Raw genomic sequence first — 56,851 nt, 5'->3', positions numbered from 1 at the left:
AGGATGCCAAGAACATCGACGAGCTGAAGGCACTGGACATCATCATCACCTGTCAGGGCGGTGATTACACCAATGAGGTGTATCCGAAGCTGCGTGCAGCCGGCTGGACTGGCCACTGGATCGATGCCGCGTCCTCTCTGCGCATGGATCCCCGTGCCGTGATCATTCTCGATCCGGTGAACCAGAACGTCATCAAGGAGTCCCTGGTCAAGGGCGGTCGCGACTGGATCGGTGGCAACTGTACCGTGTCCCTGATGCTGATGGCTCTGGGCGGCCTGTTCCAACGCGACCTCGTCGAGTGGGCGACCTCCATGACCTATCAGGCTGCCTCCGGCGCCGGGGCGCAGAACATGCGCGAGTTGCTGACTCAGATGGGCGAGCTGAATCGTTCCGTTAAGGAACTGCTGGATGATCCGGCGTCCGCGATTCTCGATATCGATCGGGAAGTCGCCGGCACGATGCGTGACGACACTTTCCCGGCCTCCAATTTCGGTGTGCCGCTTGCAGGCTCCCTGATCCCGTGGATCGACAAGGATCTGGGGAACGGTCAGTCGAAGGAGGAGTGGAAGGGCGGCGTCGAAACCAACAAGATCCTCGGCCGGGGCGAAGGCTTCGGGACGCCGGTCGTGCCCATTGATGGTCTGTGTGTGCGTATCGGAGCGATGCGCTGCCACAGCCAGGCATTGACGCTGAAGCTGAGGAAAGACATCCCCATCGATGAAATCGAAGGCATGCTGGCCAGTGCGAATGATTGGGTCAAGGTGGTTCCGAATCAGCGCGAGGCGTCTGTACGCGACCTGACGCCGACAGCTGTGACTGGAACCCTGACTGTTCCGGTTGGCCGCTTGCGCAAGCTGGCGATGGGGGGGGAGTACCTGTCCGCCTTCACCGTTGGTGACCAGCTCCTGTGGGGGGCTGCGGAGCCGCTACGGCGTATGCTGCGTATTCTGCTTGAAGGCTGATCGCCACGTTGTTCTTGCATTTCAATGCCGTTCTGCGTTAGCTGAACGGCATTTTCTTTTTCTGCGCATGCCAGGAGCCCAGGGGGCGAAGTCAGGGTTTGGGCGTGCGTCCAGTTCCGGTGAGTGTAGCGGGCCTGATGTGGAGAGTTCAAAAACGGCTTGAACTTGCCACTCCAAACCCATGATGTTATGTTCATCAATAACTTGATTCTAACAATCAGCCTTCGTGCATAAGAACCCTGTGAATAGCCGGCTCAAGCTCACCCTGCTCGCCGCTTCCATCAGCGCGCTCTCCCTTGGTGCCAATGCGGCCGGTTTGGGGCGAATCACCGTCCTGAGCGGTCTGGGCCAGCCCTTGCGGGCCGAGGTCGAGGTCGCGGCCACTCCCGACGAACTCCAGAACATGACGGCACGGCTCGCGTCAGCGGAGGCTTTCCGGCAGGCCGGTGTCGATTACGCGCCGTCTATCAATGGCCTGCGCATGGCCATCGAGAGGCGAGGCGGTGGTGCTATTGTGAAGGTCAGCAGTGACAGGCCGATCAACGAGCCCTTTGTCGATATGCTGGTGGAGTTGAATTGGGCGGCTGGCCGCTTGATTCGCGAGTACACCTTCCTTCTGGATCCACCTGATACCGGGGCAGGGCGTCATGCCGCGCCGGTGATCGCTCCGGAGGTTCGTTCGAATTTCACGGCACGCCGTGTCGAGGCATCTGCCCCGGTGCGTCGCCAGGCTCCGGCGGGGCGCGCACCGCGGGAGAGTGGGGCCGCAGGCAAGACCTATCTGGTCAAGCCCGGCGATACGCTTCACCGGATCGCGGCTGAGAATCGCCCGGATGGTGTTTCGATGGAGCAGATGCTGGCAGCCCTGTTCCAAGGCAACCGCTCCGCGTTTGATGCCAGTGATGTCAATCGGCTGCAGGCCGGAAAGATCCTGCGCCTTCCCGATGCGGAGACCGCGCGGCAACTTGCTGCCGGTGGTGAGCGCGGTCAGATTGTCGGTAAATCCGCCGATTTCGGGCGGTATCGGCAGAAGTTGGCTGAACAGGCCGTCAATGCGCCAGCGAAGGAGGCGCCGGCTCGCCAGGGAGGCGGTGGCCGGATTGGCGCCAAGGTGGACGATCGGGCGGCAACTGCGGCGGGTTCGACGGATCAGCTGAAGGTTTCTAAGAGCGACGAAGGTCGGGCAGGCGCGCTCGGCGGGGATAAGTCCGGAGCCAGACTGCAGGCGCTGGAAGAGGATCTGGTCTCTCGCGACAAGGCGTTGAAGGAAGCGAACAATCGGCTCGCCGATCTTGAAAAGAGCATCAGGGAGCTTCAGCGGTTGGTTGAGTTGAAGAGCCAGGGGTTGGCCCAGACGGCCGAGCAGGCCAAGCCGGCAGCTCCTGCGCTGCCTGCTGCTCCGGTGGAGGCGGCATCCAGTGCGCCGGCGACCCCTGCCGCTGCCGAGGCTGACAAGCCCGAGCAGGTAAAAGTGCCAGATCCCGTGCCTGAAACCAAGCCTGAGCCGCCGGCTGCTCCTGCACCCCAACCGGTGCCTGCGCCTCCGAAGCCCGCTGAAGCGGTCCCTCCGGCAGAAGTCTCCGATGATCTTTCCTTGTTTTTGGGCGGGGGCGGAATTCTCGCCCTCTTGCTGGGCTGGGGAGGGTACAAGGTCTATCAGCGTCGTCGTGCCCAGGCGGCGCCGACCACGACTTCCGCGTTGTCGGAATTCGGAGAGGCCTCGAACTCCGTGTTCGGGAGTTCTGGTGGCCAAAGCGTGGACACCGGAAGCAGCAGCCAGATCCAGACCGATTTCAGTCAGTCCGGCCTATCGTCGATCGACACCGATGAAGGGGTCGATCCGGTTGCTGAAGCCGATGTATATATGGCTTACGGCCGGGATGCGCAGGCTGAAGAGATCCTGCTCGATGCCTTGAAGACCGATCCGGGGCGCACTGGGGTTCATCTGAAGCTGCTCGAGATTTATGCGCAGCGGAAGAACTTGAAGCAATTCGAGACGACGGCGACGGAACTTTATTCGTTGACGGGTGGTAACGGGCAGGATTGGGAAAAGGCTGCAGCCCTTGGGCGCAAGGTGGATCCCGATAGCCCTCTGTACCGTATTCCTACTCCTGGTGCCGCTTCTAACGTGATCGTTGCGGCGCCGGCGCCACAGACGGTTGCGCCGGCTGCGACGGGGTTTGGACAGGCACAGACCTCCCAGGTCCAAGCGCGGGCGCTTGAGCCGCGGGAGCCGGCGCCGGCCACGGGCCACGATGATCCGTTGGAGTCGCCCTCTCAGCTGAAAGATACTTGGGCTTTGCCGGGTGAGCTTAATCAGTATGCCAGCCTTGAGGATATCGGGCGTGTTGCGCCCGCTGCGGCGGGTACGGAGGCTTCGGCCGCCGCGCCGGATGCCGGCATGCTCGATTTTGATCTGGATCTCAACGCGGATAGCGCAACGGGCCATGAAGAAGTTGCGGGCGGAGGCCAGTCCCCAACGGTCAGCTCCCTGGACTTCGATCTCGGATTCGATCACGAGCCTGCGCCGTCGCCGCAAACGACCCGGTTGGCAGGTGGGGATCGCATGCCGGCGAGCCTTGAGGCCACGTCGACGCGTCCCCAGCGCGTGACGGATGATTTCAGTCTGCCTGACCCCAGCGATCTCGATTTCGAAATCAGTTCGGAGTTTGGGGAGCACAAGCTTGAGCCGGCATCCGAAGCAACGGTCAACGTGGATCTCACCGCAACACTCGCCGATGAGCCACTTCGCGAAGAGGCCGGTGCTGCCACGATGGATCTGGAAAAGACCAGTTTTGACAGCAGCCTGCTCGACTTCGATTTCGAACTCGACGAGAAGCTGGACGACAAGATGACGGCGACGCGTCCGTTCGATCCGGTCGTCAATCTCGACTCGATCGACCTCGAATTGCCTTCGGACGCCGACACCGTGGCGGAACTCCCGGACGCAGGCCCTCCGACCGAGCCTCCGCTCGATCTGGAACTGCAGCAGGAGGTGGCGACCAAGCTGGAGTTGGCGCGTGCTTATGAGGAAATGGGTGACAAGGATGGCGCGCGGGAACTGGTTGAGGAGGTCTTGCGGGAAGGTGCCGCGGTGCAAAAGGAGGAAGCACGCAAGATCCTCGCTCGTCTTTCGTGAGGTCATGCCTCCCACTTGATGAAGCCGCAATGATTTCCTTCCACCCGGCGACACGCCTTGTCGCCTGGGCGGCGTTGGCAGTGCTGGCGCAACTGGCCCGAGGTCCCTGGTTATGGGGTCTCGGGCTTGTTGTTCTGATGGCGGCCCTTATATTTGCCCGGCATCGGGCAGGGCGGCTTGTGAAACGGGTTCGTATCCTGCTCCTCGTGCTGTGGGTACTTTTTGCGCTGTTCACTCCCGGAGAGCTGGTTGTCCCGCTGCTGGGGAGCGCCGGGCCTACGCAGGAGGGCTTGGCTGCGGCGGCCATGCATTGCGCTCAGCTGCTCGTTGTGGTGCTCCTGGTGGCTGTCCTGCTCGAATCGACACGGGATCAGGAACTGATTGCTGGTCTGATGGTGCTGGCTCGACCGTTGGCGGTGCTGGGGTTGCCGGTGGAGCGGCTGGCGGTCCGGGTGCTGCTGGTGTTTCGTTATGTGGAGAGTCCACCCGACGGTGGCTGGCGTGCCTTGTTGGTTCATGACGATGGGGTGACTACGATGGAAAGTCTGCGCATACGGACTGTTCCGCTGCGCTGGTGGGATGGTGTAGTTGCTGGGGTGGTGGTGTTGATCTTGTTGGGAGCGCTCCGTTGAGAGTCGCGATTGGCGTCGAGTACGCCGGGAATGCTTTTCTGGGCTGGCAAACTCAGCCTCACGGACGGACTGTTCAGGATGTGCTGGAGCGGGCACTGGCCATCATTGCTCAGCATCCCGTGGCAGTGGTGTGTGCCGGACGTACGGATACCGGTGTGCACGGCAGCATGCAGGTGGCCCATTTCGACACGGTCGCCCAGCGTCCGCTCGAGGCCTGGGTACGTGGCGTCAATAGCCATCTTCCGGCAAGTGTTGGCGTGTTGTGGGCCGTCGAGGTGGATGAGGATTTTCATGCACGCTTCAGCGCTGAGTCCCGGCACTATCGTTACGTGTTGCTCAACCGGAGGGTGCGTCCCAGTTTGCTGGAGGGGCGCGTGGGCTGGATGCATGGTGAGTTCGATGTAGAGCGGATGGCGAGCGCGGCGCAGTGCCTGATCGGGACCCACGATTTCACCTCGTTTCGAGCTGCTGAGTGCCAGGCCAAGTCTCCGGTGCGACACATGCACTCGCTGCGCATTCGGCGTGAGGGGGAGGTCGTGCTGTTCGACTTTCACGCCAATGCGTTCCTTCATCACATGATCCGCAACCTGGTGGGCTCGCTGGTTTATGTGGGGCTTGGGCGCAAATCCGTGGAGTGGATGGCGGAGTTGCTTGCCGTGCGGGATAGAACCCGGGCAGCGCCGACCTTCGCGCCCGGAGGCTTGTACCTGTCTGGCGTCGAGTATCCTGACCGGTGGCCCTTGCCTGGCCGCGGGCGTATCATCGCGCCTCCCCAACTCCTTGTACCGTGAGTGCCATGCATCGTACGCGCATCAAGATCTGTGGCCTGACCCGGGAGGAGGACGTCCTGGCTGCCGTAAACGCCGGGGCGGACGCCATCGGCTTCGTCTTCTATCCACCCAGTCCGCGTTTCGTGAGTTTCGAGCGGGCCGCCGAGTTGGCCCGACTGGTGCCGCCGTTCGTCTCCACTGTCGGCTTGTTCGTCAATGCCGAGCGCAGCTATATTGCGGAGGCTCGTGCTGCGGTACCCCTACAGGTGCTGCAGTTCCACGGGGATGAGAGCGAGAGCCAGTGTATCGGATACGGCCTGCCCTACATCAAGGCGGCGCGGATGCGGCCCGGGCTTGATCTGCTAAAATACGCAGCTTGCTACCCCAGTGCCCAAGGTTTGCTCCTTGATGCCTTCGTGGAAGGCTATGGAGGCGGGGGCGAGACTTTTGACTGGTCGCTGATTCCTTCCGGGCTGCCTGTGCCGCTGATCCTGTCCGGTGGACTGCATGCGGGCAATGTCACGGAGGCAGTGCAGCGCGTCCAGCCCTGGGCCGTGGATGTGTCCAGTGGCGTGGAGGCGGCCAAGGGCGTCAAGGACGCCGCCAGAATCACCGAATTTGTTGCTGGAGTTCGACATGCACATGGCTGATGCCCCTTACGATCTACCCGATGCGCGCGGCCATTTTGGTCCCTATGGCGGCGTATTTGTCGCGGAAACCTTGATTCCGGCGCTGACCGAGCTGCGTCAGGCCTATGAAGCCGCCCAGCAGGATCAGGCCTTTATGGCTGAGTACGCCTATGAGCTCAAGCACTATGTGGGGCGTCCGAGCCCCATCTACCATGCCAAGCGCTGGTCCGGACTGCTCGGCGGTGCGCAGATCTACCTGAAGCGTGAAGACCTCAACCATACGGGTGCTCACAAGGTCAATAACTGCATTGGCCAGGCCATGCTGGCCCGTCGGATGGGTAAGCCGCGGGTCATCGCCGAGACTGGCGCCGGCCAGCATGGTGTCGCGACGGCAACGGTTGCGGCCCGCTACGGCATGGAGTGTGTTGTTTACATGGGGTCGGAAGACGTGCGTCGGCAGGCGGCCAATGTCTATCGCATGAAGCTTCTGGGCGCGACGGTGGTGCCTGTGGAAAGCGGCTCCAAGACCCTCAAGGATGCGCTCAATGAAGCGATGCGCGACTGGGTCACCAACATCGGCAATACCTTCTACATCATCGGTACGGTGGCGGGGCCGCATCCTTATCCGATGATGGTGCGTGACTTCCAAAAGATCATCGGCGAAGAATGCATCGAGCAGATGCCCGAGATGGCCGGTCGCCAGCCCGATTATGTGATCGCCTGCGTGGGTGGCGGCTCCAATGCGATGGGGATCTTCTACCCGTACATCGAGCACAAGGACGTCCATCTCGTCGGTGTCGAGGCTGCTGGTAGCGGGATCGAAACCGGTCATCACGCCGCATCCCTGTCGGCGGGGCGTCCCGGTGTCCTGCATGGCAACAGGACTTATCTCCTGCAGAACGAGGACGGGCAGATCATCGAGACCCACTCGATTTCCGCGGGTCTGGACTACCCGGGCGTTGGTCCGGAGCATGCATGGCTCAAGGACATCGAGCGCGCCGAGTACGTGGGGATCACTGACGCGGAAGCCCTGAAGGCATTTCACGATCTGTGCCGCTTCGAAGGGATCATCCCGGCGCTGGAGTCGTCCCATGCCCTGGCTTATGCGGCCAAGCTGGCACCGACCCTGCCGAAGGACAAGGTCCTGCTCGTCAATCTTTCCGGCCGGGGTGACAAGGATATGCATACCGTCGCCGAGAAGTCCGGCATCCAGTTTTAACCTTTTCACAGCCCTGCCGGCCAAGGCCGGCAGGGCTGCTGATCATTCGTACCCATTCATGTCCAGAATTCAACGAACCTTCAAGCGGCTCGAAGGCGAAGGCCGCAAGGCGCTCATCCCGTTCATCACCGCCGGAGATCCCGTTCCCGAGATGACTTTGCCGCTGATGCAGGCGTTGGTGGCGGGCGGCGCCGATGTCATTGAGCTCGGCGTTCCGTTCTCCGATCCGATGGCTGACGGGCCGACCATTCAGCGTGCGTCCGAAAGAGCCCTGGCTGCCGGCATGAGCCTGCGAAAGGTGCTCGAGATCGTCCGGGCGTTCCGGGCAACGGGGGATGAAACTCCGATCGTGCTGATGGGCTACGCCAATCCGATCGAAGCCATGGGGCTGGACGCTTTCACGCGTGCGGCGATGGATGCCGGTGCCGATGGCGTGCTGGTGGTGGATTATCCGCCCGAAGAGTGCCAGGGCTTTGCTGACGCGTGTCGTGCCGCTGGCCTCGATCCGATCTTTCTGTTGGCGCCGACGTCCACCGAACAACGCTTCGCCGATGTGGCCGCAGCCGGTAGTGGCTACATATATTACGTCTCCCTCAAAGGTGTGACAGGCTCGGCGACCCTCGACCTGGATGAGGTTGCCCGGCGCATCCCTGTCATTCGCGAGAAGGTCGGCATGCCGGTTGGCGTCGGCTTCGGAATCCGCGATGCAGCGACGGCGGCGCGGGTTGCCGGTCTCGCCGATGCGGTGGTGATCGGTAGTCGCATCATCGAGGAAATTGAGCAAAGCGAGCGTGCTGAAGCGCCTGCCCGGGTGCAGGCCTTCATCCGGGGCATCCGTGACGCGATCGACGCGGGAGGGCAACAATGAGCTGGCTGACCAAGCTGCTGCCTCCCAAGATCAAACGGGATGCGCCGTCTGCGCGCAAATCGATTCCCGAGGGCTTGTGGAGCAAGTGCCCGTCCTGCGAGGCGGTGCTCTACCGGTCCGATCTGGAGAGCAACCTCAATGTCTGCCCGAAGTGCGGGCATCACCAGCGTATTCGTGCGCGTCAGCGCATCGATTTCCTGCTCGATCCGGAAGGGCGTTTCGAGATCGGTGCCGAAGTGGTGCCCGTTGATCCCCTTAAGTTCAAGGATTCCAAGCGCTATCCGGACCGGCTTGCTGCGGCCAATGAGGATACCGGTGAGGCCGATGCCCTGGTGGTGGTGCAGGGGGCGATCAAGACCGTGCCGGTAGTCGTGGCGTGCTTCGAGTTCGAGTTTCTCGGCGGCTCCATGGGCTCGGTGGTCGGCGAGCGCTTCGTGCGTGGCGTCAAGGCGGCGCAGGAGCAGCGTCTGCCGTTCATCTGCGCGACGGCCACCGGCGGTGCTCGGATGCAGGAAGGTCTGTTTTCCCTGATGCAGATGGCCAAGACCACGGCGGCCATCACGCGTCTTGCCGAGCGCCGTCTGCCGTTCATCACCCTGCTGACCGACCCGACGATGGGCGGGGTATCGGCAAGTTTTGCCTTCATGGGTGATCTCGTGATCGGCGAGCCGGGTGCCCTGATCGGTTTTGCCGGTCCGCGGGTCATCGAGCAGACCGTACGTGAAACTTTGCCGGAAGGCTTCCAGCGCTCCGAGTTCCTGCTCGAAAAGGGCGCCCTGGACATGATCATCGACCGGCGTGAACTGCGCGATCGGCTCCCCGAACTCATTACTCTCCTCACGCGCCAGCCTTCGGTTGGCGGTGTTGCCTGATCCATGCAATTGCCCGAAACCCTTGCAGGCTGGTTGAGCCTGCTGGAAGCGCGTCACGGTCAGGCCATCCAACTCGGTCTCGACCGGATTCGCCAGGTTCGCGATGCATTGAATCTGCCCCAAACCTGCCCGGTCTTTACCGTCGGGGGTACGAATGGAAAGGGTTCCACGTGCGCACTACTGGAGTCGGTGCTGCTGGCTGCCGGCTACCGCGTAGGCTTGTACACGTCGCCCCATCTGCTGCGTTACAACGAGCGTGTGCGCATTGCCGGTCACGAGGTGGATGATCAGGTTCTGGTCGAAGCCTTCGCAGAAGTGGAGCGGGCCCGGGGCGAGACGCCGCTGACCTATTTCGAGCATGGTACGTTGGCTGCCTGGGTGGCGTTCTGCCGGGCTGGGCTCGAGGCGATCATCCTTGAAGTCGGTTTGGGCGGACGGCTCGATGCCGTCAATGTCTTTGAGCCCGATTGCGCCATCGTCACCAGCGTTGCCCTGGACCACATGGAGTTCCTGGGCAACGATCGGGAGGCCATTGGTTTCGAGAAGGCCGGCATCTTCCGGGCTGGCAAGCCGGCGATCTGCAGTGATCCGCTGCCGCCCGCATCCTTGCTGGCTCACGCCGAGGCCATCGGTGCCAGGCTGCTGGTCAGCGGCCGCGATTTCGGTTTTGCCGGCGATCAGCAGCAGTGGGCCTTCTGGCTGGCGGGTGGGGCTCGGCGCGGAGGGTTGGCTTATCCGGCGTTGCGCGGTACCAATCAACTGCTCAACGCCTCGGCCGTGATGGCGGCTTGCGAGTTGGTGCGCGATATCCTGCCGGTGCCAATGCAGGCGATCCGTCAGGGATTCATGCTGGTGGATCTGCCGGGACGCTTCCAGGTGCTGCCTGGGCGCCCGTCGGTGATTCTCGATGTGGCCCACAACCCGCAGGCTGCCGGGGTGCTCAACGAGAACCTCGCGAGCATGGGCTTTTTCCCTGAAACCTGGGCTGTCATTGGCATGCTGGCCGATAAGGACGTTCCCGGCGTGATCCGCCTGCTGCGTGATCGTGTGGACCACTGGTTGGTTGCGACGTTGCCCGGGCCGCGGGGCTTGAGTGCCGGGCGTCTCGCCGGAATCCTGCGGGAGGCGGGGGTGAGTGTCGATATCTCGGAGTTCGGTTCGCCGAATGCTGCTTATCAGGCGGCGCGTGACCGGGCTGCCGAGGGTGATAGAATCGTGGTCTTTGGCTCCTTCCTTACGGTAGCCGATGTTCTGGCTGCGGCCGGGACATCCAAATAGGTATTGCAGCAAGATGGCCGATAACGATTCCCAGATCGACCTGAAGAAGCGCGCCCGTCGTCGCCTGGTGGGGTCTGCGGCGCTGGCGCTCGCCGCGGTGATCATCCTGCCGATGGTCATGGATCACGAGCCGCGGCAAACCGTCCCCGATGTGCAGATCCGGATTCCGAGCCAGGAAGGTGGCAACTTCACATCGCGGGTGATCACCGGCAAGGCGCCGGCACCGTCACAGCCGGTTGCGGGTACTGTCGCCGAGGAGACGGTCGCTCCGGAGGTGGACGACGGGGCGCATCACAAGGAGGACGGGGACCTGCCTCCGCCCTTGCTGAAACCGGGACAGGAACTGCTTCCTCCTTCCCGGCTCAAGAAAGCCGACTTGGCAAAGCCCGATCCTCGGCCCGAGCCGCCCAAAAAAACGGAGATCAAATCCGAACCCCTCAAAAAGCCCGAATCCAAGCCCGAGTCTCCCAAAAAGGCCGAGACCAAGCCCGATGTAAAAAAGCCTGAGGCCAAGCTCGAAGCCAAGTCCGACCCCAAGCAGAAGGAACGGGAGCGGGAGAAGGAAAAAGAGAAGGCCGAGGCGGACAAGGCTCGCGCTGATGCCGAGCGCGCAAAGGCGCTGCTCACAGGCGTTGCACCCAAGGAGCCGAGTGGCGGCGCTCACGTCGTGATGCTTGGCGCCTATCGCGAGAGCGCGAACGTGACAAGTCTGCGCGCCAAGTTGAAGGCAGAAGGCTACGCTTCATATGTAGAGCCTTTGGGCGACAAGATCCGGGTGCGTGCAGGTCCTTTCCCCAACAAGGTGGCGGCCGACAAGGCGGCGGCACGGATCAGCAAGATCCTCGGGGTGCAGGCATCCGTGGCATCGAAACCCTGACGTGCGACGCTCTTGAACGGGTTTGATTATTTCCTGCTGGCCGTCGTGGGCGTATCGGCAGTTCTGGGTTTTTGGCGGGGCCTGCTTTCGGAGCTGGTTGCGCTGTGTGCGTGGGTGTTGGCCTTCCTGGCTGCAAGAGCTCTCACCGCGAGTGTGCAACCCTATGTTGCGGTCCTGGTTAAGGAGCCGGTGCTGCAGGTGCCGGCGGCATTTATTTCGATTTTTATTGTCGTACTGATTCTAGTGGCGATCCTGCGTTGGGCCCTTGGCGAACTTGTGCGAGCCGCCGGGCTGGGATTTGCGGATCGTTTTCTCGGGGCATGTTTTGGCGCTGTCCGAGGCGGTGTGATCGTGTTCGCAGTGGCGTTGCTCGTCGGACTCGGCGGCTTCGCCGGCAGTGCGTGGTGGCAGGGGGCGAGCTTGTCGGCTCCCCTTGAAACTGCTGCAATGGCGTCCAGACCGTGGCTCCCCGAGCTTCTGGCAAAGAGACTTAGATACCGATAGGTGGTTTGAAATGTGTGGCATTCTGGGCGTAGTAGCGACAACCCCCGTCAATCAGCTCCTTTATGATGGCCTGCAGGTGCTTCAACACCGTGGCCAGGACGCAGCGGGTATCGCCACTGCGGAAGGCGGGCGGTTTCACATGCACAAGGCGTCGGGCCTGGTGCGCGACGTGTTCCGGACCCGGAACATGCGGGATTTGCCTGGCAACCTGGGTATCGCCCATGTTCGATATCCGACGGCCGGTTCGGCTTCGGCCGCCGCAGAGGCGCAGCCCTTCTACGTCAATTCGCCCTTCGGCATCATGCTTGCCCACAACGGCAACCTGACCAACTCGGAAGAGCTGAAGCGGGAGATGTTCCTGTCCGATCTTCGGCACATCAACACCAATTCCGATTCTGAGGTGCTGCTCAATGTGCTGGCCCATGAACTGCAGGCTGCAGCCAAGAGTTTCCGTCTGGATGAGGAAACCGTGTTCGAAGCTGTCACGGGCGTGCACCGCCGTTGCCGTGGAGCCTATGCCACCGTGGCGATGATCTCCGGGACGGGGCTGCTGGCTTTTCGCGATCCCTACGGGATTCGCCCGTTGGTCATCGGTCGCAACGACACGCCCAAGGGCGTCGAGTGGCTGATTGCCTCCGAGAGTGTGGCGCTGGATGTGATGGGCTTCAAGCTGGTGCGTGACGTGGCGCCGGGCGAGGCGATCCTGATCGACACCGAAGGGCGCTTTCATAGCCGCCAGTGTGCAACCCACACGGTGCACGCCCCCTGTATGTTCGAGTTCGTCTATCTGGCCCGTCCGGACTCACTGATCGACGGCATCTCGGTGTACGACGCGCGCATCAACATGGGCAAGTCCCTGGCCAAGAAGCTGCGCGAAACCCTGCCGCACCTGAAGATCGACGTGGTCATTCCGATTCCCGATTCGAGTCGTCCGTCCGCAATGGAAATGGCTCATCGGCTGAACGTGCCGTACCGGGAAGGCTTTGTGAAGAACCGCTATATCGGTCGCACCTTCATCATGCCGGGGCAGGCGATCCGCAAGAAGTCGGTGCGCCAGAAGCTCAACACCATTCACCAGGAGTTCAAGGGCAAGGCTGTGCTGCTGGTGGATGACTCCATCGTGCGCGGCACCACCAGCCGCGAGATCGTCCAGATGGCGCGCGATGCCGGTGCGACCAAGGTGTACATGGCTTCCGCTGCGCCCCCGGTGCGTTATGCGAACGTTTATGGTATCGACATGCCGACCAAGGCGGAGTTGATTGCCAGCGACCGCACAGAAGAGGAAATCTGCGCCGAGATCGGTGCCGATGCGTTGATCTACCAGGACCTCGACGATCTCAAGGAGGCGGTCAAGGCCCTTAATCCGTCGATCTCCGTTTTCGAGACTTCCTGTTTCGATGGCACCTACGTCACGGGCGACGTGACCCAGGAGTACCTGAGCGGCGTCGAGAACCAGCGCAGCGATGCAGCCGGCAAGTCTGCTTCCGAAGAGGGCGGCGGCCAGATGGACCTCAACCTGATTTCCCGTAGCGAAAGTTGAAGATGAACCCCATGGATGACCTGGAGCTCGAGACACTGGCGGTACGCGCCGGCATCGCGCGCAGTCAGTTCAACGAGCACTCCGAGGCCTTGTATCTCACGTCGAGCTTTGTGTTCGAGAGTGCGGCCCAGGCCGCGGCGCGCTTCTCCGGTGAAGAGGAGGGCAACGTCTACGCTCGTTTCACCAATCCAACGGTTACGGCCATGCAGCAGCGCCTGGCCGCGCTGGAGGGGGCCGAGGCTTGCGTGGCGACCGCATCCGGCATGGCGGCGATCATGTCTACGGTGATGGCGTTGTTGAGTGCCGGCGATCATATCGTCGCTTCGCACGGCTTGTTCGGCGCCACCCAGCAGCTGTTCGGCAACATCTTGTCGCGCTTCGGCATCACGACGACTTTCGTGCCAGCCACGGACCTGGACGCCTATCGGGCGGCCGTGACGCCGACGACCAAGCTATTCTTTGTCGAGTCACCGTCCAACCCTCTGACCGAGCTGGTGGATGTTGCTGCCGTGGCCGCCGTCGCCCACGAGGCTGGTGCATTGCTGGCGGTGGACAACTGCTTCTGCTCGCCGGCCTTGCAACAGCCGCTCAAGCTCGGTGCCGATCTGGTGATCCACTCGGCCACCAAGTATCTTGATGGCCAGGGGCGGGTCCTCGGTGGTGCCGTATGCGGCAGCAGGGTTTTGGTGAACGAGGTATTCAAGTTTCTACGGACCGCAGGGCCGTGCATTTCGCCATTCAATGCGTGGGTGATCCTGAAGGGGCTCGAGACCCTCAAGATCCGGATGGCGGCCCAGTCCTCCAGTGCCCTGGAGCTGGCCCGCTGGCTTGAGGCACAGCCGCAGGTCGCGCGGGTGTTCTATCCCGGGCTGGAGTCCCATCCGCAGCATGTGCTGGCCCAGCGCCAGCAGAGCAGCGGTGGCGCAATCGTCAGCTTTGAAGTGAAGGGCGGCCGGGCTGAGGCCTGGAGGGTCGTGGATGCGACGCAGGTGGTGTCGATCACGGCCAATCTCGGCGACACCAAGACTACCCTGACGCATCCGGCGTCCACCACCCACGGCCGCATCTCGCCGGAGGCGCGTGAAGCTGCGGGCATTCGTGAAAGCCTGCTGCGTCTGGCGGTTGGGCTGGAGGCCGTCGACGACCTGAAGGCCGACCTGGCCCGTGGGTTGGCGCTGATCTGAAGGCGCTGTTGTAGGTCTGTCAGTTCAGGGGCTGGCGGGAGAGCTTTCCGTCAGCCCACACCAGCACTTCTCCAGAGACTCGTCCGGCCTGGATTCTCCAGTCTGCAAGCACCCAGCGTTGGCAGCCGTGCCCCTCCATATCCAGGGTGTGGACGGCCGGCCGATGGGTGTGTCCGTGAATCAGCAGCGGATAGCCATGTTCCCGGAGCAGGGAGGCGACCGCGTCTTCATTGACGTCCATGATCGCTGCGTCCTTTTCGGATTTGGCGGTTTCACTCTTCATGCGCACGCCAGCGATGATCTGTTTGCGTATTGCTAAGGGTTGCGCCAGGAATTGGGCTTGCCAGGCGGGGTCGCGCACTTGTTTCCGGAAAGCCTGATAGGCCAGATCGTCGGTGCACAAGCCGTCTCCATGGCACAGCAGGGTGCGCTGTTCGCTCAGCCGGATCAGCGTCGGTTCCTGCAGGATCTGCAGGTGGGCCCGGGTGGCGAATTCCTTGCCCAGCAGGAAATCGCGATTGCCAGCCATGAAGTAGACCTTGCCGCCGTCCGCGGCGAAGCGGGCAAGCGTTTCGGCAACCCCACGATTGAGCGGATCGTCGAGATCGTCATCACCGGCCCAGTATTCGAACAGGTCACCGAGTATGTAAACGCTGCCGGCCTCCCGGGCTGGTCCGGCCAGATAACGTTCGAACAGGGCGGTCAGGCTGGGGCGATCGGCGCTCAGGTGCAGATCGGAGATGAAATGGATTTGCATGGTGCCGGTCGCCCCTGATCCTTAGATGACTTCAGCGCGGGTAATTACCACATCTTCCTTCGGTACGTCCTGATGGAAGCCGGCAGAGCCGGTCTTGACGCCTTTGATCTTCTCGATGATGTCCAGGCCTTCGGTCACGCGGCCGAAGACACAGTAGCCCCAGCCCTGGATGTCGGGCGAGCGGTAGTTCAGGAAGTCGTTGTTGGCCACGTTGATGAAGAACTGGGCGGTGGCAGAGTGCGGATCCTGGGTGCGTGCCATGGCGACGGTGCCGGCGTCGTTCTTGAGGCCGTTGTCGGCTTCGTTCTTGATCGGCGCCTGGGTCGCCTTTTGCTTCATGCCCGGTTCGAAACCGCCGCCCTGGATCATGAAGCCGTTGATCACGCGGTGGAAGATCGTGTTGTCGTAGTGGCCGGCTTCAACGTAAGAGATGAAGTTCTTGACCGTTTCGGGGGCCTTGTCGGCGTCCAGTTCGATGACGATGTCGCCGTGGTTGGTGCTGAGTTTGACAGCCATGAGATGCTCCTGTGGGTAGGTGTGGGAGGGTTATTTGCCAGCCTGATCCGGCAGTTGGCGGACAGACTGAATGGTGATCGGGGTGGCGGGAACGTCCCGATGAAAGCCCCGGCTGGCAGTCGGGGTCTTGCCGATCTTGCGGACGATATCCATGCCGTTACTGACCTTGCCGAAGACCGCATAGCCTGCACCGTCGGGCGACGGATAGTTCAGCGGGCGGTTGTCCTCGAGATTGATGAAGAACTGGGCGGCCGCGGAGTTGGGGTCCTGGGTGCGCGCCATGGCAATGGTGCCGGCGTCGTTCTTGAGTCCGTTGCGGGCTTCATTCTCGATCGGGGCCCGCGTGCGCTTCTCTTCCATGCGGGCATTCATACCGCCGCCCTGGATCATGAAGCCGTCGATGACGCGATGAAAGATCAGTCCCTCGTAAAAGCCACTCTTCACGTATTCGAGAAAGTTGGCCACCGTCTTGGGGGCCTTCTCCGGGTAGAGCTCAAGCACGATGGTGCCTTCACTGGTCTTCATCTCGACCTGGGGATTGGCGGCTAGGGCAAAGAGACTGTGGCAGGCAAGTGCGAGGGTCAGGAGGGCTTTCTTCATGGGGTGTCCTTGGGTGCAGTGGTGATTGGGGTCAGGCGAAGCCTTCATAGACGATCTTCCAGCGACCTCGTTCTTTCTGCCAGTATTGACGTTTCTTGAGTACGTTGGAAAGGTTGTTGCTCCGGTAGTCCTGCTCGAAGGTGATCACGGCCATGTCCTGCTTGCCGGGGCTGCGGAAGATGCTCAGTTTTCCCAGTGCAACCTTGATCCAGGTCTTGCCGCCCGCAACCATCCGTTTCTGTTCGGCCCATTGTGCGTAACCGCCCTCATTGTTGCGGAACTGGCGGGAGTAGTGGGAGAGGTAGCGGTCCACGTGGCGGCCTTCCCAGTCCTTGCGCCAGGCCTCTACCTGTTGCAGAAGGGCGTCGCGTTCGGATCTCCAGTCTTCGATGTTGAGCCATTCCACGGTGTTGCTGATGATGACCGGCGTGATGCCGACCTGAAGGAATCCGGCGAGCCTGGCCAGATCCGGATTGGTCAGCACCACACAGCCGTCGGAGGCACGCGGTGGGCGGGAGTAAGTGTCGCTGGGCGTTCCATGTAGCCAGATGCCGTGACCGTCCCGTCCCTGCAGCCTGTCCCATTCGTTCGGGTAACTGATCGGAAACGCGCCATTGCCGTAGAAGTCGGACAGTTTCTGGGGCGGCAGGCTGGCGGTCACGTGATAGACACCGATGGGGGTGCGCTTGTCCCCTTCGCGCCCCTTCTCGGTACCCAGCTTGCCGTGCGTGATGTAGTAGTCGGTGATGAAGCGCGGTCGGCCGTCGTCGTTCTGATAGACGTACAGGCGCGACCGCAGGGTGTCCACCACGATGGCGTGTGTTTGTTCGGGCGCCATCTGAAGCAGGTAACGCGGTACGTAGTGGGCGGGCGGGCGGTTGCGATAGGCTTTCAGTCGGACAATCGCCTCTTCCCGCAGGTCGCTGAGCTTCTCTTCAGGTGCGCTGCTCGCGTTGCCGAAGGCGTCGAGAGGGCGGCTGCGCGCCAGCAGAAGATCTCCCCGAATCAGGTGAGCAAGCCGGAAGTTGGGATGCTGGGCGATGAGCGCCTCGGTTTGCGTCAGCGCATCATCCAGCCGGCTGCGCGAGATTGCCTGGATGATGGCGCCGAGCGCTGCGTCAGGGGTGGCCGCGGGAGCGGCTGCCGGAACGCCCGGCGTACCGGCAGCCAGCAGCGGACATGCCAGCAGCAGTGCCAGTGTTCCCCGCAAGACCACATGAATCCAGCGCATCAGTTGCCGACCCGCTCCTGCTGGATCAGCCATTTGCCGTCCTGCCAGATCAGCACCAGGGTCTTGCCGGACGAGGAGGATAGATTGGCCGAGCGGTAGTTCTGACGCAGTTTGACGGTGGCGCGATTGTTGTCGATACCGACGATCTTGAGGTTCTCGATCCCCACTTCGATTTCGCCTGGCTTAGACAGGCGTTGGCTGCGTTCATCCTCCCAAGTCTTGCGGTTCTGGCCCTTGGGAGGTTCGAAATCGCGCGCGTAATGGGCCAGATAGCCCTTGACGTCCTTCCGTGACCAGGCCGTGGCCCAGCTCTGTACCACCTTGGTGACGGCGGCACTGGAGTGGGCTGAGTCCTCTGCCGTGTCCAGGGCCCGTTTGGGGGCGAGCTTGGGCTCTTCCTTGGTGGCTATCGCCGACGCTGTCGTTGCTGGTGCAGTCGCAACGGCAGGAGTAGGTTTCGGCGCTGGGGGGGCGACAGGGGGCGGAGCGGCAGGCCGGGCGGGCAAGCTGGTGGGGGGCGCGGCCACGGGCGATTGTGGAATGGCCTTGGCGGGCGAGATGCTCATGATCTCGCGAATCATCGACAGCTTGCTCTGTGCAGCAGCGTTGGATGAGTCCAGGGACAAGGCCTTGTCATAGGCCTGGCTGGCGAGCCGGGCATAGATGTCGCCGAGGTTCTCGTGTGCTGTGGCGTAGCTGGGGTGCGTCCGGATGGCTGTTTCCAGGGCAGCCCGCGCCTTGTCGTATTGTTTCTGCTGTGCGTACAGTACGGCGAGGTTGTTGTAGGGCTCTGGCAGGTCAGGGTAGTCCTCGGTCAGCTTCTGAAACACCGCAATCGCGTCGGAATTGCGGTTGAGTTCTGCGAGGGCAACGCCTTTCAGGAAGCGCAGCTGCACATCGCGTGGCTTGCTTGCCAGCAGCGCGTCGCTACGTTCGACGACGCGCGCAAATTGACCTTGCTTGAGGAGTACCTGCAACTCCTGCACGGATTCGGCCTGAACCGGGCTGCACAGCAGGGCATGAAGGAACAGGGCGGCGGCCAGGGCTCGTTTTGACATGTGTTATTATCAGGCCCATGCGCAAGGCACGCAGGCTTTGTGTCGGGGTGGTTCGGCTACAAGTCTTTTATTTTACCAAGAAGCGTAGTTGCCGACCATGAGCACTCCCGGAGATGCCGTTGAGCATCCCGTTGGCGATGTCCGTTTCTGCTATGGGCGGGTTGCCGCCGTTTTAATTTCCCATTCGGTTTTCTAGCGGTCTTCCTCATGTTGAAAATTCATAACTCCCTTTCGCGCAAGAAGGAGCAGTTCAGTCCCATCGAACCTGGCAAGGTCCGCATGTATGTTTGCGGCATGACGGTTTATGACTACTGCCACCTGGGACATGCTCGCGTGATGGTGGTGTTCGACATGGTGGCGCGTTGGTTGCGTTCGAGCGGATATGCGGTGACCTACGTGCGGAACATTACCGACATCGACGACAAAATCATCAAGCGCGCGCAGGAAAACGGAGAGAGCATCCGCACGCTGACGGACCGTTTCATCGCGGCCATGCACGAGGATGCCGATGCGCTGGGGGTACTGCGTCCAGACCATGAGCCGCGCGCCACCGAGTTCGTTCCGTCGATGCAGCGCCTGATAGGTGATCTGGAGCGTCACGGCCTGGCCTACAAGGCGGCCAATTCGGATGTGTGCTATTCCGTGCGTAAGTTCGATGGCTACGGCAAGTTGTCAGGCAAGTCGCTCGACGAGCTGCGGGCGGGGGAGCGTGTGGAAGTTGCAGGTGGCAAGCAGGATCCGCTCGACTTTGTGCTGTGGAAGCATGCGCGCGCCGAGGAGCCGGATGAGGTCAAGTGGGAGTCCCCGTGGGGGCCCGGACGCCCAGGCTGGCATATCGAGTGCTCGGCAATGAGCTCCGAGCTGCTTGGCGATCATTTCGATATCCACGGTGGTGGAGCGGACCTGCAGTTCCCCCATCACGAGAACGAGATTGCGCAGAGCGAGGGAGCGCATCAGTGCTCTTTCGTCAATTACTGGATGCACAACGGTTTCGTTCGGGTGGACGATGAGAAGATGTCGAAGAGCCTCGGCAATTTCTTCACCATTCGCGACGTGTTGAAGGACTATGCGCCTGAAGTGGTGCGTTTCTTCATCCTGCGGGCCCACTACCGCAGCCCGCTCAATTATTCCGACGCCCACTTGGTGGATGCCCGCAACGCGCTATCGCGCCTGTATACGGCGTTGCGCAATGTTCCGGCGGCCCAGGCCGCGGCAATCGATTGGAGCACGCCGACTGCGGCACGCTTCAAGCTGGCCATGGACGACGACTTCAATACGGCGGAAGCCTTGTCGGTGCTGTTTGATCTGGCCAACGAGGTGAACCGTTCCCGGTCAGCCGAAGCTGCGGCTGAGCTCAAGGCGCTGGGCGGGGTGCTGGGATTGCTGGAGCAGGTGCCGACCACATTCCTGCAGGCTGGGGTCGATAGCGACGAAGGAGACTCTGCGGTGATCGAGGCCAAGATTGAAGCACGTATCGCGGCCAAGAAGGCGAAGAACTTCGCTGAGGCCGATCGGATTCGGGCCGAATTGCTGGCCGATGGAATCGCGCTCGAAGATACGCCCCAAGGGACGATCTGGCGGCGGGCCTGATTCAGGCTGTTCCGCCTTGGGCGGGCCCGAAGAGAGAAGGCCTCGCGAACCGACTGGTTTCGCGAGGCCTTCTGCTTTTTGAGGTACAGCTGCTGGGCGCTGTCGCTCAGTGCAGGATGCGACCGTCGCGGCCTAGCACCGTCAGGTCGACGAAGCGTGACCCGTTGTGATTGGTGGACGTGTAGGTGACGCGGTAACCACCGACATCAACGCTGCCGCCTTCTAGGATCGAAACCAGTTTTTCCCGGCTGGGTTCCTTGCCGGCCTTTTTGAGCGCCTCGGTCATGACCTTTGCGTTGATGTAGCCTTCAATGCCGTAATAGCTGTAGTTACCGTGCTTGGCGAAGGACTGTAGCGCCTTCTGGTATTCCTTGACGACGGGCAGGGTGTCGTTCCAGGGATAGGGCATGACCTGGGATATGCCGATGCCGTGTGCATCCTTTGCTCCCAGTTCTCCAACCAGCAGGTCGGCACCGACGGGGGACAGGGTCGAGAACTGGGGCATCTGCCCGGCCTTGCGCATCTGCCGGACGAATTCGGCGCTGGGCTTGTAAAGGGTGGCCATGATGACGGCCTGAGGGTTGGCCTTGGCGATCTGGGCGACGGCGGGTCCCACTTCAAGGGAGTTGCGCTCGATAGAGCCCACGGCGACTGGCTTCAGCTTGTGATGGGCCAGCGTGGCCGTAACCCCTTCCAGGCCCGACTTCCCGAAGCCGTCGTTCTGGTAGAACACTGCGATATTGGTGATACCCAGGCCGACGAGGTGATTGACGATGGCCTCGGTTTCGTCGGCGTAGCTGGCACGCAGGTGGAACATGTAGCGATTGACGGGGTTGCGCAGGCTGCCTGCCCCGCTGATGGTGCCGATCAGGGGAACCCTGGCTTCGCTGAATACCTTCATCGCTTCGGTGGTCGGGGATGAGCCGTAGAAGGCCATCAGCGCGAAAACCTTGTGCTCGTTGATGAGCTTGCGGGTATTGGCGACGGCCTTGTCGGTTTCGTAGCCATCGTCGAGGGTGACCAGTTCCACCTTTCTACCGTTGATGCCGCCGGCGGCGTTCAACTGCGCGAAATAGGCGAGGGCGCCTTCCTTCATCTCCTTGCCATAGGCGCCGTTGGGGCCGCTGAAAGGGGCAGACATGCCCAGTGTGATAGTGGTGTCTCCTACGCCCGGATCGGCCGCCTGGCTTGGTGTGCCTGACGCCAGCATCATGCCGGCGCCAATACAGGTGATCAGTTTCTTTATGGTGTGGAAGGGCATGATTGTCATTATTTTTTGTTAATCAAATCGGAGCCGGCCACGAGTATAGGACAAAAAAAATGCCTTTCGGAAAGCACGCGGGCCGACGTTGAAACAACGTCGGCCCGCGTGTCAGGCTGCTGCAGTGCGGCAATGATCAGGCGCCGAAGAAGTCCTTCACCTTGTCCATCCAGGACTTTGCCTTCGGGTTGTGACGCTCGGCATTGGACGACGCGATTTCATCGAATTCCCGCAGCAGTTCTTTCTGCCTTTCGGTCAGCTTGACGGGAGTTTCCACGATCACGTGCACCATCAGATCGCCAGGGGCGTGGCTGCGCACGTTGCGGATGCCCTTGCCGCGCAGGCGGAACACCTTGGCACTCTGCGTCTCCGCCGGAATGCGGATACCGGCAGCGCCGTCGAGAGTGGGGATTTCGATCTCGCCACCCAGTGCTGCGGTGGTGAAGCTGATCGGCATTTCGCAGTGAAGATCGTCGCCGTCCCGCTGGAAAACCGGGTGCTGCTTGATGTGGATTTCCACGTAGAGATCGCCGGCCGGGCCACCATTGACACCAGGCTCACCATGGCCGCTGTGGCGCAGGCGCATGCCGTCGTCGATGCCGGCAGGGATCTTCACTTCCAGGGTCTTCTGGCGCTTGATCCGGCCGGCGCCGCCGCAGGACGAGCAGGGCTCGGGGATGATGCGGCCGCTGCCGTGGCACTTCGGGCAGGTCTGCTGGATCGAGAAGAAGCCCTGCTGGATGCGCACCTGGCCGGCGCCGCCGCAGGTGGGGCAGGTCTTGGGCTGGGTGCCGGGCTTGGCGCCGCTGCCGTGGCAGCTGTCGCATTCCTCGAGAGCGGGAATCCGGATTGTCTTCTCGGCACCACGGGCGGCTTCCTCTAGCGTGATTTCGAGGTTGTAGCGCAGGTCAGCGCCGCGATAGACGTTGGAACGTCCGCGTCCGCCGCCACCACCGAAGATGTCACCGAAGATGTCGCCGAACGCGTCGGCAAAGCCGTCGAAGCCCTGGCCGCCACCGCCACCACCGCCCATCGAAGGATCGACTCCGGCATGGCCGTAGCGGTCGTAGGCGGCGCGCTTGTTGCTGTCGGTCAGGATCTCGTAGGCTTCCTTGACCTCCTTGAACTTCTCTTCGGCTTCCTTGTTGTCCGGATTGCGGTCCGGATGGAACTTCATGGCCAGCTTGCGGTAGGCCTTTTTCAGTTCATCCTCGGAGGCGTCACGATTGACGCCGAGGATCTCGTATAAATCCCGTTTCGCCATTTTTGGGTGCTCTGGCTATCTTGTGGAAAGGCCGAGCCGAGCGGCGCGCGGGGCGCCGGCATGGCTCGGCCGGAACTGTCTATGTGGCAGTGATGCCGGACAGGCTTACTTCTTGTCCTTCACTTCGGTGAACTCGGCGTCGACCACGTCCGGATCGTTGGCCTTGGCGCCACCGGCAGATGCGCCTGCACCGGCACCGGCGCCGCCGGCCGCGCCAGCTTCAGCCTGGGCCTGGGCGTAGATGTGTTCGCCGAGCTTCTGGCTGACGGTGGCCAGGGCTTCGCTCTTGGCATCGATGGCAGCCTTGTCGCCGGTCTTGATAGCCTCTTCGGCGTCCTTGATGGCGGCTTCGATCTTGGCCTTGTCTTCGCCGATCTTGTCGCCGTGCTCGGCCAGGGCCTTCTTCACGGAGTGGACCAGGGTGTCGAGCTGGTTGCGTGCATCGACCAGTTCGTGGGCCTTCTTGTCTTCCTCGGCGTGAGCCTCGGCGTCACGAACCATCTGCTGGATCTCGTCATCCGACAGGCCGGAGTTGGCCTTGATGGTGATCTTGTTTTCCTTGCCGGTGGCTTTGTCCTTGGCGGACACGTGAAGAATGCCGTTGGCGTCGATGTCGAAGGTGACTTCGATCTGCGGCATGCCGCGCGGGGCCGGCGGAATGTCGGACAGGTTGAACTGGCCGAGGCTCTTGTTGCCGGCAGCCATTTCGCGCTCGCCCTGCAGCACGTGGATGGTCACGGCGGACTGGTTGTCGTCGGCGGTGGAGAACACTTGCGAGGCCTTGGTCGGGATCGTGGTGTTCTTCTGGATCAGCTTGGTCATCACTCCGCCCAGGGTTTCGATGCCGAGGGACAGCGGGGAGACGTCGAGCAGCAGCACGTCCTTCACTTCGCCCTGCAGCACGCCGCCCTGGATGGAGGCGCCAACGGCGACGGCTTCGTCCGGGTTCACGTCACGGCGCGGATCCTTGCCGAAGAATTCCTTAACCTTGTCGATGACCTTGGGCATGCGGGTCTGGCCGCCGACCAGGATCACGTCGTCGATGTCGGAGACCTTCACGCCGGCATCCTTCAGGGCCACGCGGCAGGGCTCGATGGTCCGCTCGACCAGGTCTTCGACCAGGGATTCGAACTTGGCGCGAGTGATCTTCAGGGCCAGGTGTTTCGGACCGGTGGCGTCGGCGGTGATGTAGGGAAGGTTGATTTCGGTCTGTTGGCCGGAGGACAGCTCGATCTTGGCCTTTTCGGCGGCTTCCTTCAGGCGCTGAAGGGCCAGCACGTCGTTCTTGAGATCGACGCCCTGTTCCTTTTTGAACTCGGTGACGATGTAGTCGATGATGCGCTGGTCGAAGTCTTCGCCGCCCAGGAAGGTGTCACCGTTGGTGGCCAGCACTTCGAACTGGTGCTCGCCGTCGATGTCGGCGATTTCGATGATGGAGATGTCGAAGGTGCCGCCGCCAAGGTCGAATACGGCGATCTTGGAGTCGCCCGGCTTCTTGTCCATGCCGAAGGCCAGCGCGGCCGCGGTCGGCTCGTTGATGATGCGCTTGACTTCGAGGCCCGCGATCTTGCCGGCATCCTTGGTGGCCTGGCGCTGGCTGTCGTTGAAGTAGGCCGGAACGGTGATGACCGCTTCGGTGACTTCTTCGCCAAGGTAGTCTTCGGCGGTCTTCTTCATCTTGCGCAGCACTTCGGCGGAAACCTGCGGCGGGGCGATCTTCTTGCCACGCACTTCAACCCACGCATCGCCGTTGTCGGCCTTGGCGATGGTGAAGGGCATCAGGTCGATGTCTTTCTGCACTTCCTTCTCTTCGAAGCGGCGGCCGATCAGGCGCTTGATCGCATAGAGGGTGTTGCGGGCGTTGGTGACGGCCTGGCGCTTGGCAGGGGCGCCGCACAGGATTTCACCGTCGTCAGCGTAGGCGACAACGGACGGGGTGGTGCGCGCGCCTTCGGAGTTCTCGATGACCTTCGGCTTGCCGCCTTCCATCACGGAAACACAGCTGTTGGTGGTGCCGAGGTCGATGCCGATGATCTTGCCCATGAGTTTTCCTTCAGTTCGAATTCTGTTTGAGATGCGGTCCGACAGGGGCGGAGCGCTGACTTGTTACCGATATGGGGATGCCGCCGCAGCTTTCAAGCGGCGGATTTGGCTTTCGATACGACCACGAGGGCTGGGCGAATGGTGCGGTCGTGCAGGAGGTAGCCCTTCTGCAGCACGTTGATCACCGTATTGGGTTCGCCTTCGGCCTCGATCGCGCTGATGGCCTGATGCTTGTTCGGGTCGAACTTTTCGCCGACTGGATTGACCTCGACGACATTGGCGCCCTGGAACGCCGAGACGAGTTGCTTGAGCGTGAGCTCTACACCCTGCTTGAAGCTCTCCAGCGTTGCGTTCTCGGTGGCGAGGGCCGCTTCGAGGCTGTCCTTCACCGGCAGCATGGCCTGAGTGAATTTGTCGGCGGCGAACTTGCCGGCCTTGGCGATATCGTCCTGGGCGCGGCGCCGGATGTTCTCGGTCTCGGCCTTGGCCCGGAGCCACGCGTCATGGTGCTCGGCAGCCTTCAGTTCGGCCTGGCGGAGTTGTTCAGCGATGTTCGGCAGCGAGTCGACACTCGGCGCATCGGCTGCTTGGGACGCTTGCTCGGCTTCGGCACCGGTGACGTTTTCCACGAGCTCCGGGGCTTTCTTTTCTTCGGGGCTCAGCGGGGTGTCTTGATCTTGCATGGGTAAGGGCTCCTTTTTGGGACTCGCGATAACTTGGGGGCGCAGGTTAAGATTTCAAGGGGCAATTTTCGTCGGCGCCGCCCGATATTCACAGAGGGTGTAAAATTGTGATGAATCCGGCGTGTCCCGGTCATCTTTCCAGGCTCTGGGGCGTAAAGCACGTATGGAACAAGAACCCGATAAAATTGGCAAATACAAGCTGCTCCGCGAGGTAGGCCGTGGCGCCACGGCAACCGTTTATCTGGCTGAGCACCCCCAGTACCCGGAGCCGGTTGCGCTCAAGCTGATTCGCTTCGATGACAAGTCGAAGGACGAGGCGAAGTGGAATCGTAGGCTTCTCAAGCTGCTGCGTGCCGAGATGGACGTGTCTCGCCGCCTCGATCACCCGAACATCATCAAGATCTTCGATGCCGCGGTCGAGAAGGACTACGCCTACATCGTCATGGAGTACTTTCCCGGCACGACGCTGGAGCCGTACTGCACGTTCCAGAATCTTCTCCCGCTGCACCGGACGATAGGCATCATTTTCAAGTGTTGCATGGCGCTGGATTACGCGTACCGCCAAGGTATCGTGCACCGGGACATCAAGCCGGCCAACATCCTGATCGATGAGCAGGATAACGTCAAAATCACTGACTTCGGGCTGGCTCTCAACATCAGCAAGAAGAGTGAATCCGATTCGACCTTCATCATGGGGGTTGGATCGCCAGCCTACATGAGCCCGGAGCAGATCAAGGGCTATCCGCTGAATCAGAAGACCGACCTGTTTTCTCTGGGGGTCGTGCTTTTTCACATGCTGACCGGGCGTTTGCCGTTCCGTGCCAAGAACCCGGCACAGCTGATCTACAAGATTCTCAACACCGAGCCGCCCCTTGTCTCGCAGATCAACGCGGACCTGCCGGAGCAACTCGATACGGTCATCCGCAAGGCACTTGAGAAGGATCTGTATTCCCGTTACAAGAACGGCGCCGATTTCGCCAAGGATTTGTCGGCGGTCAGGTACAAGATCCTCGACGATACGAGTCTCCCGCAGGATACGACGCGCTTCTCCATCCTCCGCAAGATGCCCTTCTTCGTAGAGTTCGAAGATGTGGAAATCTGGGAGATCCTGCGTATTTCCCGCTGGCGCAAGGTCGACTCGAACACCTTGCTGATGCGAGAAGGGGATGCTGATCAACGTTTTGGGATTGTCATCGACGGGCGCGTGGAGATTTCCGTCGATGGGCATCGTGTTTGCGAGCATTCCTATGGCGAGGTGTTTGGCGAACTAGCCTATCTCGACCAGCAGGAGCACAAACACATGAATACGGTGGTCACGACCACGTCCACCGTGTATCTCGAGCTGAATCCGGCCTCGTTGTCTCTTGCCACGGATGAATGCCAGGAGGCCTTCCGTTCCCGGCTCGTGACTGTCGTTGCACGCCGGCTGGGGCAGGCCCAACGGGATCTGTCGAAAGATGGGCCGCCTGCCGAGCGCATTACGGCGAGCGGTTTCGGCATGGAACTCCAGCTGGTCGACAACTGACGACAGCCTCCTTCGTCAAGGAGCGCTATGGCCGAGATTGGCCAGTGCCCAGTGTTGAATGTCATGGCTGCCGATGGCGCCGGAGTGACGTGCGATTTCCCTGCCCTCGTGGATGAGTATGAGAGTCGGGATGCTTCGAATGCCGAAACGTGCAGCCAGGCCCGATTCCTCCTCCGTATTTACCTTGCCGAGCCTGAACCGGGGTTCGAGGCTTGCTGCCGCGGCCTCGAAGGCGGGAGCCATGCTGCGGCATGGGCCGCACCAAGGGGCCCAGAAGTCCACCAGCAAGGGAATGCCGCCACGTTCCGCGTGAGTGGAAAAGTTTCTTCCTGTCAGGTGGATCGGCGTGCCGGTGAAGAGGGCCTTCTTACATTTTCCGCAATGCCCAGCGTCCTGCAGGCGCGCGGCTGGCATGCGGTTGAGTGCGGCGCAATGGGGGCAGGCAATCAGTAGGGGGTCAATCATTGGGGGCTCCGCGAGGGTTTCTTTCTATGTTGGGGACTGATTCTGGGTTTCAAGCGGAGACAGATGGGTATATTGTGAAAATCTAAAGTTCCACCAAATTCGGCCGAAATCCAGCTTGTATCGCGATATCTGTGCGGGCGGAGGGGGGTGACGCGTGGGCCGGGGCAGCACTTATGGGATCAGTCGGGTCGATAACGAAACCAGCCGTACTCATGGTTGGCTGGTGACGATCCAGCGGCGTGGGGTGATCTATCGCAAGCACTTCAGTGATGGGGTCTTCGGTGGTAAGCAGCGTTCGTTTGTCGCTGCAAAAGCGTATCGGGACGAGATCATTGCAGCCCATCCTCCGCTGTCGATGCGCGAATATTCCAATATTGTCAAAAAGAACAACCGTTCGGGCGTGGTAGGTGTGTGCCGCTATTGCGCCTCGGAAACCCGTGATCTGCCGGAAGAGAAGCAGCGCTGGTTCTGGGTGGCGTCATGGCCTTTACCGGACGGAAAGCGCAAGCGGGTCAAGTTCTCCGTCAAGAAATACGGCGAAGATGGCGCTTTCCAGATGGCCATGGATGCCAGGTCGGTAGCTCTCGGGAAGCTGAGTGGGGCTTTTGATCCGGGCGCGGTACGCCGCAAGACGACGCGTCGTCGTGCGGTGGTGGGCGCGGGCTCCGGCCACACGCCCTGAGGTCGGCAACCCGGGCCCCTTCAGTCTTTGTCGCCCAGTGCCAAGCTGACCATCCAGGTCAGCAGGCTGTATGTCAGCGCCCCCCAGAATGCGGTCAGGAAGTCGGGTACGACAAAACCGCGCACCAGCCCAGACACAGACCAGAACATCAAGGCATTGATGATCAGGGTGAACAGGCCGAGGGTCAGGATGGTGATCGGTAATGTGATGATGATCAGGATTGGCCGAAGGATCGCGTTCACAAAACCCAGCAATAGTGCGCTGATCAGGGCAGCCGTGTAGCTGTCGACCCGGATGCTTGTGACGACCTCGGGAATCAGCATCAGGGCGACAGCATTCAGAACCCAGCGTAAAAGAAGTTTCACCACTGATCACCGTTTCTGCCGTGGGTGTCCGGCTCCTTCGTTGCCATCATGTGAGTGCGCCCATGGAGCGGGCGCGTTCCGCTTGGAGGGTCCGTTCACTCCCGTTCAGAGGGCTTTCGTCAAGCCAGTGGCCCAGGTGGCGGAGGCTCAGGCTTGTCAGGGCCTCGATCCAGTCCTGTCGTTCGTTGAGGCAGGGGATGTAGCTGAAGCGTTGGCCGCCGGCATGGAGGAAGGCCTCGCGGCACTCCATGTTGATTTCTTCCAGCGTTTCCAGGCAGTCGGAGACGAAGCCCGGGCACATGACGTCCACGGATGCGGCGGCCTTGTCGCGAGCCAGTTTTTCCAGCGTGGGCTGGGTGTATGGGGTCAGCCATTCTGCCTTGCCGAAGCGCGACTGGAAGCTGACGATCATCCGTTCCGGTGGCAGTTGCAGTGCCTCGCGCAACAGACGGGCCGTCTTGTGGCACTCGCAGTGGTAGGGGTCGCCGAGGTCCAGGGAGCGACGCGGAATGCCGTGGAAGCTGAGCACGAGCCTGTCGGCTTGTCCTTCCTTCTTCCAGTGGTCACGCACCGATTGGGCCAGGGCCGCGATATAGCCAGGGTCGTCACCAAAGCTGCGTACGTAGCGGACTTCGGGAAGGTTTCGCCAGTGGCGAAGGCTGTCGGCTACCTCGTCGATGACGGTCGCCGTGGTGCTGGCGGCAAACTGGGGGTAGAGCGGAACGACGAGGATACGCGTGCAACCACTGCTCCGTAGTGCGTCCAGCTGTTTGCGGATGGAAGGCTGGCCATAACGCATGGCCCAGCTCACTTGCAGGTCGGGCTGGCCCGCGTGGGTCAGGAAGCCGGCCAGCAGCTTGGCCTGTTTCTCGGTGTGAACCTTGAGTGGCGAGCCATCGTTGGTCCACACGCTGGCGTACTTCGCGGCAGACTTGGCCGGGCGGGTTCGCAGGATGATGCCGTTGAGGATCGGCCACCAGATGAGGCGGGGAATTTCGACAACCCGGGGATCCGACAGAAATTGCTTCAGATAGGGGCGGAGCGCGTCGGCTGTTGCGGCCGCCGGTGTGCCGAGATTGACCAGCAGGATGCCAGTACGCGGCTCCTGGCCATGGGTGTAGGCTGGCTCCTGCCAGTATCGGGTCATGGAGGCTTTCGTCAGTTGTGGCCCGAAAGGGCGCTGGTTAGGAGGCGGGCGGTGACGTCGACGATCGGAATCACTCGTTCGTAGGCCATGCGAGTTGGGCCGATGACGCCAACTGAGCCGACCAACTGGCCATCTACTTCGTAGGGGGCCGTGATGACGCTGCAGTCGTCGAGAGGGCTCAGTCCGCTCTCTCCGCCGATGAAGATCTGCACGCCTTGAGCGCGGTTGGAGATGTCGAGCAACTGCATCAGGCCGGTTTTCTGCTCGAACAGTTTGAACAGATCACGCAAGCGGGCCATGTTGGACGACAGGTCTTCCGCGTCGAGCAGATTGGTTTCGCCGGAGATTACGTAGGTACTCTGGGTTTCCTCCAGTGCCTCGCTGCCCGCTTCGACCGCCGCACTCATGAGGTCGGTCATGTCGGAGCGGAGTTGCTTGAGTTCGTCCTGGATTCGGGTGCGAATCTCTGGGAAGGCCAGGCCGGCAAAGTTCTGATTGAGGTAGTTGGCGGCGGTGACCAGTTCGGCAGCACTATAGGGGCGCTTGGTAAACAGGATGCGGTTCTGTACGTCACCACTGGTGGTTACGAGGATCAGCAGGACGCGGGTGTCCGAGAGGCTGACGAATTCGATCTGGCGGATCTTGATGGCGTCCTGTTTGGGGGAGATCACCACGCCGGCAAAGTGGGTGAGACCCGACAGCAGTTGGGAGGCGGCGTTGATGACCCGCTGGGGTTCGCCCGGCTGGATCTGCCCCTTGATTTCCTGCATCTGGCCGATACCAATGGGTTGGACGGTGAGCAGGCTGTCCACGAAGAAGCGGTAACCCAGCGGCGTGGGAACCCGCCCGGCGGAGGTGTGTGGACTGGTAATGAAGCCGAGCTCTTCCAGATCCGACATCACGTTACGCACCGTTGCCGGTGAGAGCTTGAGGCCGGAATGGCGCGACAGCGCACGCGAGCCGACGGGCTGGCCTTCGGCGATATAGTGCTCCACCAGGGTCTTGAGGAGAATTTGCGAACGTTGATCGAGGCTGGTCATGGCTGAAGGCTCGGAGAGACGCTGGGATTCTAAGGAAGGGAGGCGCTCATGAGAAGCATGAATGGTGCCGGGCTGTCCTGTTTTGCCGTGGTGGCCTGCGACGCCCATGAATAATGTGGTTTAATCGGCGCATGACCTGTGAGTTCAAGACGATTGCGCTGATCGGTAAGTATCAGAGCCCCGAGGTGGCTGAGGCGGTGCTTCGGCTGGCCAATCATTTGCGCAGCCTGGGGCTCCAGGTGCTGATCGAACAGGGGACGGCAAGTTCCACTGGCCTGACGGCGGGCTTCCCCGTTGCCAGCTATGAAGAAATCGGGGTCCAGGCTGATCTTGCCGTCGTACTTGGGGGCGATGGCACGCTTCTCAATAGTGCATGCCGGTTGGCGGAATACGAGGTGCCGCTGGTTGGGGTCAATCAGGGGCGGCTCGGTTTCCTGACCGATATTTCCCGGGACGTTGCGCAGGAGAAGATCAGCGAGGTGCTCGAAGGCCGTTATTCGGAAGAGAGCCGCGTGCTGCTCGACGCAGAAGTGCTCCGTAGCGGAAAGCGTGTGTTTCATACGGTGGCACTCAACGATGTGGTGGTCAACAAGGGGGATCTCGGTCGCATGATCGAGTTCGATCTGCGTATCGACGGAGAGTTCGTCTATACGCAGCGTTCGGACGGCATGATCATTTCGACGCCGACCGGTTCTACGGCCTATGCCCTGTCTGCCAACGGTCCGATACTGCACCCGAGCGTAGATGGCATCGCTCTGGTGCCGATGTGCCCCCATGCATTGACGGCGCGCCCGATCACGCTGCCGGATCGTTGCCGCATCGAAATTGTCCTGCTGCCACCGCACGATTCCCGCGTACATTTCGACGGTCAGACACGTTACGACACCCGCGCGGGCGATACCTTGCAGATTACCCGCTCGCCCCACCGGGTACGTCTGCTGCACCCCGCGGGCTACAGTTATTTCGCCATGCTGCGTGAAAAGCTGCACTGGAGCTCCGCGCCCCGCCACGGCTAATCCCGCTCAATTTCCTTCCTGTTTTCATGCTGCGTCATCTTTCCATTCGCGACTTTGTAATCGTTGATCAGCTCGAGCTCGACTTTGAGGCCGGTTTCGGTGCATTAACCGGCGAGACGGGAGCGGGCAAATCGATACTGCTCGATGCGCTGGGCTTGGTTTTGGGCGGCAAGGCCGAGAGCGGGGTCGTTCGGACCGGGCAGGCAAAGGCGGAGATCGTGGCCGAGTTCGGTCTCCCTGAAGACGGGAGATTGCGGGACTGGCTGGTTGAACAGGAACTGGATTCCGGTGAGGACTCCGTGCTGATGCGCCGTGTTATCGATAGCGGAGGGCGTTCCAAGACATGGCTTAACGGTGTCCCTGTGGCGCTGGCCCAGATGCGGGCGGCCGGGGAGTGGCTGGCGGACATTCACGGGCAGCATGCTCACCACGCACTGTTGCGTACGGATGCACAGCTGGAACTGGTGGACGCTCATGGCGCGCTGTCTGGCAGGGCCGCAGAGGTGGCCGAGCTTTATCGTTCCTGGTCTGCCTTGAGGCGCGCCCGGGAGGCGGCGGAGCATGGTGCCTTGTCCACCGAAAGGGAGCGTGAGCTGTTGGCCTGGCAGGTCAGTGAATTGCGTGAGCTGGCCTTCGATCCCCAGGAGTGGGGTGCGCTCAACCAGGAGCAAACCCGTCTGGCCCACGCGGCGGGCCTGATTGCGGGCAGCGCAGAGGTGCTGGAAGGGCTGGCTGACGGTGAGTATGCGCTGGTTTCGCAGCTCGATCGCCTGCTCGCACGGGTGACTGACATGGCGCAGCATGATGGGCAGCTTGCCGATGTTCAGGAGCTGTTGGGTGGGGCGAGCATTCAGCTCGACGAGGCGCTGCATGCCATGCGCCGCTATCGGGACAGGCTCGATGTGGATCCGGCGCGCCTGGCTGAGATCGATCAGCGCCTTCAGTCGGTAACCGGCATGGCGCGCAAGCACAAGGTGGCGCCCGAGGCGTTGTCCGATTTGCTGGCCGACAGTGTGCTGCGTCTGGAGCGACTCACGCGGCAGGCAGACCCGGAGGCGCTGGCTCGGGAAGAGTCTGCGGCCAAGGCGCGTTTCATGGCCGCCGCCGGGCAGCTTTCCGTCGAGCGTCGGTGCGTAGCCGATGCCTTGTCGGCGGCGGTAACCGACGCCATGCAGTCCTTGGCGATGGCTGGTGCGCGCTTTGAAGTGGCTGTCAGGCCAGTGGAGGGGGGGTGCGCCAGCGGGCTTGAGACTGTCGAGTTCCTCGTCACGGCGAATGCCAGTCAGCCGCTTCGATCCCTTGCCAAAGTCGCGTCAGGTGGGGAGCTGTCGCGGATCGGTCTGGCCATCCAGGTCATTGCGAGCCGGAATGCGGCTACACCAACGCTGATTTTCGATGAGGTCGACGTCGGTATCGGCGGGCGCGTCGCGGAGATCGTCGGGCGCCTGCTCAAGCAACTGGGGGGGGGGCGCCAGGTGTTGTGCGTGACCCACCTGCCCCAGGTTGCGGCGCAGGCGGATTGGCAGTGGACCATCTCGAAGGAAACGCGCGACGGTCAGACGCTGTCCCGTGTAACAGGTTTGCGGTCTTCAGAGCGTATCGAGGAGATCGCCCGCATGCTGGGTGGGGTGCATATCACCGATACCACTCGCGATCATGCGGCCGAGATGCTGGGCCTGCAGCGGGCCGGCTGAGTCTCCTGGCGTTCATGTGCTGGAGATTGGGCCGCTACCGGGGCGGTTGGGGCAGGGATCTTTCTTGCAGTCCGCGTACAGGTAGAGTGCATGTTCGCGAACGACGAAGCCGCGCTCTTCCGCGATCCGGTTTTGCCTTTCCTCGATGGAGGGGTCGAAGAACTCCTCCACCTTGCCGCACTGAAGGCACACCAGATGGTCATGGTGGTGCCCTTCGTTGAGTTCGAAGACGGCCTTGCCAGACTCGAAGTAGTGGCGTTCGAGCAGGCCGGCCTGCTCGAACTGCGTGAGCACACGATAGACGGTGGCCAGCCCGATATCCATGTCTTCGGCGATCAGTTGTCGATAGACGTCTTCCGCCGTCAGGTGGCGATTCTCCACCTTCTGGAACAGATCGAGGATCTTGAGCCGTGGGAAGGTAGCCTTGAGGCCGATACTTTTGAGATTCTGCGAATTACTGGACATGGGAGAGCCCCGAAAACTTGAATGCGGCGGCCGAAAGCCCGGCCAGCCCCGTATGATATAGTTTCAGACCAACCTTGAGAATGCGGCCTTCTGGCCGATGTCCGTTCCGCCTTCCTGAAACGCCATGCGCAAACTGTTCCTTTCTGCTCTGCTGGTTGCCGGTCTTTCCGGTTGTACCGCCGTCGGCGACTTTTTCAAGCCCTACAGAATCGATGTCCGGCAGGGCAATTTCGTGACCCAGGAAATGGTGTCCCAGCTCAAGTCCGGCATGACGCGTGATCAGGTGCGTTTTGTTCTTGGGACGCCGCTGGTGACCGATGTCTTCCATGCCGACCGCTGGGATTACGTCTACCGTTATCAGCCGGGCAAAGGCAGCTTGCAGGAGCGCCGCCTGACCGTGATTTTCGAGGGCGGCCAGCTGGCGCGTCTGGAGGGCGATGTCCGTTCTGGCGAGGTGCCTCCGCAACCCTGACGGGAGGTGGGCTTGGTGCAACCTGTTAATACGTTTATTCCGGAATTTTCATGACTCAAGTTCGTATCGCGATTGCCGGCGCCTCTGGTCGAATGGGGCGGATGCTGATCGAGGCAACCCTGAAGGATCCTGAGGTTGTCCTGGCGGCAGCCTTCGAGCGGCCGGAGAGCACTTTTATCGGCAAGGATGCCGGGGACTTGGTGGGCTCGCCTTGTGGTGTAGCGATCACCAGCGATGTGTCGGCCGGACTGGCGCAGGCGGATTGCCTGATCGATTTCACCCGTCCGGAAGGTACGCTGCATCATCTTCAGCTGGCACGTGCCGCTGGTTGCGGAATGGTGATCGGGACTACCGGGTTTTCTGTCGAGGAAAAGGCGGCGATCGGCGCTGCTGCACAGAGTATTCCGGTCGTGTTCGCGCCGAACATGGCCGTGGGGGTGAATGCGGTCTTCAAGTTGCTGGACGTGGCTGCCCGGATTCTCAACGAAGGCTACGACGTGGAGATCATCGAGGCACATCACCGTCTCAAGGTTGATGCTCCGTCTGGAACCGCACTGCGCATGGGGGAAGTGGTTGCATCGGCACTAGGACGTGACCTCGAGTCGTGCGCCGTCTATGGGCGCGAGGGCGTGACCGGGGAGCGCGACGGCCAGACCATCGGTTTTGCGACTGTGCGCGGTGGGGACATCGTGGGCGACCACACGGTGTTGTTTGCAGGAATCGGCGAGCGCATCGAGATCACCCACAAGTCGGGCAGTCGCATGCCCTACGCGCTGGGGAGTTTGCGGGCGGCGCGCTTCATCGCCGGACGCAAGTCGGGACTGTTCGACATGCAGGATGTTCTTGGCCTGAAGTAGGCTGATTGCCGTAGTTCAAGCAGCTCGGCGCCTTGCCGTTAAGGTGGGGAGCCAAGTAGGGGCGGGGAGGGCGCTGCCCTCACGTCTCTTCGTCCTCTTGAGGTCGCCAATTTGACTGCTCCAGCGATCACTCCCAGTCTTTCTGACGCCGAGCTCGGGCGGGCTCTCCGGGCTTTTGTTGCCGCGTGGAGGCTCGGGCCGGTGGGCAATATCCAGGACGCGTCGACCGGTGAAATCCTCGGGATTCTGCAAGGGTTGCTGTTGTCCCGGGATGCTGCGGAGCGCGAGGCGCGAGACCTGCAGGAGCGCTTGAATCTCGCCATGCAGAATACCGAGGGCGGTCTGTGGGACTGGGATCTCGTCAGTGGTGCGGTGGTGATGGATGCGCGCTGGCAGGAAATGCTCGGTTATGGCACCGCAGAGCTGTCCAGCGATTTTTCGTCGTGGACGCCCTTGATTCATGCGGATGACCGCGAGTTGCTGCGTCATCACGTGGTGGCGCATCTGCGTGGGGAGCTGGATCATTTCGAGGCGCATTTCCGCATTCTCGACAAGGCATCCAGCTGGCGCTGGATTCTGGTCAAGGGGCGGGCGAGCGGGCGTGGGGGCGATGGTCGCTGGGCTCGTATGATGGGTATATATCGGGATGTTACCCACGCCAAAAGCGCCGAGCTGGAGCTCCTCCACGCGAAGGAGCAGGCCGAGGCTGCCAATCGTGCCAAGAGCGATTTCCTGGCCAACATGAGCCACGAGATCCGCACGCCCATGAACGGCATCATTGGCATGACGGAACTGGCGCTCGACACGCGGCTGGATGACGAGCAGCGGGAGTATCTTAATACCGTCAAGAGCTCAGCCGACTCCCTGCTGCGCATCATCAATGATGTGCTCGATTTCTCGAAAATCGAGGCCGGGCGCTTGAGCCTTGAGCAAGTGGAGTTCTCCTTGGGCGGCCTGCTTGGCGACACCATGAAATCGCTGGCTCTGCGGGCGTACCAGAAGGGTATCGAGTGTTTTTACTATGTGAGCCCCGAGGTTCCTGCAGCCTTGATCGGGGATCCTACCCGTCTACGACAGGTGCTGACCAATCTGGTCGGAAACGCGATCAAGTTCACCGACAAAGGGGAAGTGGAGGTCGTCGTTCGAGCCCGGTTGCAGGATGCGCGCGATGCGATCCTCGATGTCGATGTTCGCGATTCAGGGATCGGGATTGCCGAGGACAAACACGCAACTATTTTCGGCGCATTTTCCCAGGCCGATGAATCCACAACCCGGAAATATGGCGGAACCGGGTTGGGGCTGGCAATCTGCAAGCGCATCGTCGAGCTGATGGGGGGCTCGATCTCGGTGTCGAGCGAGCTCGGCAAGGGCAGTACCTTCAGCTTTACCGTGCATGTCGACGTGGCTCAGCAGGGGGAGGAAGAGCGGCCGTCCTTTGGCGGGCGACGTGTCCTGGTGGCGGGCAGAAACGCGGCGCTGCGTCGTTGTATTGGCGCGCAACTCAGGACTTTGGGCCTCGAGTTCAGGGAGGCTGCCAGTGGCGAGGAGCTTCTTGGGTTGCTGGCGGCTGCTCAGCAGGGGGACGCGCCGTATGATTGGCTGTTGATGGATGCGGCGATGCCAGCTCCAGGCGGCTACGCATTGGCCGAGAAGCTGATCAAAAGCTGGCCGCGGCTGGATCGCTTGATCATGATGCTGGATGCCAATACGCAGCGCGGGGATTCGGTGAAGTGCGAGCACTATAAGGTAGGTGCGCGCCTGATCAAGCCGTTTTCTGAGCTGGACCTGGTCGACGCGCTGCGCTTGTCACTTCAGGGGGGCGTGGCGGCGGAGGCGCGTTGCCTGGTTTATGAGCCGGCGGCGGCTTCGTTCGCAGCGGCCCGCTCCGGGAGGGCGTACGACATCCTGCTGGTGGAGGACAACCCGGTCAATCAGACCGTGGCCGTCAAAATGCTGCAGAAGGCGGGGCACTCGATCACGCTGGCATCGAACGGCAAGGAGGCGGTCGATTTCTTTGACAATGGGCGTTTCGACCTGATTCTCATGGATGTCCAGATGCCGGTCATGGGGGGCTTTGAGGCGACGCAGGCGATTCGGGCGCGCGAAGCCCGGCGCAGTTGGGCGGCCGGCGGTCAGTGGAGGTTTACGCCGCTCATTGCCATGACGGCGCATGCGATGCAGGGGGATCGAGATCGTTGCCTGATGGCCGGGATGGATGACTACATTGCCAAGCCCATCAAGCCAGCCGAGTTGTTTGCCGTGATCGAGCGCGTTATGGGCGCGGCGGGTACTGGCGAGCAGGAGGGTGACGGGGGCGGGGGGTGCATTGATCTCGGTGCGGGTTCCGACGTTGCTGATCTGGCTGCAACGCTGGAGCTTCTCGATGGCGACGATACGGCTTTGCAACAGCTGATCGCGCTGTTCTTCAACGATCTGGAGCGTAACCGCAAGTCCCTTGAGCAAGCGCAGCGCAGTGACGATTTTGCAAGCATTCGTAACTTGGCGCACTCCATCAAGGGGTCGGCGGGGGTGTTCAATGCCGAAGCGGTCGTCTCCGCCGCGCAGCGTCTGGAGCTGGCCGGGAAGAACGAAGACGGGGCTGCCGTTCGGCGCGAGCTGCCTGAGCTGCTGGGCGCGCTCGGTGGTCTGGCCGGCGTGCTGCGCAAGTCACGGAAGGTGACTTAGTTTTGTCGGTATTCCTACAGTCGAGTTTGCCCGAAAGGGCGGCCTCAGGCTATAATTAGAAAGTTTCTTACGGGATGGCCTTCAGGGCGATCCCGTTTTTCATGTGTAGCCTGGGCTACGCATGTCAGTCGTTCAATCACAAGATTTTGAGGAGTTCGCCGTGTCAGCTTTCCCGCCCGCCATTCTTGTTCTTGCCGACGGGACGGTGTTCTACGGCAAAGGCATCGGGGCAATTGGTTCAACGGTCGGTGAGGTGGTGTTCAATACCTCCATGTCCGGCTATCAGGAAATCCTCACCGACCCGAGCTACTGTCGCCAGATCGTCACGCTCACCTATCCGCACATCGGAAACACCGGCATCAATCGGGAAGACAATGAAGCAGCCAAGGTTTTTGCTTCCGGCTTGGTGATCCGTGATCTGCCGCTGGTGGCGTCCAACTGGCGTAGCGAGCAATCGCTGGATGCCTATCTCAAGGCTGAGAACATCGTCGCGATCGCTGGGATCGATACCCGTAAGCTCACGCGCATCCTGCGTGAAAAGGGGGCCCAGAGCGGCTGTATCGTCACCGCGGCGACGGCTGCCGAACTGAACGTGGAGGCCGCGCTGGCGCAAGCCCGGGCATTCCCGGGGCTCGCCGGCATGGATCTCGCCAAGGTCGTGTCCGCCACCGAGTCCTATCCCTGGACGGATGGCGAGTGGCGCCTGGACGCCGGTTATGTGGCCCAGGAAAACCCGCGTTTCCACGTCGTGGCCTACGACTATGGCGTCAAGCGCAACATCTTGCGCATGCTGGCCGAGCGTGGCTGCCGCCTGACGGTGGTGCCGGCCCAGACCCCCGCTGCGGATGTGCTGGCCCTCAATCCGGACGGCGTCTTCCTGTCCAATGGGCCTGGTGATCCGGAGCCCTGTGACTACGCCATCGAGGCGATCCAGCAGGTGCTTGCAAAGGGTATTCCGACCTTCGGCATCTGCCTGGGTCATCAGCTGCTCGCACTGGCGTCCGGAGCCAAGACTATGAAGATGAAGTTCGGCCACCACGGCGCGAACCATCCGGTAAAGGATCTCGATTCCGGTCAGGTGCTGATCACCAGCCAGAACCACGGTTTTGCCGCAGATGTGACAACGCTGCCCGCCAACGTGCGGGTAACCCACGTATCGCTGTTCGACGGCAGCCTGCAAGGCCTGGCGCGCACCGATGTGCCTGCCTTCTCCTTCCAGGGGCACCCGGAAGCCAGCCCCGGCCCGCACGACGTGGCCTATCTGTTTGACCGATTCATTTCGCTGATGGAGGCGAGGGGCTGAAGCCGATCGTCACGGTGGTGCGCCGCGACGCACCAGTTATCGATCAACCGCTTCCCAGTCTCTGAAGAACCATGCCCAAACGTACAGACATCAAGACCATTCTCATCATCGGTGCCGGCCCGATCATCATCGGCCAGGCCTGTGAATTCGACTACTCCGGCGCGCAGGCCTGCAAGGCGTTGCGTGAAGAGGGTTACAAGGTTGTGTTGGTCAATTCCAACCCGGCCACCATCATGACGGATCCGGAAACGGCCGACGTCACCTACATCGAGCCGATCACCTGGCAGGTCGTCGAGCGCATCATCGAGAAGGAACGGCCGGATGCCGTGCTGCCGACGATGGGCGGTCAGACCGCGCTCAACTGTGCCCTCGACCTCGCGCGCAACGGCGTGCTCGAGAAGTTCGGTGTCGAGCTGATCGGTGCGAAGGAAGAGGCCATCGACAAGGCCGAGGATCGCATGAAGTTCAAGGACGCCATGACCAAGATTGGTCTGGGCTCCGCGCGTTCCGGCGTTGCTCACAGCATGGAAGAGGCCCTGCAGGTGCAGGCTGACATCGGCTTCCCGGTCATTATCCGCCCGTCCTTCACCCTCGGTGGCACCGGCGGCGGCATCGCTTATAACCCGGAAGAGTTTGCGGAAATCTGCAAGCGCGGTCTGGAAGCGTCGCCGACCAACGAGCTGCTGATCGAAGAGTCGCTGATCGGCTGGAAGGAATACGAGATGGAAGTGGTCCGTGATACTGCGGACAACTGCATCATCGTCTGTTCCATCGAGAACCTGGATCCGATGGGCGTGCACACCGGTGACTCCATCACCGTGGCACCGTCCCAGACGCTGACCGACAAGGAATACCAGATCCTTCGCAACGCCTCCATCGCGGTGCTGCGCGAGATCGGCGTGGATACCGGCGGTTCCAACGTGCAGTTCGCGATCAACCCGAAGGACGGTCGGATGATCGTCATCGAGATGAACCCGCGCGTGTCGCGTTCCTCCGCGCTGGCCTCCAAGGCGACTGGCTTCCCGATTGCGAAGGTGGCAGCCAAGCTGGCCGTCGGCTTCACCCTCGACGAACTGAAGAATGACATCACGGGTGGGGCGACGCCGGCTTCCTTCGAGCCGTCCATCGACTACGTGGTCACCAAGATCCCGCGCTTCGCCTTCGAGAAGTTCCCGCTGGCCAATGATCGCCTGACCACCCAGATGAAGTCGGTGGGCGAGGTGATGGCCATGGGCCGCACTTTCCAGGAGTCCTTCCAGAAGGCCCTGCGCGGCCTCGAAACCGGCGCCTACGGCCTGGATGAGGTCGAAGCCGATCAGGACGACCTTGAGCGCGAACTGAGCGAGCCGGGCTCCCAGCGTATCTGGTATGTGGGCCAGGCCTTCCGCGAAGGCATGACGCTTGAGCAGGTGCATGCGCTGACCCGCATCGATCCGTGGTTCCTGATCCAGATCGAAGACATCATCAAGACCGAGAAGTCCCTGGTGGGCCGCTCCCTCAAGGGCATCAATGCGGCCGAGTTGCGCGAACTTAAGCGCAAGGGTTTTGCCGACCGTCGCCTGGCCAAGCTGCTGGCCACCGACGAAACCTCCGTGCGCCTGCATCGCCATGCCGCCGGCGTACGCCCGGTCTTCAAGCGCGTGGATACCTGCGCCGCTGAATTCGCCACCTCTACCGCCTATCTGTACTCCTCCTATGAGGACGAGTGCGAGGCGCTGCCGACCAGCAACAAGAAGATCATGGTGCTGGGTGGCGGTCCGAACCGTATCGGCCAGGGCATCGAGTTCGACTACTGCTGTGTGCATGCCGCGATGGCCATGCGCGAAGACGGGTACGAGACCATCATGGTCAACTGCAACCCGGAAACCGTGTCCACCGACTACGACACCTCGGATCGCCTGTACTTCGAGCCGCTGACCCTCGAGGACATCCTCGAGATCGTCGCCGTCGAGAAGCCGGTCGGCGTGATCGTTCAGTTCGGTGGCCAGACGCCGCTGAAGCGTGCCCGTGAGCTCGAAGCCAACGGCGTGCCCATCATCGGCACTAGCCCGGACATGATCGACGCTGCCGAAGACCGTGAGCGCTTCCAGAAGCTGCTGTTCGAACTGGGCCTGAAGCAGCCGCCCAACCGCACCGCCCGTACGCCGGAAGACGCGGTGCGCCTGGCGGCCGAGATCGGTTATCCGCTGGTGGTACGTCCGTCCTATGTGCTGGGTGGTCGGGCGATGGAAATCGTCCATGAGCAGAAGGATCTCGAGCGCTATATGCGCGAGGCCGTCAAGGTCTCCAACGATTCTCCAGTTCTGCTCGATCGCTTCCTGAACGACGCGACCGAGGTGGACGTGGATGCCCTGTCCGACGGCAAGCGCGTCATGATCGGCGGCATCATGGAGCACATCGAGCAGGCTGGCGTCCATTCGGGTGACTCCGCCTGTTCCCTGCCGCCTTACACGCTCTCGCAAAAGCTGCAGGACGAGTTGCGCCGCCAGACTGAAGCGATGGCACGCGCGCTGAACGTTTGCGGCTTGATGAACGTCCAGTTTGCCATCCAGGGTGACGGTGATGACGCCGTGGTGTATGTGCTTGAGGTGAACCCCCGCGCCTCCCGGACTGTTCCGTTTGTCTCCAAGGCTTGCAGCCTGCCGTTGGCCAAGATCGCTGCTCGCTGCATGGCCGGTCGCAGCCTCGACGACCAGGGCGTTGTCGGTGAGATCGTGCCGCCGTACTACTCCGTGAAGGAGGCCGTGTTCCCCTTCGTCAAGTTCCCGGGTGTCGACACCATCCTTGGGCCCGAGATGAAGTCCACCGGCGAAGTCATGGGCGTTGGCCGCACTTTTGCCGAAGCCTTCGTGAAGAGCCAGCTCGGCGCGGGCGTCCGTTTGCCCACTTCCGGCAAGGCTTTCATCAGCGTTAAGCACACGGATCGTCCCAAGGCGGTCGAGGTGGCGCGCGAGCTGATCGATCTGGGCTTTTCCGTCGTCGCCACTCGTGGTACCGCCACGGCGATTTCCGCTGCCGGCTTGCCCGTGTCCGCGGTGAACAAGGTGAATGAGGGGCGTCCGCACATTGTGGACATGATCAAGAACAACGAGATCAGCCTTGTCATCAACACCGTTGAGGAAAAGCGCCAGGCGGTGACGGACTCCCGTTCGATTCGTACCAGCGCGCTGGCGGCGAAGGTCACCATCTACACGACGATCGAAGGTGCGCGTGCGGCCTGCATGGGGATGCGTCATCTGGTGGGTCTTGAGGCTTATTCCCTGCAGAATCTCCACGGCGAGCTGGTGAAGGCATGAACAAGGTACCGCTGACCGTTGCCGGCGCAGAGCTGCTGCGTCAGGAGTTGCACCGCCTGAAGACAGTTGAGCGTCCGGACGTTATTGCGGCGATTGCCGAGGCACGTTCCCATGGCGATCTTTCCGAAAATGCCGAGTACGACGCAGCCAAGGAGCGCCAGGGTTTCATCGAGGGGCGTATCCGGGAAGTGGAGGGGAAGCTCTCCAACGCCCAGATCATCGACCCCAAGCTGCTCGACGCGGATGGGCGGTGCGTCTTCGGTGCCACGGTGGAGCTCGAGGATCTGGATAACGGCGAATCGGTGACCTACCAGATCGTCGGGGATGATGAGGCTGACATCAAGGCTGGCAAGATCGCGATCAGCTCTCCTATCGCCCGCGCCTTGATCGGCAAGTTTGCAGGGGATGTCGCCGAGGTGCAGGCGCCTGGTGGCGTCCGTGAGCTTGAGCTGATCGACGTCCGTTACGAGTAGTCCTGAGCCCATGCCCCGATTTGCTGAATACGTCTATAGCACTCTGATCACTCTGTGGGTCGGAGCGCTATGGGCGATCGGCTACCTCGCTGCGCCCACTTTGTTCCGATTGCTCGACGACCGGGCCCTTGCTGGGCGATTGGCGGGGGAGATGTTTACCTATGTGGCATGGCTGGGGGTCGTTTCAGCTTGCTATCTGCTGGTGTTTCTGGCGCTTCGCAAGAATGGTGCGGCCTTTAAGAGCGGCGTTTTTTGGGTGGTTTTCTTGATGCTGCTGCTGACATTGGCCGGCCATTTCGGGATCCAGCCGATACTGGCGCAACTCAAGGCCGACTCTTTGCCGCGGGAGGTTATGGAAAGCGCCCTGCGTAGCCGTTTTATGGCTTGGCACGGCGTTTCCAGTGTTGTCTATTTGGTGGAGAGTCTGCTGGGTTTGCTGCTGGTCGCCTGGCAGGGCAGGGAGCTGCGCTGATCGACTCTGTTCAGGCGTCGTCGCGATTGCGTCGTGGTCCTTTGCCCTGGGAGGGAAACCAATAATCCTTCTTGGGGCCAGCATTCTTCTTGAGGGACGCGATGCCGCGATGGGACGACAGTGCTTTGGCTGATTTTGCCTTGGCCGGCGATTTTTTCGGCCTGTCTGCAACCGCGGCATGCGAGCTTTCCTGTTCACGCTTTTCCCGCCAGATGATCAGAGTCTTGCCGATATGTTGTACTGCAGCAGCCCCGAGTTCAGTGCAAACGCTGGCGAGGATGGATTCTCGGAGGCTGCGGTCATCGCCATAGATGCGGATCTTGATCAGCTCGTGAGCCTGCAGTGCATGATCGATTTCCTTGAGTACGGCGGGGGTCAGTCCATTGCCGGCAACACTGACCACGGGATGAAGGTGGTGGGCTTGAGCGCGAAATGCGCGGCGCTGCGCGGGCGAAAGTTCAATCATTTTGCAACTCATTGAAAAAAGGGCGTAATTGTACCGCGATGAAACGTAGCAAGACCAGTAAATCGTGGATGATGGAGCATGTAAATGATCCGTTCGTGCAGCGCGCCAAGTCTGAAGGGTGGCGTGCGCGAGCGGCATACAAACTCATCGAGATCGACGAAAAGGATAAGTTGATCCGCCCCGGCATGGTGGTTGTCGATTTAGGAGCAGCCCCGGGTTCATGGAGTCAGGTTGCGATTGGGCGGGTTGGCGAGCAGGGGCGGGTCTTTGCCCTCGATCTGTTGCCGATCGAGCCGATCAATGGGGTCGTCTTCATGCAGGGCGATTTTCACGACGAGGAGTTCGTTGCCCGGTTCGAGGCGCAGCTGGAAGGTCGGGGTGTGGATCTGGTGATGTCGGACATCGCACCGAACATCTCGGGGATTCCATCGAGCGATCAGGCGCGTTCGATTCATCTGGCCGAACTGGCCCTGGACTTCGGCCGTCAGCATTTGAGCCCTGGAGGAAAATTTCTGGTCAAGGTGTTCCAGGGGCAGGGCTTTGAGGAGTTCCGCAAGGAGGTGGAGCGGGCATTCAAGTCCGTTGTGGTTCGGAAACCTCAGGCGTCCCGGGGGCGAAGCTCCGAGGTGTATCTCCTCGGTAGCGGATTACGTGCTTAGGGCGTCTGCCATTGAGTCAGACTATGGTTACGATCATTTGATCCAGCGAACGATCAGACATAGAATCAGTCCACTAGGCTGCGGCCCCTGTCGGGCTTTCAAGGAATCGTTTTGAACAATCTATTCAAGAATCTCGCGATCTGGTTGGTGATAGGCGTCGTTTTGATGACTGTCTTCAACCAGTTCAACAATCGTCAGGCGGCCCAGAATTCGGTCGAGTACTCCCAGTTCATGGAGGACGCGAAGCAGGGCAAGGTTTCCAAGGCGGTTGTGGATGGGCGCACTGTTCGTGCCACGACCCAGGATGGCCGTCAGATTACCGTTTATACGCCGGGTGTACAGGATATCTGGATGGTCGGTGACCTGATGCGTTATGGCGTCAAGGTCACGGCTGCGAAGCCTGAGGAAGAACAGTCCTTCCTCATGAACATCTTTGTCTCCTGGTTCCCGATGATTCTGCTCATCGGCGTGTGGGTCTTCTTCATGCGCCAGATGCAGGGGGGCGGGCGTGGTGGCGCGTTCTCGTTCGGGAAGTCCAAGGCCAAGATGCTCGATGAGACTGCCAATACGGTGACCTTCGCCGATGTGGCGGGTTGTGATGAGGCAAAGGAAGAGGTCGGGGAACTCGTCGAGTTCCTGCGTGATCCTTCCAAGTTTCAGAAGCTGGGCGGCCACATTCCCAAGGGGGTGTTGATGGTCGGCTCGCCTGGTACCGGCAAGACCTTGCTGGCGAAAGCGATCGCGGGCGAGGCCAAGGTTCCTTTCTTCTCTATCTCCGGTTCGGATTTCGTGGAAATGTTCGTCGGTGTCGGTGCCGCACGTGTGCGCGACATGTTCGAGCAGGCGAAGAAACAGGCGCCGTGCATCATCTTCATCGATGAAATCGATGCGGTGGGGCGGCAGCGCGGAGCGGGTCTCGGCGGCGGCAACGATGAACGTGAGCAGACCCTGAACCAGTTGCTGGTCGAGATGGATGGCTTCGAAGGCGTCTCGGGGGTGATCGTGATTGCTGCGACCAATCGTCCCGACGTTCTGGATCCTGCCCTGTTGCGTCCGGGCCGTTTCGATCGACAGGTTGTGGTTCCCTTGCCTGACATCCGTGGGCGGGAGCAGATTTTGCGGGTTCACATGCGCAAGGTGCCGATCGCACCGGATGTCGATGCGCTCATCCTTGCTCGCGGTTGTCCGGGATTCGCAGGCGCAGATCTTGCTAACCTGGTCAACGAAGCTGCCCTCTTTGCTGCACGCGGTAACAAGCGTCTCGTGGATATGGACGATTTCGAGCGCGCTAAGGACAAGATCATGATGGGGGCGGAGCGCCGTTCCATGGTGATGCCGGAGGAGGAGCGACGTAACACGGCTTACCACGAGTCGGGTCATGCGATCGTTGCCAAGTGTCTGACCAAGACCGATCCGGTGCACAAGGTCACGATCATTCCGCGTGGGCGTGCCCTGGGTGTGACCATGCAGTTGCCGGAGCAGGATCGTTACAGTCAGGATCGTGAACGTCTGCTTCAGACCATTGCTGTTCTTTTTGGCGGACGGATTGCTGAGGAGATCTTCATGAATCAGATGACGACGGGGGCGTCGAATGATTTTCAGCGAGCGACGGATCTTGCCCGCCGGATGGTGACCCAGTGGGGCATGTCGGACAATCTCGGGCCCATGGTTTATGGTGAAGAGGAGGGGGAGGTGTTCCTTGGCCGCTCTGTCACGACTCACAAGAATATGTCGGAGGCGACCCTGCAAAAGGTGGACGCTGAAATCCGGAGAATGCTGGATCAGCAGTACGCATTGGCGCGTCGCCTGATCGAGGAGAATCGAGACAAGGTCGAAGCCATGACGGCTGCGCTGCTTGAGATGGAAACCATCGATGCAGAGCAGATCGACGACATCATGGCCGGCCGTGCGCCTCGTCCTCCCAAGCCTTCTTCGCAGTACCCCAAGCGTCCCAGTGACGACAGCACTGGGGCTGCTCCGACGGCGGCCGCTCCGGTAGCTTGAGTTTCAGATTCCTGTGCTAGTTATGGGCCGGCTCATATGAGCCGGCCCTGTCATTTAAAGATCACGCTTATGTCTTCAGTACTCGCTTGCGGTCGGTTCCAGCTGGACCTCAGCAAACCCCGGATCATGGCGATCATCAATGTGACGCCGGACTCGTTTTCCGGGCCTGGCTATCTGAGTCGGGATGCAGCCTTGCGTGCAGCAGAACAGGCCATCGCCGATGGTGCGGAAATCCTTGATATCGGCGGTGAGTCCTCGCGTCCCGGGGCTGTGTCCGTTTCCGAGCAAGAGGAGCTGGATCGGGTTATTCCTGTGGTGGAGGCGCTTGCTCCGCTCAATATGCCGATATCGGTGGATACCGTGAAACCTGCAGTAATGCGCGAATCGATACGCGTTGGTGCGGATATGATCAACGATATTGCAGCATTTCGAGTTGCTGGTGCGCTGGAGGCGGTAAAGGACAGCAAGGTTGCTGTGTGTGTGATGCATATGCAGGGAGAGCCGGGCACAATGCAGCGCGCTCCGTCTTATGGTGACGTGTTGAGCGATGTGCAGGCATTTCTTGCGCAACGGGTGGATGTACTTCAAAGAGCGGGTGTGGCAGGCGAGCGTATCTTGCTTGATCCCGGCTTCGGTTTCGGTAAGACGCTCACCCATAACCTGGCCTTGCTCAAAGGTCTGAGCGACTTCTGCGAGACGACTTTTCCTGTCCTCGTAGGCATGTCCCGAAAGACCATGCTTGGCGAGATCGCAGGCCGCCCGGTCGGAGAGCGGATGGTCATTGGTGCGGCAGCTGCCCTGGTGGCAATGCAGAATGGCGCTCGCATCATAAGGACTCACGATGTTGGCGCGACGCGGGATGTGTTGAGGTTGTGGGAGATGCTTGCCTGAGGGGCTGTGGCGAGTTGAAGGAACACAGACAGAATCAATGAAAGCCCTGGTGGCAGCGGGGAAGCGAGGGAAAGATGTCTCGACGTTATTTTGGAACCGATGGTGTACGTGGTCGTGTCGGCGAGCCGCCGATTACGCCGGATTTCTGTCTGCGCCTTGGCTATGCGGCGGGCAAGACGCTCGTGGCGCACGAGAATTTGCGTCAAGGGGAGCGTCCGGCCGTGATCATCGGCAAGGACACGCGCATTTCGGGGTACATGCTGGAGTCCGCGCTCGAGGCTGGTTTTTCGGCGGCTGGCGTGGATGTTTATCTGGCCGGGCCGTTGCCGACGCCGGCGATTGCCTACTTGACGCGTGCTCTGCGTCTTCAGGTCGGAGTGGTGATTTCTGCGTCCCACAATCCCTTTGAAGATAACGGGATCAAGTTCTTCAGTGCGGCAGGAACCAAGTTACCCGATGCCGTTGAGCTCGAGATTGAGGCACGTCTCGATGAGCCAATGGGGTGTGAGCCTTCGGCGACACTGGGCAAGGCGCGTCGTATCGATGATGCCAGAGGGCGATACGTCGAGTTCTGTAAGAACACCTTCCCCAACGAGTTGGACCTGCGTGGTTTGAAGATTGCACTGGATTGCGCCCACGGTGCGGCCTACATGGTTGCGCCGAAGGTCTTCCACGAGTTGGGTGCGGAAACGGTGCTGGTTGGGGTTGAGCCCAATGGAACCAATATCAATGACGGCGTGGGGGCGACTGTTCCCTCCAGCATCCGAGAGGCCGTGCTGAAAAGTGGCGCTGATGTCGGTATCTCGCTGGACGGTGATGGTGACCGCATCTTGATGGCGGATGCGGAAGGCAACATCTACGATGGAGACAAGCTCCTTTACGTTATTGCCAAGGCTGCATGTCTGGCAGGCGCGGCGGGAGGTGTTGTTGGCACCTTGATGAGCAATCTGGGTTTCGAGCACGCGATCGGCCGCCTGGGCTTGCCTTTTGCTCGCGCCAAGGTGGGTGACCGCTACGTGCTGGAGCTCATGCATGAGAAAGGCTGGCGCGTAGGGGGGGAGAATTCCGGTCACATCATCTGTTTGGATCGGCACACTACTGGAGACGGTATTATCGCGGGGCTCCAGGTTCTTGCTGCACTCCGTCAGCAGGGGGTGTCGTTGAAGGAAATGTGTTCAGACCTCGTGTTCTATCCTCAGAAGCTGGTAAATGTCCGCATTGGCCAGGGTTTCGTGTGGTCCGACTGTGCCGAAATCAAGGCCGCGGTCGATGCGGCGACGCATGAGCTCGGTGAGCAGGGGAGAGTACTTTTGCGGCCCTCCGGGACGGAGCCTTTGTTGCGAGTGATGGTTGAGGGGCGCGATGCTGCAGTCGTCGATCGGATCGCCCATGGGCTGGCAGAAGTGGTCCGAAGCGCTGCAATGTGACATGTTGCGGCGCAACATGTCACAAATCTGAAATTTTCCAACCGTAGAATTCAAACCGGCCTGAGAGGGCTTGTTTGTACTTTTAGGTCGGTTGGTTTGTGTATGACCGGCTGTTTAGCGGTTCGTCTCTACGATGGAGAATTTCATGCAAGGTTTCGTTCGTGCCTGTTCGTTCGTTGTCGCTCTGGGGGGGGCAGCCGTCGTTCAGGCCGCCGATATCACCGGCGCTGGCGCCACCTTCCCGTATCCCATTTACTCCAAGTGGGCTGAGGCCTACAAGGCCAAGACCAATGTCGGTCTGAACTATCAGTCCATTGGATCCGGTGGCGGCATCAAGCAGATCAAGGCCAAGACGGTCGATTTCGGTGCGTCGGACATGCCGCTCAAGGCCGAAGAGCTAGATAAAGATGGCCTTGTGCAGTTTCCCGCTGTGATCGGTGGTGTGGTTCCGGTTGTTAACCTGGATGGCGTTGCTCCCGGCAGCATGAAGATGACCGGCGCACTGCTTGCCGATATCTATCTTGGCAAGATCAAGAAGTGGAACGACCCTGCCATTGTTGCCCTCAACGCGGGCGTGAAGCTGCCGGACGAGAACATCACTGTGGTTCGTCGTGCGGATGGCTCCGGTACCACTTTCCTTTTCACCAACTATCTTTCCAAGGTGAGTGTGGAGTGGAAAGATAAGGTTGGCATGGGGACCGCCGTTCAGTGGCCCGAAGGCGTGGGCGGCAAGGGGAATGAAGGTGTCGCCTCTTACGTTCAGCGCATCAAGGGTGGCATTGGTTATGTTGAGTACGCTTATGCCAAGAAGAACAAGATGATTCACCTGGCCCTCAAGAACAAGGCAGGTGAGTTTGTTCAGCCCGATGACCTGACTTTCCAGGCTGCTGCGGCCTATGCTGAGTGGAACAAGGTTCCTGGCTTCGGCGAAATCCTCACCGAACAGCCGGGCAAGACTAGCTGGCCGATCACGGGTGCCAGCTTTGTGCTGATGCACAAGGTTCAGGCGGATGCTGCAAAGGGTGCGGAAGTGCTGAAGTTCTTCGACTGGGCTTTCAAGAATGGCCAGAAAATTGCCGAAGAGCTGGATTACGTGGCGCTGCCCGCAGCGCTGGTCAAGCAGATCGATGGTGCTTGGCGCTCCAGCCTGAAGGACGCGTCGGGTCACCCTGTTTGGAAGTAAGCAGTTCTAATTAGACCGGATGGGTGGGCGACTGGACGGTTGCTCATCCATCCGTTTCGTTTGCTGGATTTAAAACGGTAAGCTGCAATGTCTTCCCATAGCTCTGTGTTAGGCGCTGGCGGTGCTTCGGCTGGCAGCCCTTCTGGTCTTGCCGATGCCACATTTTGTGTTAAGCAACCAGAACCGCCAAAAGACCGTATGCGTGCCCAGCGTTTTCAGGACGCATTGTTTCACCAGACGACGCGTTTTTTTGCGTTTTCCGTGCTCGCTATTCTGGCTGCGATTCTTGGTTCCTTGCTTTATGGTGCGTGGCCAGCGATCAAGGAGTTTGGTTTCGGCTTCCCGTTTAGTGCTGAATGGAATCCGGTCACCGATAAGTTTGGTGGCCTTATTTCGGTATATGGAACACTGAGTACCTCGCTTATTGCGTTGGTGGTCGCGATTCCGGTCAGTTTCGGAATTGCCGTTTTTTTGACGGAATTGTGCCCCCCCGCCTTGCGTAGCCCGCTTGGGGTTGCAGTGGAACTGCTGGCCGCCGTGCCTAGCATTATCTATGGCATGTGGGGCTTGTTTGTCTTTGCTCCCCTGTTTGCAGATTATGTGCAGCCTGCCCTGTCCCTGACATTGGGAAATATTCCATTTGTCGGGACTTTGTTTCAGGGGCCGAAAAACGGCATTGGCATACTTTCGGCTGGCTTGATCCTTGCTGTGATGGTCATCCCGTTTATCGCGTCGGTGATGCGTGACGTTTTTGAAGTGGTGCCGGGGATTCTCAAGGAGTCGGCTTATGGATTGGGTGCAACGACTTGGGAGGTGGTCTGGAATGTGGTGCTGCCTTATACCCGTGTTGGCGTCATCGGTGGGGTAATGCTTGGATTGGGGCGAGCGTTGGGCGAGACGATGGCCGTCACCTTCGTGATTGGCAATGCTCACCGCATCAGTCCCTCGCTATACGAGGCCGGAAATAGCATTGCGTCGACATTGGCCAACGAGTTTGCTGAGGCATCTTCCGACCTCCATGTGGCCTCCCTGATTGAGCTCGGCCTCATTCTGTTCTTTGTGACCTTCGTCGTGCTCGCGCTCTCCAAACTGCTGCTGATGCGTCTTGGCCGGATGGAAGGGGAGAAAACCTGATGATTGATTCGTCTGTTCTTTATCGGAAGCGCATGCGCACCAACCGGATTGCGTTGGTGCTCTCGATGCTGGCGATGGCTGTTGGAATGGGCTTTCTGGCTTGGATCCTGATTGTGTTGCTGTACAAGGGGGTCGGCGCCTTGAGTCTGAGTCTGTTTACGCAGCCGACCCCGGCGCCGGGGTCCGAGGGGGGGCTTTCCAATGCCATCATCGGCAGCGCAATGATGGTTGGCGCCGCCACGTTTATCGCGACGCCGATTGGTATCCTTGCGGGTGTCTACCTGTCCGAGTATGGGCGCAAGGGCTGGTTGGCACCGGCGACCCGTTTCATTAACGACATCCTGTTGTCCGCGCCGTCGATTGTTATTGGTGTGTTCATTTATACGGTGTACGTCGCCCAGGTGCAGCACTTTTCCGGCTGGGCGGGTTCGTTGGCCCTGACCTTGATTGCAATTCCTGTTGTGGTGAGAACGACGGAGAATATGCTCAATCTCGTACCGGCCAGTCTGCGCGAGGCGGCTGCTGCGTTGGGCGCTCCGCGTTGGAAGGTGGTCTTGCACGTGGTTTTGCGTGCCGCAAAGGCGGGTGTTCTGACTGGGATTCTGCTGGCGCTTGCGCGGGTGAGTGGTGAAACGGCGCCGCTGTTGTTCACCGCCCTGAACAACCAGTTTACGAGTCTGGACTTGAATGGCCCGATGGCGAATCTGCCAGTCGTCATCTTTCAGTTCGCCATGAGTCCTTACGAGAACTGGAATTCACTCGCCTGGGGTGGTGCCGTCATCATTACCTTCGGCGTGCTGTGCCTGAACATTGTCGTTCGTACCTTGTTCCGCAAAAAGATCTAGGAAATTCATCATGCAATCTTCTGCAGTTACTAAGCGTGACATGTCCTTCTCGCAGTTGCGGGGCGAGCAGACGTCGCAGGCGACGGGCTCGGAGCAGTCTCCGAAGATCCGTATCCGTAATCTCGACTTCTTCTATGGCTCGTTCCAGGGCTTGAAGCATATCAACCTAGACATTCATGAAGGCATGGTGACGGCTTTCATCGGTCCGTCGGGGTGCGGCAAGTCAACGCTGCTCCGCACGTTGAACCGGATGTACGACCTGTACCCGGGGCAGCGGGCTACCGGTGAAATCCTTCTTAACGGGAAGAATGTGCTCGATTCCGGTCAGGATGTGAATGCTCTGCGGGCCAAGGTCGGAATGGTATTTCAGAAGCCGACCCCTTTCCCCATGTCGATCTACGAGAATATCGCCTTTGGTGTTCGTCTGTATGAAAGTCTGTCGCGGGCCGACATGGACAATCGTGTCGAGTGGGCGCTGCGCAAGGCTGCGCTGTGGGATGAGGTCAAGGGGAAGCTCAATCAGAGTGGTCTGTCCTTGTCGGGCGGTCAGCAGCAGCGCTTGTGCATCGCGCGAGGTGTGGCGGTGAAGCCTGAGGTGCTCCTTCTCGATGAGCCCACATCAGCGCTGGATCCAATCTCTACCGCCAAGGTCGAGGAGTTGGTGCATGAGCTAAAAAGTGAGTACACCATCGCAATCGTTACGCACAACATGCAACAGGCCGCCCGTGTTTCGGACTATACCGCTTACATGTACCTCGGAGAACTGGTTGAGTTTGGCTTGACTGATGAAATCTTCATCAAGCCCAAGCGCAAGGAAACAGAGGATTACATCACTGGTCGGTTCGGCTGATCGTTCCGAGTAGTCGCCACGATTTCTAGGCCGGCTCATGCCGGCCTTTTTGACGTTTCGATGTCGTGACGATAGAATCGAAAAATTTAGCCTGGTGCCAGTGGTGAGGAAAAAACTCGTAGTCGGCAACTGGAAGATGAATGGCAACCGAGCCCGGAATGATGTGCTCCTTTCCGCTCTGCTGGAAGAGGCGCGGAGTGAGGCGGTCGAGGTGGCTGTGTGTCCGCCTTTTCCGTATCTAGATCAGGTTGGGCGGGTCTTGTCTGAAGCCGGGATTGCGTTGGGTGCGCAAAACGTAAGCTCGTTCGAGGCAGGGGCCTATACCGGTGAGGTGAGCCCTGCCATGTTGGTTGATCTTGGTTGTGCTTGGGTGATAGTGGGGCATTCAGAACGTCGCACGCTGTTTGGTGAGACCGACGAGACCGTGCTCGCCAAGGTTCGGGCTGCGCTTGAGTTTGGTCTGAAGCCCATTTTGTGCGTCGGCGAAACCCTGGCGCAGCGTGAGGCTGGAAACGCTGAATTGGTCGTGGGTGGTCAGGTCGATAGTGTCGTGTCTGGCTTGGGGGCGGATGTCGCGGCTCAGCTAACGCTGGCGTACGAGCCGATTTGGGCGATCGGAACGGGACGAGTTGCGTCGCCGGATCAAGCTCAGGCTATGCATCGTTTCATTCGTGCGCGTCTTGAGTCGGCTCAAGTGGCGTCGTCGGAGGTGCGTATTCTTTACGGTGGCAGCGTCACGGCAGACAACGCGTCCGAGTTGTTTGCGCAGCCGGATATTGATGGCGCGCTGGTTGGTGGTGCGTCCTTGGCTGCTGCAGGGTTTTCGGGAATTTGTCGTGCTGCGGCAGTGGTCGCGGCATAGGTTTTCTTGCGGGAGATTTTGATGAGTAGTGTCGTTTTTTCGGTTGTACTCGTTGTGCATGTTCTGGCCGGTCTTGGTGTGATCGGGCTGGTGCTTATGCAGCATGGCAAAGGGGCTGATATGGGGGCTGCGTTCGGCAGCGGTGCGTCGGGGAGTCTCTTTGGGTCATCCGGTTCGGCCAATTTCCTGAGTCGCACTACAGCCGCTCTTGCGGCCGTTTTCTTTGTCACCAGCTTGAGTCTCAGTTATCTCGCGGGGCAAAAGGCGCCTGAATCGAAGAGTGTTATGGAGGGGGCTGTGCCTGCAACTGTTCCCGTGGTGCCTGCAGTGGGTGAAAATCAGGATTCCAAGTCCAAGGACATTCCTCGATAAATTAAAGTAATGCTTGGCGCAAGGGGGCGATTGCCTTATAATTTCTGGCGTCAAACGAACAGGCCGACGTGGTGAAATTGGTAGACACGCTATCTTGAGGGGGTAGTGGCGAAAGCCGTATGAGTTCGAGTCTCATCGTCGGCACCATAGATTAAGCTTGTCGCCCGCGAATGCGGGCGTTTGCTTGCAGGCGGGGCTAATAACTGCTTGCGGTTGCGGGGAGTCAGGTATGTTGGAAGTATATTTTCCAGTTCTTGTTTTTATCCTGTTTGCGGCTGCCTTTGGTTTGATTCCTATAGTCGCAGGCTGGGTTCTCGGTCCCAGTAAGCCTGACGCAGAAAAGCTCTCTCCCTTTGAGTGCGGCTTTGAGCCATTTGAAGATGCGCGTATCAAGTTTGACGTGCGTTACTATCTTCTGGCGATTCTTTTCATTCTGTTTGATCTCGAAATCGCATTCCTTTTTCCGTGGGCAACCATTCTGCGGGAAATTGCGGCAAGTGAAAGTATCCGGCTTTTCGGGTTCTTCGAGATGATCGTCTTTCTGGGTATTCTTCTTCTGGGCTATGTGTATGTCTGGAAAAAGGGTGCGCTTGACTGGGAATAAATTGTCCGGTTGCCTTGGGCGGTGAATTGTTGCTTGAAGGGTGTCTATGAGTATCGAAGGTGTCTTCAAGGAAGGGTTTGTAACCACTTCGCTTGATACGGTAATCAACTGGACTCGCACGGGTTCCCTGTGGCCGATGACCTTCGGTCTCGCTTGCTGTGCGGTGGAGATGATTCACGCCGGATGTTCCCGGTATGACTTGGATCGCTTTGGGGTCGTGTTTCGCCCCAGCCCACGCCAGTCCGATCTGATGATTGTTGCGGGCACCCTGTGCAACAAGATGGCGCCTGCGCTACGCAAGGTCTACGACCAGATGTCTGAGCCGCGCTGGGTGATTTCCATGGGGTCGTGTGCGAATGGTGGTGGCTACTACCATTATTCATACTCAGTGGTCCGCGGTTGCGATCGCATCGTTCCGGTCGATGTCTATGTGCCCGGGTGTCCTCCTACCGCGGAAGCGCTGCTTTACGGGATTGTTCAGCTGCAGAACAAGATCAAGCGCGACTGCACGATTGCTCGCTGATTGCCGACCATCATGAGTGAGAAACTTGAGCATCTCAGCCAGTCTCTGGCAAACAGATTTGGTGAGCAGCTGAAAGAGATCGTCGTTGCCCGCAATGAGGTAACGGTGGTTGTGGCTGCTTCCGATTATTTGGCCGTTGCCCAAGCACTTCGGGATGAGCCCGATTTTCGCTTTGAGCAACTGGTCGATCTGACCGGGCTGGATTATTCATCCTTCTCCGGTGCCGAAATTTCTGCGCGTTTTGCCGTTTCGGTCCATCTTCTTTCCCTTGGCAATAACCAGCGGCTTCGCTTGAGGACATTTGCCGACGACGACTCTTTCCCCGTCCTCTCTTCGCTGGTTGAGTTGTGGCCCAGTGCAAATTGGTTCGAGCGGGAAGCCTTTGATTTGTTCGGCATCACCTTTGTGGGTCATCCTGACTTGCGCCGCATTCTTACCGACTATGGTTTTGTCGGTTATCCCTTCCGCAAGGATTTCCCCGTTACAGGGTATGTGGAAATGCGCTACGACCAGGAACTTGGGCGAGTAGTCTATCAGCCGGTTACTATCGAGCCGCGGGAAAATACGCCACGTATCGTACGTGACGAGAACTATGGGAATGTCGGAAATGGCTGAGATCCGCAATTACACTATCAACTTCGGTCCTCAGCACCCATCCGCGCACGGTGTGCTCCGACTTGTTCTTGAACTCGATGGTGAAGTCGTTGAGCGTGCGGATCCGCATATCGGCCTGTTGCACCGTGGTACCGAGAAGCTTGCGGAGACGCGGACCTGGGTGCAGTCCGTGCCCTACATGGATCGTCTCGACTATGTGTCGATGATGTGTAACGAGCACGCATACTGCATGGCGATCGAGCGTCTGCTCGGGCTTGAGGTGCCTTTGCGTGCTCAGTATATCCGGGTCATGTTCGATGAAATTACCCGGATTCTGAATCACCTTCTTGCTGTCGGTACCCACGCCCTCGATATCGGCGCTATGACCATGGTGCTGTACACCTTCCGTGAGCGTGAAGATCTGATGGATGCCTACGAAGCGGTGTCTGGTGCCCGTATGCACGCGGCTTACTATCGGCCCGGCGGCGTTTATCGTGATTTGCCGGATCGCATGCCGCAGTACGAGGTGTCCAAGTGGAAGAGTGCGAAGACCGTTGCAGAGTTGAACGAGAATCGGCAAGGCTCGTTGCTGGATTTTCTGGAAGACTTCACCAGCCGTTTTCCGAAATACGTTGACGAATACGAGACGTTGCTGACCGATAACCGTATTTGGAAGCAAAGAACGGTTGGTATCGGTGTGGTCTCTCCCGAAAAGGCGATGGCGCTCGGTTTTTCCGGCGTGATGTTGCGTGGTTCCGGTATCGAATGGGATATCCGCAAGAAGCAGCCGTATGAGGTGTATGACCAGCTGGATTTCGATATTCCGGTTGGCGTCGAGGGGGACTGCTACGATCGCTATCTGTGCCGTATCGAAGAGATGCGACAGTCCAATCGCATTGTCAAGCAATGCATCGACTGGCTGCGCAGAAACCCCGGTCCTGTCATCTCTGGAAATCATAAAGTGGCTCCGCCCTCCAGAGAGCGCATGAAGGGCAGCATGGAG

General features: G+C 60.3%; 54 protein-coding genes and 1 tRNA gene (2 of these 55 only partly in view). 40 read left to right on the top strand and 15 right to left on the bottom strand.

Annotation, left to right across the window (positions count from 1 at the left end; all coding sequences use genetic code 11):
• From asd to B4920_RS05750, 13 genes are all read left to right on the top strand, one after another.
• Window positions 1–962, top strand: the 3' portion of a protein-coding gene (asd, locus tag B4920_RS05810; protein WP_079433667.1) for an aspartate-semialdehyde dehydrogenase. It extends 163 nt beyond the left edge of the window; the window shows 962 of its 1,125 coding nt (coding positions 164–1,125); the start codon falls outside the window, past its left edge; it ends in the stop codon at window positions 960–962.
• Window positions 963–1,188: 226 nt separating this feature from the next.
• Window positions 1,189–4,101 (top strand): FimV/HubP family polar landmark protein, encoded by a 2,913-nt coding sequence (locus tag B4920_RS05805; protein WP_254050841.1) that lies wholly within the window; start codon window positions 1,189–1,191, stop codon window positions 4,099–4,101.
• Window positions 4,102–4,130: 29 nt separating this feature from the next.
• Window positions 4,131–4,733, top strand: a complete 603-nt coding sequence (locus tag B4920_RS05800) for a CbiQ family ECF transporter T component (protein WP_079433665.1) — start codon at window positions 4,131–4,133, stop codon at window positions 4,731–4,733.
• Window positions 4,730–5,524, top strand: coding sequence for a tRNA pseudouridine(38-40) synthase TruA (gene truA / locus B4920_RS05795; RefSeq protein ID WP_079433664.1), 795 nt, complete (start codon window positions 4,730–4,732; stop codon window positions 5,522–5,524). The genes B4920_RS05800 and truA overlap by 4 nt, the downstream gene beginning before the upstream one ends.
• Window positions 5,525–5,529: 5 nt before the next feature.
• Window positions 5,530–6,153, top strand: a complete 624-nt coding sequence (locus B4920_RS05790; protein ID WP_079433663.1) for a phosphoribosylanthranilate isomerase — start codon at window positions 5,530–5,532, stop codon at window positions 6,151–6,153.
• Window positions 6,140–7,351 carry a tryptophan synthase subunit beta gene (gene trpB / locus B4920_RS05785; RefSeq protein WP_079433662.1) on the top strand — a complete coding sequence of 404 codons (1,212 nt, stop codon included), beginning with the start codon at window positions 6,140–6,142 and terminating at the stop codon, window positions 7,349–7,351. Before B4920_RS05790 ends, trpB begins: the two co-directional genes overlap by 14 nt.
• A 58-nt stretch (window positions 7,352–7,409) precedes the next feature.
• The gene (trpA, locus tag B4920_RS05780) at window positions 7,410–8,219 is read left to right on the top strand and encodes a tryptophan synthase subunit alpha (protein WP_079433661.1); all 810 of its coding nucleotides are present in this window, start codon (window positions 7,410–7,412) and stop codon (window positions 8,217–8,219) included.
• Window positions 8,216–9,091 carry an acetyl-CoA carboxylase, carboxyltransferase subunit beta gene (accD, locus tag B4920_RS05775; protein ID WP_079433660.1) on the top strand — a complete coding sequence of 292 codons (876 nt, stop codon included), beginning with the start codon at window positions 8,216–8,218 and terminating at the stop codon, window positions 9,089–9,091. Before trpA ends, accD begins: the two co-directional genes overlap by 4 nt.
• Before the next feature lie 3 nt (window positions 9,092–9,094).
• Entirely contained in the window at window positions 9,095–10,369 is a 1,275-nt protein-coding gene (folC, locus tag B4920_RS05770; RefSeq protein ID WP_079433659.1) for a bifunctional tetrahydrofolate synthase/dihydrofolate synthase, read from the top strand.
• Window positions 10,338–11,246, top strand: coding sequence for an SPOR domain-containing protein (locus B4920_RS29445; RefSeq protein WP_079433658.1), 909 nt, complete (start codon window positions 10,338–10,340; stop codon window positions 11,244–11,246). Before folC ends, B4920_RS29445 begins: the two co-directional genes overlap by 32 nt.
• Window positions 11,247–11,258: 12 nt before the next feature.
• A complete protein-coding gene (locus B4920_RS05760; protein WP_079433657.1) occupies window positions 11,259–11,750 on the top strand; it encodes a CvpA family protein in 492 nt (163 codons plus the stop codon).
• A gap of 10 nt (window positions 11,751–11,760) precedes the next feature.
• Entirely contained in the window at window positions 11,761–13,290 is a 1,530-nt protein-coding gene (purF, locus tag B4920_RS05755; protein ID WP_079433656.1) for an amidophosphoribosyltransferase, read from the top strand.
• Between the two features lie 2 nt (window positions 13,291–13,292).
• Entirely contained in the window at window positions 13,293–14,474 is a 1,182-nt protein-coding gene (locus B4920_RS05750) for an O-succinylhomoserine sulfhydrylase (protein WP_079433655.1), read from the top strand.
• A gap of 19 nt (window positions 14,475–14,493) precedes the next feature.
• On the opposite strand, the gene B4920_RS05745 is transcribed toward B4920_RS05750, so the two are convergent.
• From B4920_RS05745 to B4920_RS05725, 5 genes are read right to left on the bottom strand one after another with little or no spacing between them, the layout of a single operon-like run.
• Window positions 14,494–15,231, bottom strand: coding sequence for a UDP-2,3-diacylglucosamine diphosphatase (locus B4920_RS05745; protein WP_079433654.1), 738 nt, complete (start codon window positions 15,229–15,231; stop codon window positions 14,494–14,496).
• Between the two features lie 21 nt (window positions 15,232–15,252).
• Window positions 15,253–15,747, bottom strand: a complete 495-nt coding sequence (locus tag B4920_RS05740; protein ID WP_079433653.1) for a peptidylprolyl isomerase — start codon at window positions 15,745–15,747, stop codon at window positions 15,253–15,255.
• 30 nt (window positions 15,748–15,777) lie between these two features.
• Complete coding sequence (locus B4920_RS05735) at window positions 15,778–16,347, bottom strand: peptidylprolyl isomerase (RefSeq protein WP_079433652.1); 570 nt, start codon at window positions 16,345–16,347, stop codon at window positions 15,778–15,780.
• 31 nt (window positions 16,348–16,378) lie between these two features.
• Window positions 16,379–17,611, bottom strand: coding sequence for a murein L,D-transpeptidase family protein (locus B4920_RS05730; RefSeq protein WP_254050840.1), 1,233 nt, complete (start codon window positions 17,609–17,611; stop codon window positions 16,379–16,381).
• On the bottom strand, window positions 17,578–18,636 hold the full coding sequence (locus B4920_RS05725; RefSeq protein WP_079433650.1) for a tetratricopeptide repeat protein: 1,059 nt from the start codon (window positions 18,634–18,636) through the stop codon (window positions 17,578–17,580). The genes B4920_RS05730 and B4920_RS05725 overlap by 34 nt, the downstream gene beginning before the upstream one ends.
• 207 nt (window positions 18,637–18,843) lie before the next feature.
• On the opposite strand from B4920_RS05725, the gene cysS reads away from it, so the two are divergent.
• Complete coding sequence (gene cysS, locus B4920_RS05720; protein WP_079433649.1) at window positions 18,844–20,226, top strand: cysteine--tRNA ligase; 1,383 nt, start codon at window positions 18,844–18,846, stop codon at window positions 20,224–20,226.
• Window positions 20,227–20,332: 106 nt separating this feature from the next.
• Here the strand turns inward: cysS and B4920_RS05715 are convergent, their stop codons facing one another.
• The 4 genes from B4920_RS05715 to grpE all read right to left on the bottom strand — a co-directional run bounded on the left by B4920_RS05715 (window position 20,333) and on the right by grpE (window position 25,477).
• On the bottom strand, window positions 20,333–21,436 hold the full coding sequence (locus tag B4920_RS05715) for an ABC transporter substrate-binding protein (protein ID WP_256376080.1): 1,104 nt from the start codon (window positions 21,434–21,436) through the stop codon (window positions 20,333–20,335).
• 187 nt (window positions 21,437–21,623) lie between these two features.
• Window positions 21,624–22,751, bottom strand: coding sequence for a molecular chaperone DnaJ (dnaJ, locus tag B4920_RS05710; RefSeq protein WP_079433648.1), 1,128 nt, complete (start codon window positions 22,749–22,751; stop codon window positions 21,624–21,626).
• A gap of 105 nt (window positions 22,752–22,856) precedes the next feature.
• Window positions 22,857–24,794 (bottom strand): molecular chaperone DnaK, encoded by a 1,938-nt coding sequence (gene dnaK, locus B4920_RS05705; protein WP_079433647.1) that lies wholly within the window; start codon window positions 24,792–24,794, stop codon window positions 22,857–22,859.
• A 92-nt stretch (window positions 24,795–24,886) separates the two neighbouring features.
• On the bottom strand, window positions 24,887–25,477 hold the full coding sequence (gene grpE, locus B4920_RS05700; RefSeq protein WP_079433646.1) for a nucleotide exchange factor GrpE: 591 nt from the start codon (window positions 25,475–25,477) through the stop codon (window positions 24,887–24,889).
• A 163-nt stretch (window positions 25,478–25,640) separates the two neighbouring features.
• On the opposite strand from grpE, the gene B4920_RS05695 reads away from it, so the two are divergent.
• Window positions 25,641–27,002, top strand: a complete 1,362-nt coding sequence (locus tag B4920_RS05695) for a serine/threonine-protein kinase (RefSeq protein WP_079433645.1) — start codon at window positions 25,641–25,643, stop codon at window positions 27,000–27,002.
• Between the two features lie 15 nt (window positions 27,003–27,017).
• Here B4920_RS05695 and trxC read toward each other — a convergent pair whose 3' ends face one another.
• Window positions 27,018–27,467, bottom strand: a complete 450-nt coding sequence (gene trxC / locus B4920_RS05690; protein ID WP_079433644.1) for a thioredoxin TrxC — start codon at window positions 27,465–27,467, stop codon at window positions 27,018–27,020.
• Window positions 27,468–27,621: 154 nt separating this feature from the next.
• Between trxC and B4920_RS05685 the strand changes: the two genes are divergently transcribed.
• Window positions 27,622–28,149 carry an AP2 domain-containing protein gene (locus B4920_RS05685; RefSeq protein WP_079433643.1) on the top strand — a complete coding sequence of 176 codons (528 nt, stop codon included), beginning with the start codon at window positions 27,622–27,624 and terminating at the stop codon, window positions 28,147–28,149.
• 20 nt (window positions 28,150–28,169) lie between these two features.
• Here the strand turns inward: B4920_RS05685 and B4920_RS05680 are convergent, their stop codons facing one another.
• The 3 genes from B4920_RS05680 to hrcA are packed head-to-tail and all read right to left on the bottom strand — an operon-like array spanning window position 28,170 to window position 30,701.
• Window positions 28,170–28,517, bottom strand: coding sequence for a phage holin family protein (locus B4920_RS05680; protein ID WP_254050838.1), 348 nt, complete (start codon window positions 28,515–28,517; stop codon window positions 28,170–28,172).
• A 43-nt stretch (window positions 28,518–28,560) separates the two neighbouring features.
• Window positions 28,561–29,661, bottom strand: coding sequence for a ferrochelatase (hemH, locus tag B4920_RS05675; RefSeq protein WP_079433641.1), 1,101 nt, complete (start codon window positions 29,659–29,661; stop codon window positions 28,561–28,563).
• 11 nt (window positions 29,662–29,672) lie between these two features.
• Window positions 29,673–30,701, bottom strand: a complete 1,029-nt coding sequence (gene hrcA, locus B4920_RS05670) for a heat-inducible transcriptional repressor HrcA (RefSeq protein ID WP_079433640.1) — start codon at window positions 30,699–30,701, stop codon at window positions 29,673–29,675.
• A 131-nt stretch (window positions 30,702–30,832) separates the two neighbouring features.
• On the opposite strand from hrcA, the gene B4920_RS05665 reads away from it, so the two are divergent.
• Both B4920_RS05665 and recN read left to right on the top strand, forming a co-directional pair.
• Window positions 30,833–31,717, top strand: a complete 885-nt coding sequence (locus tag B4920_RS05665) for an NAD kinase (protein ID WP_079433639.1) — start codon at window positions 30,833–30,835, stop codon at window positions 31,715–31,717.
• Window positions 31,718–31,743: 26 nt separating this feature from the next.
• Window positions 31,744–33,411: a DNA repair protein RecN gene (gene recN / locus B4920_RS05660; RefSeq protein ID WP_079433638.1), complete on the top strand. Its 1,668-nt coding sequence runs from the start codon at window positions 31,744–31,746 to the stop codon at window positions 33,409–33,411.
• Window positions 33,412–33,423: 12 nt separating this feature from the next.
• Here the strand turns inward: recN and fur are convergent, their stop codons facing one another.
• Entirely contained in the window at window positions 33,424–33,876 is a 453-nt protein-coding gene (fur, locus tag B4920_RS05655) for a ferric iron uptake transcriptional regulator (RefSeq protein WP_079433637.1), read from the bottom strand.
• Window positions 33,877–34,000: 124 nt separating this feature from the next.
• On the opposite strand from fur, the gene B4920_RS05650 reads away from it, so the two are divergent.
• From B4920_RS05650 to B4920_RS05620, 7 genes are all read left to right on the top strand, one after another.
• Complete coding sequence (locus tag B4920_RS05650; protein WP_079433636.1) at window positions 34,001–34,348, top strand: outer membrane protein assembly factor BamE; 348 nt, start codon at window positions 34,001–34,003, stop codon at window positions 34,346–34,348.
• A 50-nt stretch (window positions 34,349–34,398) separates the two neighbouring features.
• Window positions 34,399–35,205, top strand: a complete 807-nt coding sequence (gene dapB, locus B4920_RS05645; protein ID WP_079433635.1) for a 4-hydroxy-tetrahydrodipicolinate reductase — start codon at window positions 34,399–34,401, stop codon at window positions 35,203–35,205.
• A gap of 201 nt (window positions 35,206–35,406) precedes the next feature.
• Window positions 35,407–37,890, top strand: coding sequence for a response regulator (locus B4920_RS05640; RefSeq protein ID WP_088179389.1), 2,484 nt, complete (start codon window positions 35,407–35,409; stop codon window positions 37,888–37,890).
• A 160-nt stretch (window positions 37,891–38,050) separates the two neighbouring features.
• Window positions 38,051–39,193 (top strand): glutamine-hydrolyzing carbamoyl-phosphate synthase small subunit, encoded by a 1,143-nt coding sequence (carA, locus tag B4920_RS05635; protein WP_079433634.1) that lies wholly within the window; start codon window positions 38,051–38,053, stop codon window positions 39,191–39,193.
• 71 nt (window positions 39,194–39,264) lie between these two features.
• Entirely contained in the window at window positions 39,265–42,489 is a 3,225-nt protein-coding gene (gene carB / locus B4920_RS05630) for a carbamoyl-phosphate synthase large subunit (protein WP_079433633.1), read from the top strand.
• A complete protein-coding gene (greA, locus tag B4920_RS05625; RefSeq protein ID WP_079433632.1) occupies window positions 42,486–42,962 on the top strand; it encodes a transcription elongation factor GreA in 477 nt (158 codons plus the stop codon). The genes carB and greA overlap by 4 nt, the downstream gene beginning before the upstream one ends.
• A gap of 10 nt (window positions 42,963–42,972) precedes the next feature.
• Window positions 42,973–43,434: a DUF4149 domain-containing protein gene (locus tag B4920_RS05620; protein ID WP_079433631.1), complete on the top strand. Its 462-nt coding sequence runs from the start codon at window positions 42,973–42,975 to the stop codon at window positions 43,432–43,434.
• Between the two features lie 10 nt (window positions 43,435–43,444).
• On the opposite strand, the gene B4920_RS05615 is transcribed toward B4920_RS05620, so the two are convergent.
• Window positions 43,445–43,900, bottom strand: coding sequence for a YhbY family RNA-binding protein (locus B4920_RS05615; protein ID WP_079433630.1), 456 nt, complete (start codon window positions 43,898–43,900; stop codon window positions 43,445–43,447).
• Between the two features lie 38 nt (window positions 43,901–43,938).
• On the opposite strand from B4920_RS05615, the gene B4920_RS05610 reads away from it, so the two are divergent.
• The 15 genes from B4920_RS05610 to B4920_RS05540 all read left to right on the top strand — a co-directional run.
• On the top strand, window positions 43,939–44,559 hold the full coding sequence (locus B4920_RS05610) for an RlmE family RNA methyltransferase (protein ID WP_079433629.1): 621 nt from the start codon (window positions 43,939–43,941) through the stop codon (window positions 44,557–44,559).
• 111 nt (window positions 44,560–44,670) lie between these two features.
• Window positions 44,671–46,563 (top strand): ATP-dependent zinc metalloprotease FtsH, encoded by a 1,893-nt coding sequence (gene ftsH / locus B4920_RS05605; protein ID WP_079433628.1) that lies wholly within the window; start codon window positions 44,671–44,673, stop codon window positions 46,561–46,563.
• Between the two features lie 126 nt (window positions 46,564–46,689).
• Window positions 46,690–47,454 carry a dihydropteroate synthase gene (gene folP / locus B4920_RS05600; protein WP_254050837.1) on the top strand — a complete coding sequence of 255 codons (765 nt, stop codon included), beginning with the start codon at window positions 46,690–46,692 and terminating at the stop codon, window positions 47,452–47,454.
• 74 nt (window positions 47,455–47,528) lie between these two features.
• A complete protein-coding gene (gene glmM, locus B4920_RS05595; RefSeq protein WP_079433626.1) occupies window positions 47,529–48,881 on the top strand; it encodes a phosphoglucosamine mutase in 1,353 nt (450 codons plus the stop codon).
• A gap of 145 nt (window positions 48,882–49,026) precedes the next feature.
• On the top strand, window positions 49,027–50,064 hold the full coding sequence (gene pstS, locus B4920_RS05590; protein ID WP_079433625.1) for a phosphate ABC transporter substrate-binding protein PstS: 1,038 nt from the start codon (window positions 49,027–49,029) through the stop codon (window positions 50,062–50,064).
• A gap of 87 nt (window positions 50,065–50,151) precedes the next feature.
• Window positions 50,152–51,198 (top strand): phosphate ABC transporter permease subunit PstC, encoded by a 1,047-nt coding sequence (gene pstC / locus B4920_RS05585; RefSeq protein WP_079433624.1) that lies wholly within the window; start codon window positions 50,152–50,154, stop codon window positions 51,196–51,198.
• A complete protein-coding gene (pstA, locus tag B4920_RS05580; RefSeq protein WP_079433623.1) occupies window positions 51,198–52,043 on the top strand; it encodes a phosphate ABC transporter permease PstA in 846 nt (281 codons plus the stop codon). The genes pstC and pstA overlap by 1 nt, the downstream gene beginning before the upstream one ends.
• Window positions 52,044–52,053: 10 nt before the next feature.
• Complete coding sequence (gene pstB / locus B4920_RS05575) at window positions 52,054–52,893, top strand: phosphate ABC transporter ATP-binding protein PstB (protein WP_254050836.1); 840 nt, start codon at window positions 52,054–52,056, stop codon at window positions 52,891–52,893.
• A gap of 103 nt (window positions 52,894–52,996) precedes the next feature.
• Window positions 52,997–53,755: a triose-phosphate isomerase gene (gene tpiA, locus B4920_RS05570; protein WP_079433700.1), complete on the top strand. Its 759-nt coding sequence runs from the start codon at window positions 52,997–52,999 to the stop codon at window positions 53,753–53,755.
• Between the two features lie 21 nt (window positions 53,756–53,776).
• The gene (gene secG / locus B4920_RS05565; protein WP_079433622.1) at window positions 53,777–54,127 is read left to right on the top strand and encodes a preprotein translocase subunit SecG; all 351 of its coding nucleotides are present in this window, start codon (window positions 53,777–53,779) and stop codon (window positions 54,125–54,127) included.
• Between the two features lie 62 nt (window positions 54,128–54,189).
• A tRNA-Leu gene (locus B4920_RS05560) sits at window positions 54,190–54,274 on the top strand.
• Between the two features lie 82 nt (window positions 54,275–54,356).
• Window positions 54,357–54,731, top strand: coding sequence for an NADH-quinone oxidoreductase subunit A (ndhC, locus tag B4920_RS05555; RefSeq protein WP_079433621.1), 375 nt, complete (start codon window positions 54,357–54,359; stop codon window positions 54,729–54,731).
• 46 nt (window positions 54,732–54,777) lie between these two features.
• Window positions 54,778–55,254: an NADH-quinone oxidoreductase subunit B family protein gene (locus B4920_RS05550; protein ID WP_079433620.1), complete on the top strand. Its 477-nt coding sequence runs from the start codon at window positions 54,778–54,780 to the stop codon at window positions 55,252–55,254.
• A gap of 12 nt (window positions 55,255–55,266) precedes the next feature.
• Window positions 55,267–55,869, top strand: coding sequence for an NADH-quinone oxidoreductase subunit C (locus B4920_RS05545; protein ID WP_079433699.1), 603 nt, complete (start codon window positions 55,267–55,269; stop codon window positions 55,867–55,869).
• On the top strand, window positions 55,862–56,851 hold the 5' portion of the coding sequence (locus tag B4920_RS05540; protein ID WP_079433619.1) for an NADH-quinone oxidoreductase subunit D. 264 nt of this gene lie beyond the right edge of the window; only the first 990 of its 1,254 coding nucleotides appear in the window; its start codon is at window positions 55,862–55,864; the stop codon falls past the right edge of the window. Before B4920_RS05545 ends, B4920_RS05540 begins: the two co-directional genes overlap by 8 nt.

The organism is Zoogloea sp. LCSB751 (genome assembly GCF_002028455.1).
GTDB lineage: Bacteria > Pseudomonadota > Gammaproteobacteria > Burkholderiales > Rhodocyclaceae > Zoogloea.
Note: the sequence above shows the minus strand (reverse complement) of the source record. Positions and strands in the feature narration are given on the sequence as shown.

Coding starts and splice junctions, on each gene's coding strand:
- B4920_RS05800 (WP_079433665.1), top strand. CDS start 4,131: ATGATTTCCTTCCACCCGGCGACACGCCTTGTCGCCTGGGCGGCGTTG.
- B4920_RS05790 (WP_079433663.1), top strand. CDS start 5,530: ATGCATCGTACGCGCATCAAGATCTGTGGCCTGACCCGGGAGGAGGAC.
- trpB (WP_079433662.1), top strand. CDS start 6,140: ATGCACATGGCTGATGCCCCTTACGATCTACCCGATGCGCGCGGCCAT.
- trpA (WP_079433661.1), top strand. CDS start 7,410: ATGTCCAGAATTCAACGAACCTTCAAGCGGCTCGAAGGCGAAGGCCGC.
- accD (WP_079433660.1), top strand. CDS start 8,216: ATGAGCTGGCTGACCAAGCTGCTGCCTCCCAAGATCAAACGGGATGCG.
- folC (WP_079433659.1), top strand. CDS start 9,095: ATGCAATTGCCCGAAACCCTTGCAGGCTGGTTGAGCCTGCTGGAAGCG.
- B4920_RS29445 (WP_079433658.1), top strand. CDS start 10,338: ATGTTCTGGCTGCGGCCGGGACATCCAAATAGGTATTGCAGCAAGATG.
- purF (WP_079433656.1), top strand. CDS start 11,761: ATGTGTGGCATTCTGGGCGTAGTAGCGACAACCCCCGTCAATCAGCTC.
- B4920_RS05750 (WP_079433655.1), top strand. CDS start 13,293: ATGAACCCCATGGATGACCTGGAGCTCGAGACACTGGCGGTACGCGCC.
- B4920_RS05745 (WP_079433654.1), bottom strand. CDS start 15,231: ATGCAAATCCATTTCATCTCCGATCTGCACCTGAGCGCCGATCGCCCC.
- B4920_RS05740 (WP_079433653.1), bottom strand. CDS start 15,747: ATGGCTGTCAAACTCAGCACCAACCACGGCGACATCGTCATCGAACTG.
- B4920_RS05735 (WP_079433652.1), bottom strand. CDS start 16,347: ATGAAGAAAGCCCTCCTGACCCTCGCACTTGCCTGCCACAGTCTCTTT.
- B4920_RS05730 (WP_254050840.1), bottom strand. CDS start 17,611: ATGGCTGATCCAGCAGGAGCGGGTCGGCAACTGATGCGCTGGATTCAT.
- B4920_RS05725 (WP_079433650.1), bottom strand. CDS start 18,636: ATGTCAAAACGAGCCCTGGCCGCCGCCCTGTTCCTTCATGCCCTGCTG.
- cysS (WP_079433649.1), top strand. CDS start 18,844: ATGTTGAAAATTCATAACTCCCTTTCGCGCAAGAAGGAGCAGTTCAGT.
- B4920_RS05715 (WP_256376080.1), bottom strand. CDS start 21,436: ATGCTGGCGTCAGGCACACCAAGCCAGGCGGCCGATCCGGGCGTAGGA.
- dnaJ (WP_079433648.1), bottom strand. CDS start 22,751: ATGGCGAAACGGGATTTATACGAGATCCTCGGCGTCAATCGTGACGCC.
- dnaK (WP_079433647.1), bottom strand. CDS start 24,794: ATGGGCAAGATCATCGGCATCGACCTCGGCACCACCAACAGCTGTGTT.
- grpE (WP_079433646.1), bottom strand. CDS start 25,477: ATGCAAGATCAAGACACCCCGCTGAGCCCCGAAGAAAAGAAAGCCCCG.
- B4920_RS05695 (WP_079433645.1), top strand. CDS start 25,641: ATGGAACAAGAACCCGATAAAATTGGCAAATACAAGCTGCTCCGCGAG.
- trxC (WP_079433644.1), bottom strand. CDS start 27,467: ATGATTGACCCCCTACTGATTGCCTGCCCCCATTGCGCCGCACTCAAC.
- hemH (WP_079433641.1), bottom strand. CDS start 29,661: ATGACCCGATACTGGCAGGAGCCAGCCTACACCCATGGCCAGGAGCCG.
- hrcA (WP_079433640.1), bottom strand. CDS start 30,701: ATGACCAGCCTCGATCAACGTTCGCAAATTCTCCTCAAGACCCTGGTG.
- B4920_RS05665 (WP_079433639.1), top strand. CDS start 30,833: ATGACCTGTGAGTTCAAGACGATTGCGCTGATCGGTAAGTATCAGAGC.
- recN (WP_079433638.1), top strand. CDS start 31,744: ATGCTGCGTCATCTTTCCATTCGCGACTTTGTAATCGTTGATCAGCTC.
- fur (WP_079433637.1), bottom strand. CDS start 33,876: ATGTCCAGTAATTCGCAGAATCTCAAAAGTATCGGCCTCAAGGCTACC.
- B4920_RS05650 (WP_079433636.1), top strand. CDS start 34,001: ATGCGCAAACTGTTCCTTTCTGCTCTGCTGGTTGCCGGTCTTTCCGGT.
- dapB (WP_079433635.1), top strand. CDS start 34,399: ATGACTCAAGTTCGTATCGCGATTGCCGGCGCCTCTGGTCGAATGGGG.
- carB (WP_079433633.1), top strand. CDS start 39,265: ATGCCCAAACGTACAGACATCAAGACCATTCTCATCATCGGTGCCGGC.
- greA (WP_079433632.1), top strand. CDS start 42,486: ATGAACAAGGTACCGCTGACCGTTGCCGGCGCAGAGCTGCTGCGTCAG.
- B4920_RS05620 (WP_079433631.1), top strand. CDS start 42,973: ATGCCCCGATTTGCTGAATACGTCTATAGCACTCTGATCACTCTGTGG.
- B4920_RS05615 (WP_079433630.1), bottom strand. CDS start 43,900: ATGATTGAACTTTCGCCCGCGCAGCGCCGCGCATTTCGCGCTCAAGCC.
- B4920_RS05610 (WP_079433629.1), top strand. CDS start 43,939: ATGAAACGTAGCAAGACCAGTAAATCGTGGATGATGGAGCATGTAAAT.
- folP (WP_254050837.1), top strand. CDS start 46,690: ATGGCGATCATCAATGTGACGCCGGACTCGTTTTCCGGGCCTGGCTAT.
- glmM (WP_079433626.1), top strand. CDS start 47,529: ATGTCTCGACGTTATTTTGGAACCGATGGTGTACGTGGTCGTGTCGGC.
- pstS (WP_079433625.1), top strand. CDS start 49,027: ATGCAAGGTTTCGTTCGTGCCTGTTCGTTCGTTGTCGCTCTGGGGGGG.
- pstC (WP_079433624.1), top strand. CDS start 50,152: ATGTCTTCCCATAGCTCTGTGTTAGGCGCTGGCGGTGCTTCGGCTGGC.
- pstA (WP_079433623.1), top strand. CDS start 51,198: ATGATTGATTCGTCTGTTCTTTATCGGAAGCGCATGCGCACCAACCGG.
- pstB (WP_254050836.1), top strand. CDS start 52,054: ATGCAATCTTCTGCAGTTACTAAGCGTGACATGTCCTTCTCGCAGTTG.
- secG (WP_079433622.1), top strand. CDS start 53,777: ATGAGTAGTGTCGTTTTTTCGGTTGTACTCGTTGTGCATGTTCTGGCC.
- ndhC (WP_079433621.1), top strand. CDS start 54,357: ATGTTGGAAGTATATTTTCCAGTTCTTGTTTTTATCCTGTTTGCGGCT.
- B4920_RS05550 (WP_079433620.1), top strand. CDS start 54,778: ATGAGTATCGAAGGTGTCTTCAAGGAAGGGTTTGTAACCACTTCGCTT.
- B4920_RS05545 (WP_079433699.1), top strand. CDS start 55,267: ATGAGTGAGAAACTTGAGCATCTCAGCCAGTCTCTGGCAAACAGATTT.